The sequence below is a fragment of the Undibacterium sp. RuRC25W genome (assembly GCF_049339825.1).
GTDB lineage: Bacteria > Pseudomonadota > Gammaproteobacteria > Burkholderiales > Burkholderiaceae_D > Undibacterium.
Genome location: NZ_JBMPPD010000004.1, coordinates 1 through 57,671, shown reverse-complemented (window position 1 = coordinate 57,671; position 57,671 = coordinate 1). Strand labels below are relative to the sequence as shown.

The window sequence follows — 57,671 nt, the reverse complement described above, 5'->3', positions numbered from 1 at the left end:
GCTTTGATTCATGAAATTCTCCGATTTGAAAAATTCCATTTTGGGCGCGTTTTTTATTGGGCGATAGGTGGGGTGAATTTAGCGCTTACAGTGCTACGTCCGTTTCCGTGATACCAAGGAAGGCTTGGCGCAGCTCAATGTCGGAGTGATCTAACATTAGTTTTCGGGTAAATCCGTCAATTTCGCGATTCGTATTTCTCATGCAACTACATTCTCATGATTAAAGTAGATATGTGATTGAATACTGCACTTCCCTTGCGGAAAATGAGGTCGAAAATTCAGAATTAACTCAAGGTCAAAAAGGCATAGGCAGCAATCTTTTCTTTAAGAAAAAGATACGACAACATTGAACAAATTTATTACCTTGCACGCAAAGCACTCTTGCGAAGAAAGTATTGAACAACAAATAACGATAGGATTACTTTTTTGATTTAGATCAAAAATACAACGCTTCAACATTAAAAAACGATCAAAGCGTCATTTTGGTAAAAATCTTGTCCGTTAGGACTGTGACAAATCTGGTAAGCGTGTTTGCAGCCCCAACCAGATTTTATTGATGTAGTGAGCCTTTTAGGCAAACTAGCAGATTACTTCAGTGGATAATGCTACCCTGAAGCAATTAGTAAGGCTATAGGATACACCTTATTTTTCCGTAGGGAAATAGTGTCATCGCGTAGGGATTTCCCTACCCTCGATGTACTTGATGAAATAAACTGGATGCAAAACGTCAGACGTTGCTACTATTGTCCATCGTATAGCGCATTAATTCTGCCATATTGGATAGGTTCAATTTTTCCATGAGCCTAACCTTATGAGTGCTCACTGTTTTGTTGCTAATAGAAAGTTGCATAGCGATTTCATTTACGGACTTTCCATTCACCAGTAAAAACAACACTTCCGATTCACGATCGGAGAGCCTAGTATGCAAGGCACGCTGCGGAGACGACTTATCGAATACCAATTTTTCTGCTAATTCAGGAGTAATGTAGTTACCATTAGCGGCAACTTTGCGGATAGCGCCAATGAGAATTTCTGGATCACAGTCTTTAGTGATATAACCTGAAGCACCGGCCCTAAGTACGCGTGCGGCCAAATAAGGCTCGCTATGCATACTTACAACGAGAATTGGGATTTCTCGATTCGCCCTAACACGAGCGATTAAATCCGCTCCACTGATACCTGGCATACTTAAGTCCAACAGCAATACATCAAAAAACTTATCGCGTACACAGTCCAGCACTTCGCTCCCATTGGCAGCTTCGCCAACCACTTCAAAATCTGGCACCTGTGCAAGAATCCGCTTCAAGCCAGCCCGAACAAGAGCATGATCGTCAGCAATAATTATCCGAATCATGCGTTTTCCTTGCGAGCGTTAACGTCGACGAGAATAGATAGGTCAATCATCGGTTGTATGTCGCAATAAGGTCAAATAAGTGAACAATAGTGATGTCACATAAAATTAAAAAGCCAAGCCGTAAAACCGCCGATAGTGGCCTGTGCGCAATATGAGTGAACGACACACCCTGACCAGCAACGGCAATATCTTCAGAGTCCGCCGATGTACCGTCGCGCGATCAACAACAACGCCGCGCTCTCCCATTATCCCTTCGATGTGACGAAAATGTAGAGACTATTCTGCGTACCAGCGCGCACAAAACATCATGACCACCGGATACGAAAGCGTTTGCAATACGATGTCAGTCTCTCTGAATATCATGTTGATGCGTGAGCGATTTCTCGGTATTTTCAACGCTGTCTTTGGGTTAGGTAAATTTAATGCTTAACATTCTGGTTCTCGACAACAGAATCCAATTTAGTCTTACCTTACCTCAAACCCAATGAAAGCGTTTTGATTCCAAACAAACATTAACCAGCACCAACAAATCAGGTGTGGGAATCAAACAACACATCAAGAACCGCATGAATAAAGGATTTCGTTAACAAATTAATTTATCATGGGTGCATACATGGATGCAAAAATAATTGCTAACAGTTGGCAACCATAGGCAATACCCAGTTTTTGCAATTTACCTGTAATGCTGGTAGGAGGTTAATTATTAATACATGATGGAACTATTCCGGCATCATCATTAAAAGTAACCGTCCAAGGCCCCAACCTATGAACACCCCTTAATTTGATGCACTCTTCAAGCCTGATCACTTTGGAGAGTAAGCATGTCAAGAATTAATCCATCCTCAGCCGTACGCTATGGTTGCAGCATGTCACTGCCTTGCAAGGCTCAGGGCTATCGCAAGCGGCGTATTGTTGTGAGCATCAATTAAATCATTCCACATTTCATAGCTGGATTTCACGTGGTCAGGTACCTACTTCGGCGTCCACAACGCTGACGACTGTACCAGCTGTTATTCAAGCCAGCCTACCAACCGCTTTAAGTTTGTCGCCCATCGTGTTACGACATGAGTCTGGATAGCAGCTCTCGCTACCTGCTGATATGCAGACAACCTAGCTCAATCAATTAGTATGAAGGCATAACCTAGAACGTCACTCAGGTGCGAGAGCGCATCATACAACTCAGCATCACTATGTCCAAAGAGGATTTATTTTCAATATCCCCATTCTCTGGTAGAGTTTCATTTCTGCTTTGGCTCGATTCCATCGTGGCTATCGTTCCGGCATTTGTCGGTAGTACAGCAAACGGGTGAGCGCCGGACGCAACGGTGGGAACGGGAACCCCACCCCAGAGCAGCTTCCATTCTGATTTTATCTCCGCAGATTCTTTTCCTAATGGGAAAGCAGAATTCATAATAGTGTGAAAATCACCGCTATCGGAAGGCTTCAGCCGAATATAGCCTATCTTAATGAGTTGAATTATACTCACGTCACTCTGTGGAGTGATTGCCTTTAGTCGTTTCGGGCGTTAGCTGATCGGGCGAATTGTCGCACATTTCGGCATTATTGAGCGTCTTCCATAGAGTTTTTGAAACTGACTCCATCCGCTTTTGGCGACTTTCCTCTACATGCAATACGGTTTCATCAAATCGTTTCGTGTATCGAATTAATAAATTACCGTTTGCATCCCCACTAACCTGCTTGATACTGTCAAAGTTATTTGTTATCTCTGGCATTTTTTGGCAATATCTTGTCCTGTATTTACAATTTGACCACGATCACTTTCATACTTTTCAATTACGAGCTTATATGAAAGCGTGTACGCGAGGGTAACTGTTTAAAGAATGCCTGGGCAGAGTGTAAAACAGTCTTGATTATTATTTTCAATTGCCACGAAATTCCCCTATAAAAATGAAACACCCCCACGGGCGTGGGGAAGACCTAGTCGAGGGGTCAACGCAGTGTGGTGCGATGGAAACACCCCCACGGGCGTGGGGAAGACTTTTTCGCAGCCAACCATGTAGGCTTCATAATCGAAACACCCCCACGGGCGTGGGGAAGACTTGGCGTCATACAAGTCAGTTGCGATACAGTGAGAAACACCCCCACGGGCGTGGGGAAGACAGATCCAAGAGACGAAGGTTCGGCAAATAAATAGAAACACCCCCACGGGCGTGGGGAAGACTTCGCCTGACATTTTCATCACTACTTGTCTACAGAAACACCCCCACGGGCGTGGGGAAGACAGCAGCCTGACGGCACCGCACGGCGGTATGAAGGAAACACCCCCACGGGCGTGGGGAAGACGATGAATCAATTATCATCGGTAAGCGACTAGAAGAAACACCCCCACGGGCGTGGGGAAGACACCTATATTTTGTTAAAGAACGCACATAAAACACCGTATATAGTGTGTTCATGGTTTGACCAAATTAATTTTAAATCTAAATCTCTTCTATCTACTACGAATCGCAAAGTGAATTTTGTTTCTCTACTACCAATTGCAACCCCGATATTTCAGTTAAATTTCGCTTCGTGTCGCCAATCCCACTGATGTCATACCCAGGAGTTTCTGGTATTCGCCGAAATACCATTACTCCACTATCTGCCGGACAATGTTTATATAAGTAAGCCACCACTTTTCTTGCTACATTATCTTTTACGCCAGAAATAAACACGTTAGGTTTAGGCTCAATAAACCAGAGCTTCATACGACCACGGACTGCAGGTGGCAAATCATTGGCAATCACGACTAGCATTTTTTATCTCCAGAATGCTTTCAATATCTTGAGCGACTTTACCTAACAAATTGGCTGCGATTACACGCTGCCGGAAAGCAGCCGACACCATGTGTTTGTTATACTGACCGGCCATGCTTAGCGTTAGCGAAAAAGCCAAGTCGATGCAAAGATTTTCTTTATAAAGATCAGCCAAATCATATACAAAAGGTAGAGGACTCCCTGAATGTACAAATCCCATATGTGGCGAAAACCCCATGCTGTGTATTGCCGAACATAAAATACCGTACAGTGCCGCATTACAAGCAGTCAATACTTGATTAGTCATGTCACCCATTTCAAATTTTCCCGGAATGTAATTTCGCCCCTTCCAACCCACACCATATTCCAGCCCCTTCTGTTCGTACAAATTTCGGATACGATACCCCTCCATTCCCATCATTTCTTTGAGAGATTTTCCTTTCAAATCTGCACCGGGAAAACGCATTGAAAACATGCGTCTTGCGACTTCTAATGATTTTTTGGAGTCTGCGGATAATTTCATTTGCTCACGCAAATTACGCGTATCAGATGTTGGTGTTTGCCCATGGGCATAAAATAATAAACTATCCTCTCCTACCCAACAAACACTGCAATTTGCCGCAGCGATCACCTTAACAGCTTCATGAGTTACGCTAGTGCCTGGGCCAAGTAATAAGCAATTAAGCGTGGCAATAGGCAGGCGAATAACATTGGCATCGCTGTCTATCCATTTCACACTAGCATCATCAATTTCCAACCGCCCCCGCTCAAGATAAATAAAAGGATACTTATCTTTAACTAGAGGCAAAGTATCACGCGTCACTTTGATCAAAAGACGCTTTGACGGCGATTTTATTCCCGAAGTATCGTCAAGCATAAATCAGACTTACCTGTCGATCACGATAGCGCTTATCATCACCAAACTGCACAGGCACGTCATTAAGGGTAAAAATCTCATCCGCTTCGCTATCGCTAAGCGCGCCATGTAATACGCGAAAATCTTCGATTCGATTTTTTTCTCTTGCAATTACCTTAGCATGCTCTAGTGCTTGCGCTTGTTCGATAAAACAAGCTCGATAAATAAAATCGGTTGGCACACAATTTTTACGCCCTAAATAAACAGCCCATGTTGGCGATTGCAATCCTTGTATGATTTGTTCAGATCGTTCAAATGGTACTTCGATTACAACAGCAAATGCAGCATCTTGTAGATAATTACGATACGTCAATTTTGCGCCACCGCCAACAGCTGGCTTCCTTTCACTGGTTTTCGGAATGAGCATACTCGCCCAAGGATCTTGCTTGTCGTAACCATTACCCACCATATGAAAATCACGTAGGACTGGTTCGCGCGCTTGCTTAACGCGTTCACCGCGAATTTCTGTGGTGCGGACAAACGAAATGACCGTTTGATCTAGGTTAGAAAACTCTTCCAAAAGCGCACATTGCTCGCCACCAGCACCCAGCGCAGAACACAGCAAACCCAATATTCCTGATTTCGTTGGAAAAGATTGCGTCTCGCGTCGGCCAAATTTGGAGTCAGCCCCCCAAGCTTGCAGAGGGGCTTCCAACCAGAGTAAAAGAAAGGAATTATGCATGGATATTTTCTGCAACGTCCGCTGTTGAGTGCTGCTTTAATGCTGCAATGAGATCATCCACAGTTAAATCAGCGTCTTGTGAATAAGTGTACTCAGCTTGTTTACCAAATAGGCTACCGTGCAACTTTTCTTGTTTAGCCAAATAAGTGGACATGGCATCGATACTGTTTTTTATAAAACCACCGCCAGCTTCTGCTTTGACTGGAGTTTCAAATGGAACTTGTAAACCTTGACCTTTACGAACAAAGATCTTGGCAAACGCCCATGGAGATGCGCCAGATTGGGTCGATTGCCTTGCCGTTGGTACAGCAACAAATAGAGCTTTCGTAAATGCCTCGACCGCTTCTGGCAATGAATGCCCAGCTAATGTTTGATTCAGTTGTCCAAGGTCTAAACTGACATAGCGATAATAGGTGGCAGAATTAAACTCCAAGCTTCCCATATGCGCTGATCCAGGTGTCGGATCTACATCATCCATCGCAGTAAAAAACTCCACCTCATTGCTCACTTTATGTGTGGAAATGGCGTGTGAAAATGTGGTTGCACCATCGATATTTAAATCAGCCGCTTGGGCAACCATTCTACCAAACAAGGCAATATCTACCGCATCTATAGCTTCATTTACTTTGCCAATTAGATCTGCGAGTTCTTTTGCCTGCTTTTTCGCATCTTTCTGAGTAATCACTTTATCTGGATCAAATCCATTATCAGCGCAGGCTTGCGCAATAATTGCTACTTCATTTGGACTTAAAAAAAGTAAAGTATCTGTTTTATCAGCACTCGTTTCTAAGGAAGTATCGTCACCTTCTACATCAACTGCCGAGTCTTTGCCTTTTTTTGCTTTCTTTTCTTCTTTTTTCTTAATGAAAATACCTTCAATTTTATCGCCACAAGTGATTGCCTGTTCAAATGTCGCGCCTTTCTTCAGGCAAGCCTCAGTGACTAATTTACTGATTAATTTTGTTCTTGTTCCATGAGTGATGCCCAACTCTTGCATCGCCATCCGTATCGGGCGCTTCCATGCTTGAGAACTCACGCGTGCACGCTGCACACCGCCGACGATAGCAGTTTTCGGCGCACCAACGTCATCACGGTTAAGACAAGTTACTGGGAAAGATTGAAGAATGTGAAATTCGATACGGAGATTTGTAAATTGATTTTTCATTTGAAAATCCTGAAGGTCGATAAATTAAATAGCTGATAAAGGCACAATTTGTAATAACCCAAAACCAAATGCTCTGCCTCGACCAATACCTTTGCAAAAACTTTGCTTAAAACGTTCGTGATCAGTCACGGTGAGGCGTCCCTTAAGCGTCGCGCTGCCATGCGTCACGGTCTCTCCTGACTTTTCAACGCTTTGTATGTTACATTGCTCAACTTGCAAATCTTCAACCATCACACTAAAGCCCCAAGACGTAATGGCACGCTGTACGAACCAGGTTGTTATCGCTTCGCGCCCACGTACCGGTACGATTTTCCGACTAAGATTATTACGTTGAGTTGGATTCAAGGTAGTTTGAAAAGCGTAATCGGTATGCTGTAAAAAATTCGCATATACCGGCTTTGTTTCGACCTTACCAAACTGTGGTGTCTGATGCGGCTTGCGATTCGAGAGCAAGAGAATTTGCCGCGTATTGGAATCACCGCCTTTATCGACGTACAAGATGCCACTTGCAACGCTTTTGTTTTTTTCGGCCTCGGTACGAATATCTTCAAATAAACCGTAGACCACTTTATGTAAAGCGTATGCGTCTTTTACTTGTAAAATTTTAATGTCTTCACGGCTCAATTTTAGTACGCTTGCAAACGCAATAGGGTTTTCATGCATCTATTTTCTCCTCAATTTCTTTGCCGTAAAAACTCTGCGCCCACCGTGCTTTTATGCGAGTTTGTCGTTCCTCGTGGCCAAACCAAAGTAAGTCATCGAGCAATCGCACATAATCGAGGGAAACAAGCCCCTTCGCTTCAATCAAACTAAATAGGGGTCTTAAGATACGGCAAACTTCGGATACAGAGTTACATGCAAGCAAACGACGTAGCTTTGCTTTGGCCTGCTCACTATTATTACCATCCTCATAGCAGCAAGCTATCGCTTGTCCGATTTGTACAGCGCCATTTTTCTCAATTTTTACACGGGCTATAGTCGCAGCAATTGCTGCATATGGAATACGTTCATCTTCGTATTCCAAGTTAATTTTAAAACCCGCCAACACTTCCCAACTTTGATATTCAGTTGCTGGATTATCAGCTCGCTTGAGCGCTGCCCGTAGACCATTATCAGTCTGGCATCGACCAATAACATACTCAACAAAACTAGCAGCCCTATTGTTATAGGTATTAACTGGTGCTTGAGTTTGTTCGCTCATCATCGCTCCTGGTTGGTGTTTTTTAAATAAACGCCTAGATTTGGTCTATGCTTAGCCCATGCATCTAGTTGACGTGAAGTATCGCTAGAACAATGAGTGTCGTAAGCTTTATGCGCAAACTGCGCGAATAATGTTCGTATTTTCGTGCTATCAACATTTGTACACATATCGATAAGAGCTTGGAACTTGCGTTCGGATAGTTGCCAAAATAAGTTACTCGCCATTGAAGCTTGTCCTTTCGCTTCCATGTTCTGGCTTTTAAAATAGCTAAGGGTCGAACCGTAAATGATTTTTGAAAGTTTATCGAGTTCATTCATTTCCGTTTGAAAGTGACTAAACCACTTTTCCCCTAATGAATTGATAGGAAGTTGAATCGAAGACTCAACGAAATCATCAGAACCTGAAACAAATTACTCCCCAGCATTACTACTTACCCGCAATCCGCCAGACCAAATTCCGAGAGAACGTACTAAGGGAATTGCTCTGTTAGTAGTTAATCGTAGTTGAAAGCAATCCGCTCCTCGATTATCGCTTGACGACAAAAAACTTAACAGTGCAGTGAGTTGTCTCCATGGACGTTTTTCTGGATCAGTCCAGAGTGCTTTTGCTTCTTTCCCTGAACGGTCAACTGTAATACTAGGGTCTACGACGCCCTCTTTATAACCAAGATCTGAAATTCCTTCTGAATAATGTATGCCATGTTCGTTCAGTAAGCAAAATCTCGACAACGGTACTAAACGACCCATTAAACTCAATTTAAGCATTTCGGCATTTTCGCAACTCTCTCCCTCCGGCATTTGCTGCCAAGGTGCTATTCCTAGGCCTGCAGGATAAATACCGATATCGGCTATTTGTTGCTGTGTAAATAAATTAAGCCATAACGTTTCCTGCAATGAACTTCCTTGCAAAAAACTATGCAAAAAACCTAAAAAACCAATTGAAGGGCCTGGTTTTCCGGTGGAGGGTTTACCTTTCTCATTGCACTTACCCTGATACTCTTTAGTGAGCACTATGGAGTTGTCCGTTTTCTTTCCACCTAAACCAAAGCCCATCAATTGAACAATTAGTAATGCCCTATCTGCATCTGATAATGATTTTTCTACCTGCGACTGCGTGAGCACTGTCGTGTTTCCAGTTGAAATCTCGGTTAATACCGCGCCAAATTTTTGAACGAATGCAGGTTTAATGGCTGGCATCTGCAAAAATGGGGTGTCCCCATATAAATAGAATTGCGAATGCCATTGTTCCAAATAAAGTAAGCATTTTTTTGCCAACCCTTCAGGTCGCAAGTTTTGCCATGCTTCGTTAGTTTCTGGCGTAGCTGCCGCTTGAGCAATTGCCAGCAGTAATTTTGTCAGTGCAATTTTTTGAACCGGATTTCCGCCTATTGCGCGGTAACTTTCCTCAAGAAATATTTGTTTTAAACTGACTCTACCCACATCGACAATAGGTACCCATGGTTCATCTATCAAATTGAAGTATTTCTCAGTGTGCATATTTAGTTACCATTTTTATGGCCCAAGACGCGCCATATATGAATCAATTAATTTGCTAAAATATGCTCCAATTCTCATTGGATCATCTTAAAATTTGCGCTATAGATACTTTTTATGTCTGTTTGAAAATCATGCTTGATGCAACTTTATATAAGTTTAGCTACGTCTTTTTTGCTTGATAGCCGATACGTACATCATAAGTAAGTGCATATTTTTCATTCGCTAAGCCTGCCTGTAGCGAGCGTATAGCTCCGCTCTCATCCACTAAGGCAAAGCGTAATTGATTGCTTTCGTTGAATTCAGGCTTACCTAAGTAAAAATAGTCGCCTAGCCATAAAATGTGCTTTCTATCGATGGCGGTTGGGGCAAGGTATTCAGCGACTTTTAAGGTATTTTGCATTAATGTTATGGTCAATTCACGCCATTTTTTTCGTCCTAAAGATCGGCCATTTTGGGGAACTAGGATTTTTTCTCGATTCAGCAAAGTAACATAGACACCCTGCTGGGCAACTTGAATTGATCGAACCAAAAGCACCTCTGTTGTCTCAAGTTCGCTATGGCGGGTTTGTGCTGTTTCTTCTGCTTGTGTTGAACCCGCTTTGGATAGACCGACTAACGCCAGCCCTTCGAGCTTCATTCTAGTTAATTTTAGTTGTTGAAGATGTCTAGCCATATCATCACATTCAACTTGAGGAACATAAGTTGCCTCAATCAAATCCCGAATTTGTGAAGGTAAGCACACGTCGCCAATGTTTTTCCATACTGCTAAACTGCGACATAAAACGTATGGTGCATACACTTTAGCTGTTGATCCAAATGTCTGTTCGGGTGAAATGATTGCAGTAGCCAGATCTGGAGCCAATATCCAAGCCTCTCGTTTTGCCATTACAGGACGGACCGTCTCGGTGTGTCGCCATAATCTACCCAAGCGCTGCAACAACATATCTGTGGGTGCGATACGGCTGACCAAAAAATCAGCATCGATATCTAGGGATTGCTCTAGAACTTGTGTTCCGACTAATATTCGACCCTGTGCAGCGCGCTCTTTCGCACCATTTTTTCCAAAAATTCTTACCCAGATCTCTTCATTACATGCCCGATCTTTCTTGAGAAAGCGCGAATGCAATAAACCACATGCAATACCAAGTCCAATACTACGTGCCGCTAATAATTGGAATATAGCTTGCGCCTCGTTCACTGTATTTTCTACCCATAACACCTGCTGTCCTTGCTCAGCCCGCAATATTGCTTCTTCTATCGCAGCAATATCTGTCGCATGGCCAATATGAACCGTCACATCGGGTATTTTAGCCACCTCTATTTCAGCAAATAGGGCTTGATTCGGCTGCGCCGTAATGAGTGGATACGGTTTATATGTCGTATCACAGGACGCGCTCAAGCCTAATAATGATTTCCGCCGTTCTTGTGTCAGCGTAGCGCTCAAAATGATTACAGTACATTGCAAATGACGTAAGGCCGTTACCAATGCATCTAAAATCGTCCCAGTGAAACTGTCATAAGAATGTACCTCATCAAGTATGACAACTTTACCGGCTAGGCCAAAGGTTCGAACAAAACCATGTTTTACATTCATCACCGCCATCAAAGCCTGATCAACAGTACCTACTGCAAACGGCGCTAAAATTCCACGCTTTCCTTGTGCAAACCAGGCACCACCAGGATTTGCTTCCTCACCCATATTTAACCAAGCATTGCTATGTACCAATAGGGCTTGAGAATGAAGCGTTGTTTCATCTAATATCTTTTTTAAGAACAGATTCACACGCTCATGTATTTTCTCAGAGGTGAGCTGAGTTGGCAGTGCAAAATAAATACCCGTAGCAGAATTATTTTTTAGCAATTGATACGCTGCATAAAGGGCAGCTTCAGTTTTACCTAATCCCATTGGAGCTTCTAATACATATACGCCAGGCTGATTTACTGCTGCGATCAATTTGAGTTAGGTGTCTTTAGGCTCAAAACCGAATATATTGTGAAAACCTAGGTTAGGTCTAAATTTTGGGCATACAAATCCGGCTTCATCTAGTGCCACATCAATACAAGATTTCCAATCTCCTTCAGGATCTTCGAATAAGGCACCTGATCCTACCCAATCTGAAACAGTCGTCAGACCAGCTAACACTTTTGCCTGTAACGCATCTTTCACTATGGGAAAATCTGTGGCCAAGGCCGCCTTAAGTTGAGTTAATAATTCGACTCGCTGCGAATGCCAATTTGCACCGCCGAATACTTCACTTGTCGCCTGGTATATAGACAGGTTTGGTGAAAATCCATGATGTTGACCTAAAATTTCCGCAATGTATAAACTCGGGTTTTCAATTGCAACCGATGCTTGGCTTACCCCTGCATGACCACCCCACAGCTTTTCTTGAGTTGGATCTTCATTTTTCAAAAGAGCTAACACTGCGTCTTCTTTTTGCGAAAGTGCAGAATATATTTTCTTCTGAAAAGTTGGACTAACCTTTCCGATGTCATGGGCTGCAGCAATTAATTCCGATCCCTCGGGAAATAGAGTAGCCCTCAACCAAATTGGCATTCGAAGAATCATTGCTCTCGCAACTTCTCCAACAATTTGGCAATGGCTAAATACCAGTCGACCGGAAACAACATTGTCGTTATCCAATTTTCTTGATTTGGCTAGGCATTGATTAAGCGGGATTGTTTCAGTAACAGTGCTTACTTGTTTAGGTCTTGCACGCACTTAGATCCCCAAGTTAAGTTTTATAATAATTACATGCATATTGCTTAAAATGCATATTATTATGATAATTCAAAATTAATTAAATATCTATACTTGCTTAGAGTTTGATACCAAAAAATCTCTCGTATTTTCGACACTCGTGGCAATTCCTAGGTATAGCCCCAGCAAGTATCACGCCTCTTTAGTTTCATGAGCGTAATCATGGTGTGGATAGTGTCGATTCACCTTCTCGCTAAGCACAACGTGATTCTGAACACGGTTAATGCTTCATTTCACTGTTCACAAATGCAAGTAGACAAAAAAAATCATTCTAAATTTCCAAGGTGCGCAGAAGGTGCGCAAGCAAAAAGGCCTGCGCACCATCATAAAAAAATCTAAATATTTAGGTCGCAATACCTATAAAGTTCCATGTCGTGTCCCATATCTCAAAATCAATCGCTATAAAATTCTTAATGATTTCATTCATTGGCTTTTTCCATGGCATTTCTCATGATTTCAGCTGCCCTCTTCATCCTTAGCCTCAGCAATTCGGTCTCTGAAGGCGTCAAGCGAATTGATTTTTGAGATATACCGCGCCTCTGATTCTGTGAGTGAGTCAAATCCATATCCGGTTGCGGATATAAAATCTGACTCGAAGGTTCCGTATTTTTCACGTAAGACCTCTAACGTAAAATTGCTCAATGATAATTGTGCGCTGTACTGCTTGCCAGATAAGACGGCATATCCGATAACATTGGCTCCATGCGACTCAATGAAATTGATGAGCGAAAGAATAGTGCCACCCTGACTAAGCGTGTCATCGACAATAAAATAATTACGCCCTCCCTCAACTTGGCCGTCAAACCAAGGCCTCGTGAATAGTCGATCAAGCCCATTGGCAGACGATCTAAGGGAAACAGTTGATTGAACAATCTCTAATCCATGTCTAACATCCAGCAGACCAGATAATTTAGTGGACAGCGCCAGTGGAATTTTATTGTCACAACCTGCTTCCATACCTAGGACGGGTTGAAGTATGGCATTTGCGCCTGCTATGGCGCTGCAGATATCATCAATGAAAGGATGCTGTAGTACCTCATTTATGAGGCAAACCGCTGATCGATCATCGCCTGTTTTTGCTGCAGAAAAATGAGAATTACTTGCAAGTCTTCCTATCCGATTCGCTATCAGGACTAATGGCCTTACTTTTCGCTGGAAATAGGTATGGTTACTCACAAATTCAAAATCACATTAACAAATGCAATAAGTCACCTGACAAAACTGGTCAGGCTCAATATTTTCATTGTGCCACGTCCTCGGACACCTATTTGATATGGATAAACAGTAAAATTAATAATTAGTATATATTAAATACAAACAACACTATCAACAGAACTTAATGACCAAATTCGCACAACCAACAATTATTCTCTGCCCAACATGCAACTGGCATTTACTTCAAAGTCAACTCATGTCATTTAGCTTTCGTCAGAGTGACCACAACGGCTGGACTGACGGCGTTACAACTTCCGGCATTCCGATCATCACATCACCGTTGCTGCAATGCCCATTGTGCCACAATCCATTTTGGAAAAAGGACGCCAGAGTAATCGGTCAGCTGCAACCAGAAGAACCGCCTGCGGAAATCGGTTTTTTTGCGACTATTCTAGAGACGGTAACTGGGAAGAAGAAAAAGAAAGTTGATAGAGATCCACCAATTGGTTTCAATTGGCTTGGCGTTCCCAACAATGTACATAATGCGGTTCAGTCTACGTTACCAACCATTGGCGATTGGCTAACCATACTAAATGGATCAGTACCATTAACACCTGAACGCGAGTCAATTGTTAGGCGAAAAATTTGGCAGAAAGGGAACGATCACCAACGTATACGTTCTGATGGAACTCCTTGCCGTAAAACACCCTTATTTTCTGATGAGTTTTCGAGGCAGAACTTGCTGGCGCTGTTGGATCTACACGAACGCAACTTGGTCAACGAGAGCATCGAAAAAGCTGAGATTTTGCGACAACTCAGTCGATTTGATGAGGCATCGAAAATTTTAAAAATGATCCCGCACGAAGATCAGATATCTATAAGGTTCCAAATTCGTAAGTTTGCAGACAATCGCGACAGCACAGTACAACTACTCGAATAAAAAAATTTTTGAGGTTGAATTGCGACTTGTCTTGAAATCATTTTCCAGTTGACTTGAAAACACCCCACCAAGTCAACTGGATTTCAATAAAGGATCTAACTAGCGATATGAACTGAGAATATTTGCTTTATTTTTTCTCTTTTTAGAAGTTCCGAACCTCTAATTAAACCTATTTCTCAACGGGTAACATTTCAAGCATATGCCCCTGACTGGTAGATAACAGAAAATCATGAAATACCAAATGTAGTGCCCTGGACATGACTCCGGTATTAAATATTTTTCCACGACGCGCTGCTGAATTCTCCAACCCATATGCGAAAACAATATTGATCAACCCGTCAGATTCCGTTAACTCAGATCGATCAGCAACATCAACATTGAGAAGGTTACAGCGCTGATTTAACGTCGTATTTTTGTCAAACAATGGAGAAAAGTTAGCCATAAGTAATCCACATTGAAAAAGAGAATTCCTCACCTGATCTGCATGATGGCGTAACCTCCCGATGTTCCGCTCCAATTCTATGATCCGTGTCGTATAAAATGGGTTGCTACAACCTTTAAGGTTTTCAATGATCACGCGGTGGCTCTCGATCTCGCTATTGCAGACATCCAATAACTCACCAGCATTTTCTGCATTGCGACGCATCATATCTAAGGCTATAGATGCTTCAATATAACTCAGTCGTTCATTACGCTCATCAGCCATGACAGGATTCAAAATATATAGACTACCAGCGTCAGCAAATTTATTGTTTAATTCATTTTGCATTACTTACACTCCACAGATTTAATACATCGACATAGTTCAATTCGCATTCGGCCATTGGGCAATGAACGACGATCTCGGCGGCCAACGTCATTGCGTCATCAAACGGTAAGTGATCATCGCGAATAAATACAAAGGCCAGATTCAGTGTGCGGCTGACCTCTTCCAATGGGTATCCTTCAGCTATTTCTAAAATTGCCAAGTCAACACGGAACAGCGCCAGCAATTCCGAAATCGCTGGGATCTGTTGGCCTTCAATAAGTATTTTCTTGCTGGATGCATGATTTGCTACTGCTACGTCTGCTACTTTCGCTACAGGTTTTGATTCAAAGATTTTATATGTAGCAGGTGTAGCAACTGTAGCAGTAGCAGAGCTAAAAAATCCTTTTTTCATCAGATCTACTAGTGCCATGATCACGCCTCTAACAGATGTGGATTAACTTGAACCTCTTGTTTCTTCCCATGTTGAACTAAACTGATACGCCCATGATTAATGAGTTCCTTTATGGCGCTATCCCGCTTTATCTTGTTTCTTAATTTGTAAGGAGCAAATTGGGACATAGTGCGAGTTGGCACCTTATTGACGTTATTTTCCTTGCAGTATTTAAGCAACCAATCATCCAGCTTTGCCGCATCCGCTAACTCCTCGGGCAAAGCGAGCTCACCCAAAAATCTAAGCGCTTCATTTAAATGCCAGGCAGCGATTATGCTTGCCGATTCAAAATGGTTCATACATATGCCACCCAGGCCACCATCTACAATATGAAAGAGCGCAGCAATTCTTGCAGCGTTATCTGCTATTTTGCTCGCTACGTCTCGTATATCTTGAAGTTCCCCACCAGTCCCTAACGATGTTTCAATTTCGTCATGAAATTTAATCCAGGCAGCTTTTGCTTCCGGTGAAAGAGAAAGCATTACAGTATCTAACCCACCACTCTCATTGATAGGTACAGGTACTTGTAAGATACGATTAATGTCCTGATGAAATTTGCTCAATGCAGGCATATCTTTTGGCGGCTCACTAAACATTCGCGTACCTTGGGTTGATTCCGGATGCGCCATCAAAAACCGTGCTAAAAATCCCGTACCACGCGCAAGCGTTCCCGTCCGGCTAATGAAATCAAGTAATGCTGACTCTTGAACCTGCAGAGACATCGTTAAGCGCGCGCCATCGACGATATAGGACTCACCCCGACGATCGAATGTAAGTTTTGTTGCATCCCATAGCTGATTCAAGTTAGCAAGAGTGCGTAACTGAGAATCTTTTCCCATCCCATGACTGCCAAAAACTGCGCCTGCTTCAGACGAAATTACGCCGCCTGATGGCCACTTGGTACCTAAGGCATAGGTTAATGCTTCAGGAGTAAAGTCCGCGTAAATAAGACGAGGTACGCGCGGAATTTCAAGTTCAGTCAACTCATGTTTTACCAAATCATGCTCTAATTGCCTTAAGATAATCGCATCGGATTTTTTACTTTTAGCTTCGTGCTTAATGGCTTCGAGCAGGCCTGAGCGAGTAGCATCCCATATGGCTTTTTCCGCATTAAATTCACGTACTACTAGTTTTGCGTCCAGTTGTTGCTGATTTTCATATTCACGAATAGCCTTACTGAATATTCCATCGCAAGTAGATTTACGTTCACCACTTTCTGCAATAACTAAAAAATATAAGCTGATGGGGCCAGTTAATTTTTCAGCCCTTTGAACGTCATAATGCGCCTGTGCCGCAAGGCTAAGATTAGCCATTGCTGAACACGCAACCATAGCGATTGGTGCCTTCGTAAACCCCTGCACCTCCTTCACTGCGTTCATGACAACTTCAGGTAAAACGTCAACCGGATACGGTACCTCCGCAGCGCTCCGAATTAATTTTTCGGGTAGAGGCCAAACACAGTCATTATTGACGTTTTCGATTAAAGCCCTCACCGAATTCAGACCTTCTGAGATATGAAGATCATTAAAGTCCGTAAATTTATCACCCTCATTTTGAAACTTCGGAACTGCAATGTGCGCAGACGCTGAAAGAGCTGCTGCAGTGGCGGCAAGAATCCCAGTGTTTTTCCCGGTTTTCAATTCTGTAGCTTTGTCATTGTCAGCACAGATAATGATCGTAATTTCGGGACCAAGCTTTGCACGCAGGACCAAAGTTACTGCCTCCAAGTTTCCAGCATTGAACGCGACGGCAACGGGTAAACCCGTAGCCTCATGCAAGCTAGCGCCTGTAGCAAAGCCTTCACATATCAATATTTTAGAATTCGGTTTACCCCCAAAGCTGTGATAGCAGCCTTTAATTTTCCCATCAGTTTTAAAGCGTTTGATTCCGTCAGGGGTAATAAATTGCAAGCTAGTCAGGCTACCAAACTCATCGCGTATGGGTACTAATAAGGTCTTATCAGCGAGCTCCCGAGCACCAAACGGGTTGATCCCTTTACTCAAACAATATGGGTTCGATGCTGGCGCTGGTTTTGCCATCTCCCATATCTCTAAACTTGATTTTGCAGCCACATCTTGCGCTCGCATCCGTTCTGCATCTGCTTGCGCCTTAGCTTGCTGTACGAGTTCTGTATAACGCATCCATGTATCAGGGCTTACTTGATCTTTACTCCTACTACACCATTTTTCTGAAATTCCCGTACGCCAGTCGCCATAAGCGCCAGCAGCAATACACCCATCATCATATAAAACATACCACCCACTCTTTGAGGTGCCTTTATCTTCAGATGTAGAGAATCGGTGCAAGTTGCCATCGCAAATAATTTCTGATGGTTTAAGTTCTTGCGCAGCCATAGCATCCATAATGCCAAAAGCACATTCTGAAATTGCTAAACCCACATGCCACCCCGCAATGAAATGAAAACCGCTACGGAAGCAAAAAGCGTGAGATCTGGGTTAACCTCCAAAAAAAGCAAAAGCGATAAAAGACGCCCTTTCATTTGCTCACCTCCACTTTGTAATTTAAGGGGTCAGCAAAAAATTTGTGCAGTTCACGATTTGAGTATGCAGTGCAACGCTCGGAGAATTTGATTGGCTGAGGAGCACGACCAGCCTTCACAAGCTGACGGAACTTCTCCCTGCACATTGGCGCGAAAGGAGCAATTTGATTCCAACGGCTCATGCCATCGACTGGAAGAGTTTTATTGGGGACTAAGTTAAGTTGATTTTTCATCTTGCGTATCTTTGAACGTTACCGCCGAAGCATGGCGGGGTCTGACAAAGATAATTATCTGCAAGGATAAAAAATAGTTAGGTGAGTTAAGAAAACCCACCTGACTGATTAATTTAACAACTAGGACCGTTGTAGAATATGTATGTTCGGAAGTGCACCAAAATGTCTATTATTCAGATGAATTTGCCGGGAGATTTGAAATAATTGTAGGTGCTCCACCACCCTTATTCCAATTAGCAACAGTGCAAATTCTCTCTTTTGTTCCATTCTCGAAGTCTGCATACTCAGGGAAGGTATCTAAAATCGTCAGAAGGTTTTTCTTTACCGATTTCCCGTTATTGAAACGGCTAGGATCTTTACTTGCTTTCATCCAGAGCTTATTCGCTGCAATTAACTCTAGCGGCCTCATATGATGATCATCAGGTATAAGTGAAACAAGGCTAACATTTGCTAATAATTTTCTTTGCTCTTCAATTTTAATTTGAGCATCTTTTAGCAAACTCTCCGTTTGAAGCAGCCTTCCCCTAAGCTCGGTATCTGCTAGCTCACTAGAAATCCTTTGGTCGTAATTTGGATTACTTTTAGCTACAAATAAATGAGCATTTTCCTGCTCAAATCTTTCAACTTCCTCGTTAAGAAATACAACATAACTAAATTCGCCGATATCATCATCTCCACAATTGAAATGGACGTATTCGTCCAATCGCCACATTCTGCCACCCCACTTAGTCGATGGGTGCTTCTCTCTAACGTAGTACGCCTCAAGTTCAAACGGGACCTGTCGCTGAAAACGCAAGTAGTAATATCCATTTACTTCTGTAGCCAGAAAATTCTCGTCGAATTCACTTTGTATTTGGTGACGGGTCCATTCCAAATAATCACGTTCCTTAGCGACTAATGACCAGCGAGGTTTCTGATCACTTGATTCAAAGACGTCATACATTCCGAATAAAAATATCGAAGGAAATAACCTATTATCAGCTACAAGATGAAATAAATCAGTTTTACCAATTTGCCAGTGAACCAACAATTCGCTAAAAGTTAAATGCCCCTTAATGGTTGATGTCATTCATTCCTCTACACCCTTTTATGTGAGAATCATGTCAGAAGCAGAAAAGGCTACTGCTTTTTTCCAAGAATCTAGTAGACATGATTAATTTGAGCAAACTAAAAGTAAAGCAATGTTTTGATGCGATTCGTTTAAGCAGCGTTTTTTTCAAATGAAGCAATAATCACATTACCACGCTCAATTTGCTCCAAATAATCAGCGTAATGCTGCATCATTTCTTTCCTTTCTTCCAAGAACTCTTCACGATCGTATGCGCCACCATAAGCTTCTCCCGACGCATGTGATAGTTGCCGCTCTATTCGGTCAATTGGATATTTCAGCGTTTTCAAAATTCCTTTAGCGAGAGACCTGAAACCGTGTCCCGTCATCTGGCCTCCATACCCCATTCGCTTCAAAGCTTGCAAGATCATGCCGTTGCTCAACGGCTTTTCATGGTCTCGACGATTCGGAAACAAATACCTACTTCCGCCGGTATATTCGTGCAGCTCCCTCAGCAGTTCCCATCCTTGACGAGGCAAAAATGGATTGTGATCGACCATGCGAGGATTAATTCGCTTTGCTCCCATCTTCATTCTTTGCCATGGGATTACCCATTGTTCATTCTCGAGATCAATTTCGCTCCAAGGTGTTTCTATCAACTCACTTGTTCGAACGAAGGTAAGTAGCATTAGGCGCAAAACAATACGATTTGGCGGATACATACGTCCCTCATTTTTACCGATAACCTTTAATAACATCGGCAGCTCAGCTACTGTAATAGAAGCATGATGTCCTTTTGTTCTTGGCTTTAAATGATCTTTTAAGGCTGGTATCGGGTCGTATTTCCTAAACCCTTTGACAATCGCATATCGGAATACCCCACTGGCAAGAGCAGCGATGCGCTTTGTTACCTCTAACGCACCACGTTTCTCCACTTGTTGCAATACTTCGAGCATCAGTGGCGTCTCTATTTCTGAAATTGGTAGCTTGCCAATCTGAGGAAATAAGTCCCTCTCCATTGCCTTTATGTTCTGTTCAGAGGTCTGCGGTTGCCAGGCACTTTCCGCCTTTTTCTTATGCCACTCCCTTGCGATCACTTCAAACGTATTGGCTGCAACTATATTAGCCGTGCGCTTTTTGTCGTCTCGATCTTTGGCTGGATCGGTGCCTTCGCTAAGCAATTTTCGCGCGGCGAGACATTTTTCCCTTGCTTCGGCTAACGAAACAATTGGGTATTCACCAAATGTTAAGCGATTATTTTTCCCGTTAGCTTGCCGATAAGCCATACGCCAGCGTTTCTTACCGTTCGGCATTATTTCGAGGGACAGGTTGTTTCCATCAGCTAAGGAATAAGATTTATCCTTTGGCTTTGCATTTCGAACTTGAATGTCCGTAAGTGGCGTAGCTAGTTTTGGCATTTTGCATCCATGGTTTTGTATCACTATGTATATGGATGCAAGGATGGGTGCAAAAAGTGTGGTTGTCAATGGGCAAACTTAGGCACTACTGACGTAAAAAAAACCCCTAAGTGTTTGATTTCTTAGGGGTTTCTTGCCAAACTTTGTTAAAGTTTGCCGTATTCTTGGCGGAAGGTGTGAGATTCGAACTCACGAAGGCTATAACACCTCGCCAGTTTTCAAGACTGGTGCATTCAACCGCTCTGCCAACCTTCCAAGCCCTCTATTATAGCTGGGCTTGAAGCTGTGGACAAGTACTCGAAAGACTTTTACTATAAAAATGGTGTATTTAGCAGTGCGGGTATAGCGTCTGCCCGAACTGGGCGTGAAAATAAGTAGCCTTGGATCTCGTCACAACCAGCATTTTTTAAATAATCGAGTTGCGACTGCGTTTCAACGCCCTCTGCGACTACGTTGAGATTTAACTGCCGTGCCATCATGATGATGGCACTCGCAATGGCGCAGTCATTGGCGTCATTGGGGATGCCTTGAACAAACGAGCGGTCGATTTTGAGGGATGCAATTGGAAATCGCTTGAGATACGATAAGCTGGAATAACCCGTACCAAAATCATCTAGAGCCAAACTAACGCCAAGCGCAACGATTTTTTTCATAATAGAAATCACGCCCTCAACATTTTGCATCAGCATGCTTTCCGTAATTTCCAATTCTAGCCATTGCGGAGATATCTGGTACTTAATTAAGACCGCCTCAATTTGGTGAGGCAATGCTTCGGTAAAATCGCGAGCCGACAAATTGACTGCAACTTTAAAAATTGGCAATCCTTGCTCTTGCCATTGCTTCGCCTGGCAGCAAGCGGCATCCAATACCCATGCATCAATTTCCTGAATCAATCCGGATTCTTCAGCGACGCCAATGAATTCTGCTGGAGAAATCAATCCGCGCTCCGGGTGATTCCATCGAAGTAACGCCTCAACACTGATTAAGCGATTCGAATTAACATCAATTTTAGGTTGATACTCCAGAAAAAATTCTTGGTCTTGCAAAGCTTTGCGAATAGCTGATTCAAAGAATAGCTTTTCTGCGATGTGAATATTAATTGCCTGATCATAAAATGCATAGTTTCCGGCAAGTGAGTTTCCGGTCTTCTTTGCCTGGAACATGGCGATATCGGCGGATTGCAATAGTGAATCTGCATCCATCCCATCATTAGGGAAAACACTAATGCCGATACTGGCTGACACTCTGAGATCGTGACCTTCTACAGAAAACACATTTTCAAGGCAATCAAGAATTTTTTGTGCAACCAGACTCGCATCCGAGTGCATGGCGATTTCTGGCAAAGTGACTGAGAACTCATCACTCCCAAGTCGTGCAACGATGTCTTGATCACGTAGGACACCTGCAAATCGCTGACCGACTTCCAGCAGTATGGCATCACCGACGCGATGGCCCAACATGTCATTAATGGGCTTAAAACGATTAAGGTCAATAAACAAGAGCGCTGAACTGACCTGTTTACGTTGTGCTATTTGTAGTGACTTATCAACCAATTGGATATACAAGCTGCGATTCGGCAAACCGGTCAGCGTGTCGAAATATGCAAGCTGATTAATCTTTTTTTCTGCATCTTTTCGATGAGTAATATCACTGAGGTAGCCAACGATACCAACTGGTTCGGCGCCTAATCCAGAAATCACAGAAAGCGTGAGACTTGCCCAAAAAATATCACCGTTTTTTCGTCGACGACGAACCTCCATTTCGTTGGCGCCATTCGTGAGAAAATCATCGAGAATATCTCTCTCATGACTCGCTGTGGCGCCCTCGTCTTCGTATAAAAACAAAATATTCTTACCAAGGACTTCATGGGATGAATAACCAAACATTTTTTCAGCGCCGCGGTTCCAGCTGAGGATAAACCCAGCAAGATCCATAATAATCACGGATTCGTGGATCTGATCCAATATTTGCGTTTGCAACATATGCTCGCGCAAATTTAATGCGTGCTTTTGGATGACATCTTCACGCAGCTTAAAAAGCCGCGCTGTCATTCCGGCTATGATATTTAGTTGCTGTAGGTCGGACTCAGAATACCTTCCGTTTCTACCTGATAGCAGATAATAAGTATCTGCTGAAATCGGACAGGCAATATCATCGTCACTCAATGTTTGCGCATCAATACGTCGCTGAAAACTGAGATCATCGTGATTAAAGAAGCTTCTGATTAAACGATTAATTTCGATATCAAGTGTTTCACCGTCAAAGCGTAATATCGCTTCGCTTAAAGAAACACCGAAATGAAGATCGTTCAATGCAAAAACCATTTGTGTCATTAAGCTTCTCGGCAAACTTGATTGACCCAGGCGTAGGCTTGCACCAAGGATTCTTCAAAAACATTTATCGACACTTCGGCGCGCCTTATAGCAGTCTCGATTTCTACTGTGTGCGGGCGATCCGCAAGCTCAACTAGGCGCAAGTGACTGCCTAGGATACCGGTTCTATGGAGCAAAGCAGCGAGTACTTCATCCTTTAAACTGAGTGGATGTAGTACTTCGCCTAAATCACTGCCAAACAATTTATCAAGTAAAGAGAATATCCCGACCATAAACGCAGCATCTTGTTCATCTTTACTCCCGCCATTTTTTTGGCATAAAGCTTCCATCATACTGGCGCGAAAAGCCGCACGCGTCATCAGCGGATTGAGCGCACCGGCGGCATCTTGCGACCGCGCATAAAGCAAGAGTTGCAACCAGCGCTGTAACTGCCGACGACCTAATAAATTGATAGCCTGACCAAAACTCGATACACGGACTGTTTGCGCAAACGCTGCAGAGCTCACCAATTTAAACAGCATAAATGACAAACTTGGATCTTGTTTAAATAACTCTTCTAATTCGTGAGAATCCGCATCACGAGAAACCAACCCAAGCAGTTTTAAAAGACGAGTACGTGCCGTACCGTCAGCGGATTTGTTTGTTGCAGGTGGGTTAAACGGATATTCACCTGATAGCATTTTAAAACCAGCCTGCACCGCCTGATCGAGCGACGCATGGGTAGAAATATTTTTTGCCCAATGCTGCCCGCTAGCCAATCGTGTAGTCCACGATTTGGCAAAAAACGGCAGCGTGTTGCTTGCATCCATTGCGAAATACTTGGTTTCGCTCCACGCCAACTCTAAAGAAGACGCGAATTGGTCTGTGAGAATTTTGAAACCGTTAGTCGTGAAATGCTTCAGTAGCGTCTGATTTTCTTTAGTCGCACAAACAGATTCTGGAATGCACAGAAAAATCTTGCTCGCGGGTAGACGCGTGTGCAAGTCTGTTGGCACTTCATGAATGTCCTTCACAGCCAGCATCCACACAATAGAACCTAACGTATCGAAAAACTCTTTCTCTTTCCAAGATTGCAATACCGCAATCCACTCACTAGTTTGCATTGCACCAAAGTCTGGTTGTATTGCCATAAGCTTCTGGCATACGTTCATTACGGGTAAAAAAGTAGGTACCCCAAAATCTTTATTCATCATTTTTTTATTTTAAAAAATTCTATTGACGGCATAAACACGTTCTTTTTTTTCTATTGTAACGCATTGTATATTCGAGTGCGGAAACATTCTGACCGCACTGTTAACCTCGAATCCTTAAGGTAACTACTTTACACTTGATATATCGTCAATGTAACTAGTTTAAAAATTATTTCTCGTCTGATTCACGTAAAAAAATCTGTTGCAAATCGTTCAAAAACAACTTACCCATGCTTGTTGGTTTAATAGTCTGGTGATCACGAATTAATAAGCCCTTGCGTTCGGCTTCTAACAATTCTTTTTCGATTGAGTTAATCAACAAACCCGTGCGTTCCTGAAATAAATTAACAGGGAAGCCGTGGTTGAGTCTTAATGCGTTCAACATAAACTCAAATGGGAAATCATTCACTGCAATTTCTGTCGACTCTTGTACGGCGTTACCAGACATTGCTGCATCCATGAATGCTTTAGGTTGTTTATAGCGCGCTTGCCGCACAATCCGATGATGAAATGAAAGCTTGGAATGTGCTCCTGCGCCGATACCGAGGTAATCGCCAAAATTCCAGTAATTCTGATTGTGCTTCGATTCACACCCACGACTTGCGTAAGCCGATACCTCGTAGTGACGATAACCAGAGGCCTCCATTTTTCCATGGATCACATCCTGCATCTCTGCGCTTAGATCATCATCAGGAATAACAGGTGGAAATTTCGCAAAATACGTATTCGGTTCAAGTGTTAAGTGGTACAAGGATAAATGCGGGGGTGCAAAAGCCAACGCAGTCTCAACGTCAGTTTTAACTTCCTCAAGCGTCTGTCCGGGCAATGCGAACATTAAATCGAGATTGAAATTATCAAAATGGGTGCGCGCTATTTCTATCGCGCGCTTTGCTTCATCCCCATTGTGAATCCGGCCAAGTTTTGCCAAGTGCTGAGAATTAAAACTTTGGATACCAATCGATAATCGGTTAATCCCGCTCTCTTTGTAAGAGCGGAATTTTTCCATTTCAAAGGTACCAGGATTTGCCTCCATGGTGATCTCAGCAGCACCGTCAATCGGCAGTAGGGTACGGATATCCGACATTAACCGATCCAATCCAGTTGCAGACATAAGACTTGGTGTGCCACCACCGATAAACACTGAATAAATTTTTCTACCCCAGATCAACGGCAATGATGATTCCAGATCCGCACGCAAAGCGCGTAGATAACCATCTTCATCAAAAGTTCCTTTGACTTCATGCGAATTGAAATCGCAATAGGGGCACTTTTTTACACACCAAGGGAAGTGAATATAAAGAGCAAGTGGTGGCAAAACGGTTAAATTAAGTTTGCCGGGCGCAAGAAATTTACCAGCAACATCTAATGGAATATGTGACAAATCGGGCGCAGATTTGGTATTGGGCACCGCGCTCGAATGCATTGATACAGGCTTAATCGGAATCATCGCAACTTCTCAAACAACACACGCAACGCCTGCCCGCGGTGTGATAACTGATTTTTTTCTTTAGCGTCCAACTCGGCGACTGTCTTTTGCAGCGCTGGAATCAAGAAGTAAGGATCATACCCAAAGCCATTGGTTCCACGCGGCTGATCAACAATTTCGCCTTCCCACACACCATCTGCAATCACAGGCTGTGGGTCGTCAGCAGATCGCACTAATACCAGTACGCAATAATAATATGCAGACTTATCGCTCTTATCGGCTAAGGCCTGAACTAATCTCTGATTATTACGCTGATCAGATTTTGGTTCCCCTGCATAGCGAGCTGAAAAAACTCCTGGCGCACCACCCAAGGCATTAACACAAATCCCTGAGTCATCTGCTAATGCAGGCAACCCTGTCAGACGTGATGCGTGTCTCGCTTTGGTTAGTGCGTTTTCTACGAACGTGTGGAAAGGCTCTTCTGCCTCAGGGACATCAAATTCTGCCTGTGCATGCAAACTAATATCCAACGGCGCCAGAATCTGACGAAACTCATTGAGTTTGCCTTGGTTATTGGATGCAAGAACGATTTTTTTTGTCATAGGTTTCCTAATCAAGCTTCCAACAAACGTAACACTTGTTTTTGCAAAACGATCAAATCACTGATCCCCTGCTGTGCCAAATCAAGCAGTTGATTCATTGTTGCGCGATCAAACGCTACTCCTTCTGCCGTTCCCTGCACTTCAACAAAGTGGCCATCTTCGGTCATGACGACATTCATATCGGTATCGCAAGCAGAATCTTCTGGGTAATCAAGATCCAATACCGGCAAACCCTGATAAACACCAACAGAAATGGCTGCTACAAAATGTTTGACTGGAACCCGGCTAATTGCACCATTGCTGACTAGTTGAGTAAAAGCATCGTATGCGGCAACCATGGCACCAGAAATAGCGGCAGTACGTGTACCACCATCAGCTTGGATGACATCACAATCAAGATGCAGCGTACGTTCACCAAACGCTTCCAAGTCAAACGCAGCACGTAAGGAGCGTCCAATCAAACGTTGAATCTCTTGTGTGCGGCCAGACTGCTTTCCTTTCGCGGCCTCTCGATCCATGCGCGTATGCGTTGAGCGTGGCAACATGCCGTATTCAGCCGTGAGCCAACCCTGCCCTTTTCCTTTTAAAAATCCAGGTACTTTATCTTCAATACTGGCTGTACAGATAACGCGTGTATCGCCAAACTCAATCAGCACAGAACCCTCGGCGTGTTTCGTAAAATGGCGACTGATAATGACAGGACGAAGTGCATCAGCGGTGCGACCGCTAGGACGTAAAATATTTGACATAAATTTAATTTTTGGAGGTGATGCGTGAAGACTTGTGAATCGCATTACGAATTTCCGCAATTGCTTTTTCTATCTCTGCATCGTTAAAAATATCTTGCTCACCACTCTCTGCAGCGGCATCACCGTCTAGAGGAGCTTGAATTGTCGTCGTAATAGAACCAACTGGCAACGTATTAGTGGTAATAATCGAACCATCTTCAAGACGGTCATCCCCTTCCCACATCATGGCCAAAGCGGTTGTATTGTCACTGGTCTTACCTGCGATACTGACTGCTGAACGTATCAATTCAGGAATCGCCCTCACAATCGTATGTTCATGCAATCGCTGAGCAAGCATGTGGTCTGGAAGCATCGACCAAAAACCATCAGAGCACAACAAAATAATATCGCCGGGCTGCAAAGCAGCACGACGCGACAATTCTACAATCGGAGAATTTGGCGCCCCCAGACAATTGAATAATTTATTTCTGTCAGGATGGGTATGCCTTTCAGAAGGATCAACTTTACCCTGCGCAATCAATGTTTCGAGTCGAGAGTGATCTTTTGTGCGTAACAGTATTTGCCCTTGACGCATCCAGTAGAGGCGCGAATCGCCACAATGGGCCCAATACGCGTATCCGTTTTGAATCAGGCAAGCAACAATAGTAGTTCTTGGTGTTTCGGGCAAATGATTGATCGTACGATACCGATGAATTTCTTGGTGTGCAGCTAAAAAACTATCTTCAAGAAAACGCTCAGGACGACCGACCGTAGGATGGGCCTGCTGTTGAAACAGAGAACCGATCGTTTGCATAGCAATCGCAGCAGCCATCTCGCCCATGATATGCCCGCCCATTCCATCAGCCAACAATAGCAAAATCGCATCACGGGTAAAGCTGTAACCCATGCGATCCTGATTGATCTTGCGACCACCAATATGACTCTCTTGATAAACGGAAAAACGCATGAACTATGTGACTTCGTTGACTTAATCAATTAGCGATGAAATAACGTTGAGGTATTTCTATACCCAACAAATTTCATCACTACCCTCTCTGTTTAAGGCCGTATATCTAGCCCTCAGTATTTTCTTGTATTGTTGTATTTTCACTATTAGAACTCTTGCTTTTCTTATTGAGGAGACTTGATATTTTTACTTTCACTTTTTCAAGCATACTCAATTCAGGTTGCGGCTGTGCCTTGGTCGCTAACGCCTTTTGAAGGGCGAACACGCTCTGCGGCCGCTCAAGCGGATCTAATTTCAAACACCACCGCACAACCTCAATCAACTCGGCAGAATACACGCCTTCTAGTTTTCGGTAATGAGACTCCATTTTATCGTTGACTTTACGCTGATCTGATGGCTGAGGTGGAGCGCCAATCATACACGCAAAAATAGAAGCGCCAATGCTGTAAATATCAGTCCACGGACCTAAATTTCCGTTCTTTTGGTACAACTCCGGTGCGGCAAAGCCCGGCGTGTACATTGGGTATAATTTAGGTATATCCGTCTTTAGCGTCTGCCGGGCAGCACCAAAATCAAGCAGGATTGGCGTGCCATCCAGTCGTAAATAAATGTTGGCAGGCTTTAAATCGAGGTGAAGGAGCTTATTGGTATGCACCTCGCGTAGACCATTCATCACCTGATTGAACATGCGACGAATAAAACGCTCTGACACCAACGGCTTTTCACCTTTATCGCGCCGACGTAAGATATGTTCTTGTAGCGAGCGGCCAGATTCATAGGCCATCACCATGTACACAGTCTCATTCGCACGAAAGAAATTGACGACGCTCACCACATTTGGATGAGAAATGCGCGCCAAAGCACGCCCTTCTTCAAAAAAGCACTTCAGCCCGATGCGATAAATGGGTAAATTTTCACTTGAGATCGCTGGAACTAACTCTCCCTGTTGGCGCAAAGCCAAGGAACTAGGCAAATATTCTTTTATTGCAACTGCATTTCCATCTTCGTCAGATGCCAGATATACGATACTGAAGCCACCGGACGCAATTTTCTTTACAATGCGGTATCCAGCAATCTCCAACCCGTCAGGCAAAGGAGCATTATTTTGTGCGGCCATTGATCTTCCAATCCTTTATACAGAAGTGATTGTGTTGATAATTGCGGTATTTGTAAAGAATATCCTGCTCTAGGCCAACTTTTTAACTTCTTTTGCATCCAAGACAACACGGAGCTCTACAATTAAAGGACTTACTTTGAGCATCTACAGCATGACTGGTTATGCGACCAGCACCCTTGAAACAGAATCAGGAACAGTAACGATCGAGATAAAAAGCGTTAACTCCAGATTTTTGGATCTGCAATTCCGTATCAATGATGATTTCCGTTCTGTTGAGTCCTTGTTCCGTGACGCAATTGCACGACGCATCGTCCGTGGAAAGGTGGAGTGTCGCTTTAGCTTTGGCAAAAAAACAAGTGAGGCAAATAGCAAGGCGCTCAATGACAAATTGCTAATCCAGCTCGCGTCATTCCAGACACAAGTGCTAGAAAAATTTCCAACAGCAAGCCCGCTCAGCACTAGTGACTTACTGCGTTGGCCTGGCGTTATCGAAGAAGCAGAGATCAATGCCGAAAGCTTACAAACTAGCATCACAAGTACAATCAACAGTACGTTGGATGCCTTCATCGTCAGTCGCGAACGCGAAGGTGCCGCGTTAGCTCAGGTGCTGCTCAACTGCGTTGGCGCGATGGAAGGCATTGTTGAAAAAATCAGGCCACTGTTGCCCCAAGTTCTGCAGCAGTTCCAGCAAAAGGCAATTTCACGCCTTGAAGAAGCACTGGGACTTACTACCGCAACTTCGGGCAATAATCCAACTCAAACGGTCACCCGTGAAGAAGCCCTCGACAGAATACGCCAGGAAGTCACTGTGTATGGCATTCGCATCGACGTTGCCGAAGAGCTAGCACGCCTTTCTGCACACTTGGGCGAAACTCGTCATATCATACAAAAGGGAGGACAAGTCGGCAAACGCCTCGACTTTATGATGCAAGAATTAAATCGCGAAGCTAACACTTTAGGATCCAAAGCAGCACTCAAGGAATTAGCCGATGCCTCAATGGAATTGAAATTATTGATCGAACAGATGCGAGAACAGGTCCAAAACCTTGAATAAGATGTGACATTTGCTTATACTCGCGCGTTCTTTTTCTGATGGCAAATTGACGCAAATGATTTCTATCAATTTGCCACCTCACAAATCGACAAAATTCATCGACATCCACGATTAATCAACTAAACAAAGGCCAGATAATGAACCCAATTACTTCCACGGCAGGTAGTCTTTTCATTGTCGCTGCGCCATCTGGGGCCGGCAAGTCCACTCTGGTGAATGCCTTATTGGCGCAAGAGCCACAAATCAAGCTCTCGATTTCATTCACTACCCGCGCGCCGCGTCCGGGCGAAGAAAACGGCCGCGAATACCACTTTACAACACCTGAAGATTTCTTGGAGCGTAAAGCACAAGGTGAATTTCTGGAATCTGCGGAGGTCCATGGAAATTACTACGGCACTTCACGTATCCTGATCGAGCAACAAATGCTTGCCGGCACTGATGTTTTACTAGAAATTGACTGGCAAGGCGCTCAACAGGTTCGCAAACAATTTCCTGGTGCTGTCGGTATTTTTATTCTGCCACCATCAATTCCGGCACTAGAAGAACGCCTAAAAAAACGTGGCCAGGATGAGCCGCACATCATTACACGTCGAATTTTGGCCGCGGGCGGCGAAATGGCCCACTCTCCCGAGTTCGAGTATGTTATCATTAACCAAGACTTTGCAATCGCACTAGCAGAACTCAACGCTATCGTCAAAGCAACACGCTGCAGATTCACGCAGCAGGCAACACGCAACAGCGATTTGTTTGCCCAACTAGGCATTCATGCCAACCCAAATTAATTCAACGCATTACCGTATTTAGGAAAAAAATCATGGCACGTATTACCATTGAAGATGCATTAAAGCAGATCCCTAACCGTTTTCAATTAACGTTGTGCGCAACTTATCGTGCACGCCAATTATTGCAAGGTCACACGCCAAAAGTTGAATCAAAAGACAAACCAACGGTAACAGCGTTGCGCGAAATCGCCCAAGGTAAAATCGGTATTGAAATGTTGAAAAAAGTTCCAGTGTAATTGCATTGCGACCGAAGTATCACTTTAATCGGCCGGGAGTAACAGAATGAGCGTTACAGAAACTATTTCAACTCTGAAAAGTAACCCGGCTGAATTGACGACTAGCCCGACAGTTGGCGCGCCAGACAAACTGAGTGCAGACCATCAAAAAGCAGCGCCTAAAAAACACCCGATCATTACAGGTGAAACCCCGACTGCCCGCAGCAAACAACCCAATATTAGTGTTGCATCAACCACCGGACTTAGTGAGCGACTAGCTCAATACATGTCCGCGAGTGATCTCAAGCTAGTCAAGGAAGCGTACCGTTTCTCGGATGAAATGCACCTAGGTCAGGTGCGAAAATCAGGCGAGCCCTACATCTCACACCCTATCGCAGTCGCAGAAATTTGCGCAGACTGGAAATTGGATGTACAGGCTATCATGGCGGCACTGCTGCATGATGTCATGGAAGATCAGGACGTCAAAAAAGAAGAACTGATCGAACGCTTTGGTGCGCCGGTGGCAACTTTGGTTGATGGCTTGTCTAAGCTAGAAAAAATCGAATTCCAAAGCCAGATCGAAGCACAAGCAGAAAACTTCCGTAAGATGTTGCTAGCAATGGCACGCGACGTTCGAGTTATTCTGGTAAAACTCGCTGATCGACTGCATAACATGCGCACCCTCGGTGTCATGTCATCAGAAAAGAAACGCCGAATTTCCCGTGAGACGATGGATGTATATGTGCCCATCGCCCACAGGCTGGGTCTAAACAACATTTACCGCGAGTTACAAGATCTCGCCTTCTCGCATTTGTATCCAATGCGTTACCGTACTTTATCAAAAGCGGTAAAAGCAGCACGCGGCAACCGACGCGAAGTGGTTAACAAAATACTTGAGGCAGTAAAAGACACACTCAAACAAGCTGGGCTCGAAGCCGAGGTCTATGGGCGCGAAAAGACTCTGTACGGAATTTATCGCAAAATGCATGATAAGCACCTCAGCTTTTCTCAGGTATTGGATGTCTATGGATTCCGGGTGGTTGTCGATAACTTCCGTGAGAGCTACTACGCGCTTGGTTCACTGCATGCATTATTCAAGCCAATGCCAGGCAAGTTTAAAGATTACATCGCCATTCCTAAAACGAATGGCTATCAGTCTTTACACACCACCTTAATTGGTCCGTATGGGACGCCCGTCGAATTTCAGATTCGCACCCAGGAAATGCACCGCGTTGCAGAATCTGGTGTTGCTGCACACTGGCTCTACAAAAATGAAGAAGGCAGCCTCACTGACTTGCAGCAACGCACGCATGCATGGTTGCAATCCTTGCTCGATATTCAGAAACAAACCGGCGACTCCGCCGAGTTTTTGGAGCATGTAAAGGTCGATTTATTCCCGGATTCTGTCTATGTATTCACGCCCAAGTCAAAAATTATTGCCTTGCCGCGTGGTGCGACTGCACTTGATTTTGCGTATAGCATCCATACCGACATCGGTGATCAGGCCATTGCGACACGAATTAATCACGAGCCAGTACCATTACGCTCTGAATTGAAAAATGGCGACATCGTCGAGATTGTCACATCGCCGAATTCGCGCCCAACACCTAACTGGCTGACTTACGTGCGCACTGGCAAAGCTCGTTCTGCGATCCGACACTATCTGCGAACGATCAATCTCAACGAGTCAACTGAGTTAGGCAAACAATTATTGGCACAGGCGCTTGTGGCAGTTAACCTCAATCCTGAACTCCCATTATCCCTAGTCGATAAGCTACTGAATGAATCCACGGCAAAAACCATGGATGAAATTTATACGGATATCGGCATTGGCAAGAGAATGGCACCGTTGGTCGCAAGACATATCCTGGATCTGGTCGAAGACGACTCATCGTCAATTCCATTCCAGCAGTTTGGCGACAAGCATCAGTACAAACCAGACCCAGTCATTATTTATGGCAGCGAGGGATTATCCGTACAACTGGCGCCATGCTGCCTACCTATCCCTGGTGACGGCATCGTCGGTCAATTAAAACGTGATCAGGGCTTAGTTGTCCATACCGACGATTGCGAGCACGCTAAGCGACTCCATATCAAAGAGCCAGATCGCTGGATTGATGTAATGTGGGGTGATGAAGTCAATCGCAATTTCGATACCCGCATCGAAGTCACTGTGACTAACGAACGCGGAGCACTTGCACGTATAGCAGCAGAAATTGGTGAATCTGAAGCCAACATCTCTCACGTCAATATGGAAGATGGCGATGCCAATGACATGACGCATATTCACTTCACCATTCAGGTCGAAGATCGTGCTCATCTAGCTAGAATCATGCGAAACATAAAACATCTCAATGGTGTTACCCGGATCTCACGCGAAAGAGGCTAATTTTTCTTCGCCTGCACATAAAAAAAGGAGAGTCTGAAACTCTCCTTTTTTACATCCTGTATTTATCGAAACGCAATTAAACTGCCTCGCCCCACAAATCATGTGCGTCGGCGGCAGTAATGCAAACATCGACAAATTCACCAACTTTTAATTTGCGATGCGGCTCAAATGGTGGTTTCACATACACCACACCATCAATTTCTGGTGCATCTGCTGAACTACGTCCGACACCACCACTGCGATCAAGACTATCAATCAAGACGCGCACGGTTTTGCCGATTTTGGCTTGCAGACGTTGTTTCGAGATACCTTCTTGCAATTCCATCACACGGCGACGGCGATCTTCTCTGACTTCATCAGGCAATTGGCCTTCGATCTCATTGGCTGTTGCGCCTTCGACTGGCGAATAAGCAAAACATCCTAAACGGTCAATTTGCGCTTCTTTCAAGAAGTCGAGCATGTACTCGAACTCCTCTTCCGTCTCGCCTGGGAAGCCAGCAATAAATGTCGAACGGATCGTGATGTCTGGGCACATTTCACGCCATGCCTTGATACGTTCAATATTTTTTTCACCGCTCGCCGGGCGCTTCATGCGCTTGAGCACATCTGGGTGCGCATGCTGCAATGGAACGTCGAGGTAAGGCAATACATGTCCATTGTTCATGAACGGGATAATTTGATCTACGTGCGGATAAGGATAGACATAGTGCAATCGCACCCATGAGTCGTACTGTTTTGCCAATTCACCCAGTGCCTCAACCAACTGCGTCATGTGCGTTTTGACCGGCTTACCATTCCAGAAGCCTGTACGGAACTTAACATCAACGCCGTACGCGCTCGTATCCTGAGAAATGACCAGCAATTCTTTCACGCCGGCTTTAAACAGATTTTCGGCTTCCAGCATCACGTCAGCGATCGGACGTGATACAAGGTCGCCGCGCATGGATGGGATAATGCAAAAACTACAACGATGGTTACAGCCTTCAGAGATTTTTAAGTACGCATAATGCTTAGGTGTCAATTTAACGCCTTGAGCTGGGACCAGATCAATAAACGGCTCATGCGGCTTTGGCAGGTGTTTATGTACGGCAGCCATCACCTCGCCCACTGCGTGCGGCCCTGTCACTTCCAGCACCTTGGGATGAATCGACTGAATCATGTCCTTGCCATTAGCATCTTTTTTAGCACCGAGACACCCAGTCACGATAACGCGCCCATTTTCTGCAAGTGCTTCGCCAATGGCGTCCAATGACTCCTGAACAGCAGCGTCAATGAAACCGCATGTATTTACAATCACCAGATCTGCACCATCATAAGACTTCGCAGTGTCATAGCCTTCAGCCCGCAACTGCGTCAAAATTTGTTCAGAATCAACTAAGGCCTTCGGGCAACCGAGGGAGACAAACCCCACTTTAGGTGAAGTGGGAGTTTCTTGGCGGCGTATTTCAGTAATAGACATAGAGGGTGCGTAAAAACAAAAAGGTACAAAAGCGAATCCGCTATTGTACCCTTTGACAAGCCTACTTGCTTTAGCTTCAGTGAAATTTCCTGAAAAATCAGCAGCTTAACTAAAATAATTATAAATTTTTGATTATTTCTTATTTACATCTTCAGGATTAAATGGGAATACGTTGAAAATATTTTTTGCCTGACTTTGCATTTGCTCTTGCATCTGCACAAATAAATTCTTACTTTGCTCGATATAATTTCCCATCATACCCTGCATCATTGGCCCCTGAACATTCATGAACTGAGTCCACATTTCAGGACTAAATGGCTTACCTTCGTAGATGCCTTTTGAATTTTCTGCCAGTTTATTCTGAATATCGATGAACGCCTGAACGTTTTTTTCGAGGTAATTACCCATCATGCCCTGCATTGCATGACCGTAATAGCGAATGATCTGCGACAGAACAACACTGGAAAACATGGGCGTACCGCCCGCTTCTTCTTCCAAAATAATCTGCAACAAAATGCTGCGCGTTAAATCCTCACCTGATTTCGCATCAATGACTGCAAAGTCGTCATTATCGAGCACGAACTGTTTCACATCGACCAAAGTGATATAGCTACTGGTCTGCGTGTCATATAAACGACGATTAGGATATTTTTTGATCAAATGCTGCGTGGTTTTTTTTGCGCTATTCATTGAAATCTCAATTGATAACTTCTACATCTTGCTCTGCCATGATACGCACAATGGACAAAACACAGACTCACTCAAGCAAAGATGGCGTTTCAAATTTCTTTAAAACAACCAAATTTGTTTGTCCCCTTTTTTGCATTGCGTTGCAATTCTTGCCGCAATTTTTTATAGTTCACCGAAATGATATTCATCTCGGCGAACCCATTTTACTGCATTGCAGAAAAAAATCACCAAACATTCTGCTTAAGCTTACCAGTGGCTACACAAGCTTGCCTAATTGCAATACTATGCCGCAAATGTGGACGACGACAAAACAGTAAATGAAGCCAAATCTGACCTCGATTACCTTAACCCATATGCAGACCGCCGTTAATGGAGAAATCGGAACCAGTTGCGTATCCACCTTCATCCGAGGCGATCCAGGCAACGATAGAAGCGATTTCTTCTGGCTCTGCAAGGCGCTTAACTGGAATGCCACTCACAATTTTCTCCAAGACATCAGGACGAATTGCTTTAACCATGTCTGTACCAACGTAGCCAGGGGATACTGTATTAACTGTCACACCCTTCGTCGCGACCTCTTGGGCAAGCGCCATTGAGAAACCATGAATACCGGCTTTTGCTGTCGAGTAATTTGTCTGACCAAACTGGCCTTTTTGGCCGTTCACAGATGAAATATTAATAATGCGACCCCAACCGCGATCAACCATACCTTCGATGACCTGTTTGGTGACGTTAAACAAGGAGTTGAGGTTGGTATCCATCACCGCATCCCAATCCGCCTTACTCATCTTACGGAACTGACCATCGCGCGTAATACCTGCATTATTAACTAACACATCGACTTCACCGATTTCTGCTCTGACTTTATCAAAAGCAGCTTTGGTTGATTCCCAGTCAGACACGTTACCTTCGGAAGCATGAATATCCAGACCTTCCGCACGCATGTCAGCCAGCCATTTATCTTTACGAGTAGAATTTGGGCCACAGCCAGCAACCACTATGTAGCCTTCCTTGCACAAACGTCTGCAAATTGGAGTCCCGATTCCACCCATACCGCCAGTTACATACGCAATACGCTTTGCCATACTGTTTCTCCTGTTTTAAATATAAAACCCAACACAACAACGTTTAATCTGCTCTCACTTTGACGTAACTACCTGGTGCTGCCTCAAACGGTGCAAAATCTTTATTTCCTGCCACCGATGGTGCTTTTACCATGCGTCCGCCGTGCTCGGCCAAAAATTCAGCCCACACTGGCCACCAGCTTCCGGCATGCTCAGTGGCACCCGCCAGCCAAGCATTCGTATCCGTTCCGACTGCACTCGGGTTAATCCAATAACTTCTTTTCTTCTTCGCTGGCGGGTTGACAACACCCGCAATATGCCCAGATGCCCCAAGGACAAAACTATTTTTATCCTTATTCGTTGGATTGAGTAACTGCGTGGAGGCAAATGCAGCTTGCCACGGAACGATATGGTCTTCGCGCGACCCATAAACAAACAACGGCGCATCAATTTTTCCGAGGTCCACTTTATTGCCAGCGACAGTCAGTGCGCCCGGATTTTTGAGTTTGTTTTCAAGGTAGGTATTTCGCAGGTACCAGCAAAACATCGGACCTGGGAGATTGGTACTATCTGCATTCCAGTACAAGAGATCAAACGGCGGTGGAGCCTCACCCTTGAGGTAATTAGACTGCACATAGTTCCAGACCAGATCGTTTGCACGCAAACTCGAGAATGTGCTGGCGAGATCACGACCTGGCAGCAACCCTCCGCCACCGATTGTTTGTTCGCGCATCGCCACTTGCATCTCATCGACGAATACATCAAGCACACCGGTATTTGAGAAATCAAGTAAGGCAGTCAGCAACGTCAGGCTACTGACAGGATGAACTCCCCGATCGGCTAATACGGCGAGCGCAGTTGAGATAATAGTGCCGCCGACACAGAAACCGAATGCATTAACTTTATCTTGCTTACTGATCGCACAAGCAACCTCGAGGGCTTTAATCGCACCCTGTTCAACGTAATCATCCCAGGTTACATCGGACATGCTTGCATCTGGATTCGCCCAAGAGACCAAGAATACCGTATGCCCTTGTTCAACGGCATAACGTACTAGTGAGTTCTCTGGTTGCAAGTCAAGAATATAAAATTTATTAATGCATGGTGGCACCATCAGCAGTGGCCGCTGATGGACAGTCTTTGTGAGGGGCGTGTACTGAATCAACTGGAATAAGCGATTCTCAAACACCACAACACCTTCAGTTGTTGCGACGTTTTTACCCACTTCAAACGCAGATTCGTCAGTTTGACTGATACGCCCTTTTTGCATATCAGCGAGCATCTGGGTAATACCCTTAGCTAGGCTTTCGCCTTTTGTTTCAATAAGTTTTGATTGTGCCTCGGGATTCGTCACCAAAAAGTTAGCTGGCGATAACGCATCAATCATTTGCTGCACTGCAAAACCAATCTTTTGCTTTATCTTCGCAGGCGCCTCAACAGACTCAGCCAAGGACATTAAAAAACGAGCATTAAGAAGATAACTTGCCGCGCTATAGGAGTGCATTGCGTGATTATGCCAATCCTTGGCAGAAAACCGCTTGTCGTTGAGCTCTGGTAACTTTGAGACTGTGAAGCTTTGCCATAGCTGACCAAATTCCCGCATATAGTCAGCCTGCAATTGTGCAAGAGCAGTCGGGTTAATTGTTGCCCCAGCCTCTTTCAAGACATCCAAGATCGGTAAATGTGCTACGGAAGTAGCAGGCTTCATCCATTCCTGCCAGGGGTTGTGATTCACTAGCTGTGACATCCATTCGGAGTACATAGCTTGAGGATCAAAAGTCTTCATGCGTGCCTCCTGATTTTCGCGTATCGTTGTGGATTAATTTTTAGCTTTCATGCTTTAAAATTATTAAAACTTCGATTACTTCCAACTAATTTCTATGTACATTATTGCTATTGCCTGGGTCTATGTTGTTTTACTGATGGCAATCACAGAAACCTCAATCATCGCAGGAGCGATGACTTTTGCCTTCTACTGCGTTTTGCCGCTCACGGTACTTTTATACCTGATGGGCGCCCCTCTGCGCAAGCGGCAGCACACCGAAAAATTAGCTGCACTGCAACAAAAACAACTGGATAGCGATTCTGCGACGCAAGAAACAGAAGGTCATTAACTTATTCCGTCGGATCGATCCAAATCAAACTTACCATCCTTCCGGTAACACGATCTCTTCGATACGAATAAAATTGCTGCGCATCATTGACGGTACAACAGTATCCGCCAGTCACCTGCATCACACCAACGTTGCTTAATACGTGACGCGCCAACTGGTAGATATCGGCCAGATATTTCTGTTGCAAACCGCTACCACCCTCTGATGCAATTTTAACAAAGAAACGTCTAACTTCCTTATCTTGCGTAGCAAAAATATCATAAACATCTTGACCCACCTCAAACTTCAGCGGGCCAATTGCGGGCCCCATCCATGCAGAGATTTTTCCTGCTCCGCATGACCGCATCTCTCTGACCGTATTCTCAAGAATGCCGGCAGACAAACCACGCCAGCCAGCGTGGGCTGCGGCCACAACGCCACCATCTTCATCGCTGAACAAGACAGGCAAACAATCGGCGGTCAGTACTGCACAAACCACCCCCGGCGTCGATGCCACTACAGCATCAGCATTCAATCCAGCAGGCATCCCCTCGGCCCGAGCAACAATATTGCCATGAACTTGTGATAAGAATATGACATCAGACGGCAAACATGCGTTCAAACGCTGCCGATTACTGGCAACGGCCAGCGGATCGTCTGCAACGTGGTCACCGAGATTGAAACCATTGACGCCATCAATTCCACCAAAGGGGCCAACACTAACGCCACCTGCACGCAAGGTTGCAAACGCTTTGACACGCGACGGCATCCCCAGCCAATCTGGTTGCAATACGTCAAACGGCAATCCAGAACTGGTGTCGATCATGGAAGCGATATTCCGGAAGTTGAGATGAGCTCCTGAAAATCTGCGGCAACAGGAATTTCCCATTCAATATGCTCACCCGTTTCAGGGTGAATCAAGCCCAACTTACGTGCCTGTAGCGCTTGACGCGGGAAAAAACGCGCCAGATGCTGCTTCCCGTACAAGGGGTCACCGACCAAAGGAAAGCCAAGGGATAACATATGTACCCGGATCTGATGCGTGCGACCAGTCTCCAACTGGCAGGCAACGAGGCTATTTGGAAATTTCTCTAACATACCAGTCGCAATGCGCTGGAAATGCGTAACAGCTGGCTTTGCTAATATGCTGCGTGATACCGCCATCTTGATCCGATCGCGAGGATGCCGCGCCATTGGCGCATCGATTGTTCCTGAGACGTTTGGCGTACCCCATACCAATGCATAGTATTCACGCTTTACGCTACGATCTTGCAATTGACGAACCAAGTCAGTATGCGCTACGAGAGTTTTAGCAACGACCATCAGACCCGATGTATCTTTATCAAGACGATGAACAATACCAGCACGTGGCACACCCACCAAGTGCGGCCACCGGAATAGCAAGGCATTGAGTAAGGTCCCAGTCCAGTTCCCAGCCGCCGGATGAACGACCATCCCAGCAGGCTTATTAATTACAACCAGTGCATCATCTTCATATACAACATCCAAAGGAATATCTTCAGGCTCATAGGCGCCCTCATCTGGTGCTGCCTGGGGAATAATGATAATTTTTTCATCACCAAGCATGGTCATTTTCCCACGCCCTGGCTTACCATCTACAGTGACAAATCCATTTTCGATCCATTGCTGGATTCGACTTCTCGAATATTGGGGAACCAGTTTAGAGATAGTCTTGTCCAATCGTTCGCCACAGGCAGCAGAAGTCAATTTTAGTTCGATGTTTTCGACCTCAGAAACGTATTCCTCATCGATATCACCATCCTCATTCACTACTTCTGCTTCCGTGTCAAGGTCAGAATCTGACAAAATCACTGTTGTAGTTGGTTTCACATTTTTTGTCATCGGCTATAATCCGTAAATTGTTTTCATGCTTACGCACACATTTATGCACATTAAATCTTTGAAATTGCTGGTCCTGGCTCTGGCCGCGTCGCTTACTTTAGGCGGCTGCGGTGTTTTTGGTGACAAAGCTGATGAGACCAAAACATGGTCAGCATCAAAATTATACGCTGAAGCAAAAGACGAACTCTCTAACGGCGGCTACGAAAAAGCGGTCCAGTATTATGAAAAACTGGAATCACGCTTTCCATTTGGCACCTACGCACAGCAAGCACAGATGGACACTGCCTATGCTTATTACAAGCAAGGTGACCAAGCCCAAGCACTTGCCGCAGTTGAACGGTTTATTAAGCTACACCCAAATCATCCAAACGTTGATTACATGTACTACCTGCGCGGACTAATTAATTTCAACGATCAGTTAAGCATACTGAATTTTATCGCGCGCCAAGATATTACAGAACGCGACCCAAAGGCATCACGCGATTCTTTTGACGCCTTCAAACAACTGGTCACCCAATTCCCAGATAGTAAGTATACGCCCGATGCGCTGGCGCGTATGAAATACCTCGTCAATGCCCTTGCTAAGTACGATGTTCACGTCGCCCGCTATTATATGCGCCGTGGCGCTTATCTGGCAGCAGCAAATCGCGCCCAGTCATCAATTAAGGAATATCCTGATGCACCGGCAAACGAGGAAGCATTATTTATCTTGGTAAAAGCCTATAACGCGATGGGCATGAACGACCTAAGAGACGATGCGAACCGAGTATTAGTGAAGAATTTCCCTGATAGCAGTTTTGTTACTGGTATCGACAAGAACAAGAAGGACTGGTGGAAATTCTGGTAATCCGTCTCTTTTGATGTTAAACACATAAAAACCGATCATGAGATCGGTTTTTTTTCTAGACACAAAAATAAACATTACTATTCAATGCGCCGACGAAAAACCCATTTTTTATCAGTAGATTCTTCTTCGCAATAAGCGTACTGCTCCACATTAAACTCTTTGATGTCTTCGACATCAACAATGACCCGCTCAGCACAAAAACGAGCCATAAGCCCTCGAGCCCTTTTTGCGTAAAAAGAGATAATTTTATATTTACCATTTTTCCAATCCTGAAAAATCGGCGTAATAATTGTGCCATTTAACAACACTGGCTTCACAACCTTAAAATACTCTTCTGAAGCTAAATTCAACAATGTTAATGAAGCATTGATCTTCAATTGCTCATTGAGAGCCTCGGTCACCTTAGCACCCCAAAATGCGTATAAATTTTTCCCGCGCGGGTTTGCTAATGCCACGCCCATTTCAAGTCGATAGGGCTGCAAAATATCAAGCGGCCTTAAGACCCCATACAAGCCAGACAATATTCTTAAATTCCTCTGCAAATACTCGATTTGTTCGGAATTAAGACTCGTTATCTGAAGCCCTTCATAAACATCGCCATTGAACGCAAAAATGGCTTGTCTATTTGATTTGCCTTTTGGCTTTTTTTCCCATGCTTTAAACCTGTCAACGTTAAGTTGCGCCAGGTCTGCCGAGATATCCATCAGTGCACTCAAATCAGGCGCTGAAAGCTGCTTCGCAATCCCAACGAGCTGTTGGGCTTCCTCTAAAAATTCAGGCTGTGTAAAAATACTTGTGTTAACGGGTGTTTCGTAATCGAGACTTTTAGCGGGAGATAATACAATGAGCATAGTTATTGACTTCTTCAAACATAATGAACTCCATCATACCCAAGCGCATCATCATTGACACGAATGTTTGTCTCGATTTATTTGTTTTTCACGACAAACGCTGGAATAAGCTCCTAGCAGGATTGCAAAATGGCGAATTAAAAGCCTATACCCGACCCGAATGCAGAGATGAATGGCTCGCGGTTCTTAAGTATCCACACCTTCCTGTCACACCTGAAAACGTCAACGACATCAAAATACAATTTGATGAACTCATCGAATGCATATCTCCTGAAGACAAAAGCCATATCAAGCTTCCTGTTTGCAGTGATAAAGATGATCAGAAATTCCTTGAAATTGCCCGCGATATTGAGGCACATTTTTTAATTACAAAAGACAAAGCCCTGCTTAAGCTGGCTAAACGTATCCGTAAGTTAGGATTATTTTCCACCCTCACGCCAGAGGTATTTTTAGCAGCTGAAAATGAAATTTGACTGGGATCTGTATTTAATCAAGCAAAACAATGACAAATTTCAACAGCATAGGTTACTCTTTTCAAAAGTCCTGATAGTATAGAGCGAGACGAAGTTTGTGCATTCCTTGAAAAAGAACGCCTCAAGTTGATGAAAATAAAATTTCAAAATTCCCGTTACTTTTAAATTTGCACGTGAGAGAATCTTTTCTCGTTTTTTTTGCTTAAAAGTAACGACAGACCATGATATTTGTGGAAAAATTGCACAAAAGTCACAGCGATTATGGAGAATGAAGAACTATGACCGATTCAGCAGATGATCTGGATGCTTTGTTTGAAGAAATGGCAAGTCAGCGCCAGGAAACAACTGCCCCCCCTGCCTCAATTATCCAATCTGCGCCAGAAGCAGGCGCCACTACTTCCAAACCAGTTGGCGAGCCAATTGCGAAGTTAAATCCCCACAATACGGACGAAGATGCGACTAAACCGATGTTTGACCGACTCGGCAATGTTGTTCGAATGTTGCATGATTCAATGCGTCAGTTGGGCTATGATCGTTCGTTATCAGATGTCGCCATTCAGGTAGCAGACGCTAAAGATCGCCTTGAGTATGTTGCTACACTCACTGAACAGGCTGCGAACAAGGTATTAAATGCGACTGATCTTGGTATGCCAGAGCAAGATGAATTGGCAAAAAAAGCCAAAACCATGGATGCGCGCTGGAACGATCTGTTTGCAGGAAAACTCAGCATCGAGGAATTTAAATCCCTTGCTAACGACTCCAAAACATTTGCCAATATCGTTTTGACTGCAACTGATGCCGAAAAAGCGCGCCTACTCGACATCATGATGGCCCAGGACTTCCAGGATTTAACTGGTCAGTTAATTAAAAAAGTAGTTGCCATCAACAAAGCCGTTGAGCGTGAACTCGCACAAATTCTGCTCGACAATGCGCCGACAGAGTTAAAAGAAAAAGCAGTAGAATTGATGGAGGGCCCATCCGTTCCTAATGCCGCACTGGAGCAGGATGACGTCGATAATCTTCTTGATAGCTTAGGTTTCTAATGGATGACATGCTCAAAGAATTTGTCGTCGAAGCGCTCGATCTGGCGACAAATGTAGAAGAACATCTGCTTTCACTTGAGCGCAACCCTGGTGACATGAACACGCTCAATGCGGTGTTCAGGTCGTTTCATACGATTAAGGGTGGTGCAGGTTTTATGAACCTGACAGCCATGGTCTCCGCTTGTCACCTGACGGAAAATTTATTTGATGCACTAAGAACTGGGCAGGTTGCCGTCACACCTGAGGCAATTGAAGCAGCATTAGAAGCAAGTGGATTCGTAGCAGATCAATTGACAGCGCTCAACAACGGCGTTGCACCCGATCAGCTCTCAACGATGCCAAAATCGCTGGAAACAATGCTCACGGATGCGATCGAAAGCAAAGGCGTCAGCAAAAAAGCCGCTAGCGCTGCCGCCCCTGCTGTAAAAAGCCCTACAGCACCAGTCGAGGTCGCATCTGCGCCTGCACAAAACCAAGATGGAAATATTGATTGGGCCGCCTACTACAAAGCAGTGACACCAGCGGGTTCATTGCCCGAGGTGGCAGAGCCAGCGCATGAGACACCGCAACCAGCAAGCGTGCGCGAGGAAACAGAAGCGATCAAAACTTCTCTATCCAACGCTGACGTTAAACAAAATGCACCAGCAAAAGAAGAAAGCATTCGAATCGATGCTGTGAAACTCAATGTCTTGCTTGAGGTCGCCGGTGAATCTGTACAAGCAGCCAATCAGGCGGCTGTACTGTTAGAAAAACTGGGGCAGTTCAAGTTTGATGGCCAAGCCGCACCATTAATGGCAGCGCTGACGGAGACATTAACGCGCGCATCACGCTACTCAACAGAGTTACAACGTGCAACGTTGGCGACGCGGATGCAACCGGTGGGAAGACTGTTTCAGAAATTTCCACGATTAGTCAGAGAGTTGGCACGCGATTTAGGCAAAGAAGTCGATTTAAATATCACCGGAGCAGAAACTGAGGTAGACCGTGTCGTTGTCGATAGCCTCTATGACCCACTTGTTCATATGCTCCGCAATGCGCTAGACCATGGCATTGAAACATCCGAGGAGCGTTTGGTCGCGAACAAGTCGCCGCGTGCCACCATTTCACTCAAGGCCTGGCAAGAAGCAAGCAGCGTCATGATCGAAGTGTCCGATGACGGCAAAGGGATGGACGCACAGCGACTCAGGGATAAAGCAATATCAAAAGGCCTGATCAATTCTCACGATGCGCGCACTGATGATGAGGCATTCCAGCTCGTCTTCTTACCGGGATTCTCGACAAAAGATGTCGCGTCAAGTGTGTCGGGTCGTGGCGTGGGGATGGACGTGGTGAAAACAGCGGTTGAGCGCCATCGGGGTGCCATTCGTATTGCTTCTGAGCTTGGCAAAGGGACCACCTTTCTGATTCGCCTGCCAATCGAATTATCTATCGTACCAACTATGGTGGTTCGCACCGACGGTGCATCACTAGCGTTACCAATGGCAACGGTACAACGTGTCGTTGAATTACCAGAAACGTTTGAAAGTGTTGGTGGCCAGCCTGTTTTACGCGATTTAGGCCGACCATTGCCAGTCAAATCACTCGGTAAAACGCTGGGATATTCACCATCGTCTGAGCGCGTTGGTATCGTTATCGCAGCACCCAACCCTTACATCCTATCGGTTGACTCGGTTGATGGCACCGCTGACCTTGTTATCAAACCACTGACTTGCATCAGCACGCCGGGGATAACAGGCACTGCCCGCTCCGCTGAGGGTGAGTTAGTTCTCGTCATTAGTCTGTCTTTCCTGATTGACGGCTGTAAAGTCCGCGAACTAATGACAAACTAAATAAGAACCAACGCTAAGTCGCACAGATAAGGGTTTATTTCTTAGGAGATAAACCCTTATTTTTTTACAATAACTTGTTGCACTCCTCTTTTTCGCCTCAATCAGCACCACAGAGCAACGCTTTGCCATCAATGCGATCTTCGCAACAAAATACAAAATAAACATAAAGACGCATACTCTGGCAGAATGAAGCCCATTATTACTCAGCGTATTCTTTCATGTCAGTTTCAAATGATTTCATCCCAGATGGGATATCAAGCATTGAGCATTTTTTGCAAATAAGTCAATTTGCAAATCTTCCACCCAGTTTCTTTACACATTTACGCCCTACGCCGCTACCAGAGCCTTATCTCGTATCTGTGAGCCCTTCACAAGCAGAAGCGTTAAATATCAAGGTGGAACAATTTAATCAGCGCGAAGTCGTCGCATTTTTTACCGGCAACCAATTACCCGCTAATGCCACACCACTTGCCACCGTCTATTCCGGACATCAATTTGGTGTCTGGGCTGGTCAGTTGGGTGATGGTCGCGCTATTTTATTAGGCGATACGGTCAGCAAGGATCTACAGCGTCTGGAAGTACAATTGAAAGGTGCTGGTCCAACACCCTATTCAAGGTCAGGCGATGGGCGTGCTGTACTCAGATCATCCATCCGTGAATTTTTATGCTCAGAAGCGATGCATGCGCTTGGAATACCTACATCGAGAGCACTTTGCATTACTGGGTCAGATCACTACGTTTTCCGTGAAGCCCCCGAAACAACGGCGGTAGTTACCCGCTTGGCACCGAGTTTTATTCGTTTTGGGTCGTTTGAACATTGGTATTACCACCGACGCCACGATGAATTAAAAGTATTAGCCGATTTTGTGATTGATGGTTATTACCCGGAATGCAAAGAGGACAAAAACCCCTACCAGAGCCTGCTTACGATTGTGACACGCAAAACAGCCGAATTAATGGCGCTATGGCAATCTGTGGGGTTCATGCATGGCGTCATGAACACCGATAACATGTCAATACTGGGGCTGACGCTGGACTATGGACCATTTGGTTTTATGGAAGCGTTTGACGAAGCACATATTTGCAACCACACCGACCAGCAAGGACGCTACTCCTACAAGATGCAGCCAAGCGTAGGCAACTGGAATATGCACGCACTAGGACAGGCAATGCTTCCCCTTATCGGAACAGTAGAGGACACACAGGCGGCGCTATCCGTCTACGCTAGTAGCTTTACGGACAAATGGGCGTCTTTGATGCGTGCCAAACTCGGATTCACCACCAGCCATGAAACAGATAAGCAGCTCGCTGATGATTTTTTTGCTTTATTACAAGCCAACCATGCAGACTTCACGCTCAGTTTCCGGAATTTGAGTCATTTGGAAAACGACATTAGCACTAAAGACATCGCCCTCCTTGATCTCTTCATTGACCGAGAGGCATTGAAAGCTTGGCTCGAACGTTACAGAGCACGCCTAAAACTGGAATCAAGCAATGCAGCCATTCGCCAGACGGCAATGCTAGCCACAAACCCGAAATATATTTTGCGGAACTATTTAGCCCAAAATGCAATCGAAAAGGCACAAAATAAGGATTTTTCTGAAATAACTACATTACTATCTGTATTGAAGAATCCCTTCGATGAGCAACCAGATAACGAGGCGTACTCTATACTTCCTCCGGATTGGGCGAAAACCTTGGAAGTCAGCTGTTCGTCGTAAGCACCTGCCAACGTGCGTCGAAAACAGGTTCTGATGCATGACTAGCACAAAAATATTGTGTACCATCTGCGACGATTTTCCATGTAGCATCAGCGTTGTCGGTGCCACTACAATGAGAGAGTCAGGCTAGTGCGTCACTATGCCTGCCTTATATTTAACTTATCGATTACGTCTGTTTTTAATGAAATTTCTTTTTGATTTATTCCCCGTTATTCTGTTTTTTGTCACGTTTAAATGGGGTGAAGGGCATATACCCGCCGCCCAGTCTTTGGTTGAAAAGTATCTATCAACCTTCGTTTCTGGTGGTATGAGTGAGACGGAACTTGCGCCCATTCTGCTCGCGACTGCCGTCACTCTGGTTGCCTCTATCGTTCAAATCACATCACTTCTCGTGAGAAGAAAAACCGTCGATGCGATGCTGTGGATTTCCTTCATTATCATTATGGTATTTGGCGGCGCCACGATTTACTTTCATAGCGACACATTTATCAAATGGAAACCCACCGTTTTATATTGGTGCTATTGCGGTGCATTTTTACTGGCGCAATTTATTTTCAGAAAAAATCTTATCCGTACTGTTATGGAGGCGCAGGTCAAATTACCAGAGCAAGTGTGGTCGTATTTAAGCCTCGCTTGGGCGACTTATTTCTTTGTAATGGGCGCTCTTAATATTTGGGTTGCATTTCATTTTTCGACAGACACGTGGGCGAACTTTAAGCTTATTTCTATGGTGGGAATTACGCCTGCGTTCATTGTTGTGCAAAGTTTATTTTTATCAAAGTACATGGAGGAAGCGGAATAATGACACGCTTAGATCAACTGCAATCTCGCCTTACAGCAACTCTCAGCCCAGTCGTCTGCGAGCTCCACGACGACTCTGCCGCACATGCCGGTCACGCTGGCGCAGCATCGGGAGGTGGTCATTACAATTTGAAAATAATTTCTCACCAATTTGAAGGCCTAAATCGCATTTCTCGCCATCGTCTGGTGTATGATGCCATTGGCGATATGATGCACACGGAAGTTCACGCGCTAGCGATTGTCGCGTTGGCACCGTCAGAGATACCGACCTAAGCAGTTTATTTATAATCCGTTTTTTTTATTTTGTTATTTAGGAACAGACAATGACTTTTAAACCTGCTCTTTTGCTGGTAGCACTTCTTGCAACTGCTTTGCCAGCAATGGCCCAAAATCTCGCAGTAGTGAATGGTAAAGCGATTCCGTCCTCACGCGTTGATGCGCTGGTAAAACAATTGACATCCCAAGGACAACAAGACACACCTGATCTGCGCGCAAAAGTAAAACAAGAACTCGTCAATCGCGAAGTATTGATGCAAGAAGCCGAAAAATCAGGTCTGGCATCCAATCCTGAAGTTAAAAACCAATTAGAAATTGCACGTCAATCTTTGTTAATTCGTGCCTTAATGGTTGAACATATCAAGAAAAACCCTATCACTGATGCTGAAATCCAGGCTGAATACGATAAAGCAAAAGCACAGGCTGGCGATAAGGAATACCACGCTTTCCATATTCTGGTTGATAAAGAAGATGATGCAAAAGCAATCATCTCTAAATTGAAAGCTGGCGCTAAATTTGAAGAACTGGCCAAGCAATCCAAGGATACAGGCTCTGCGGCCAAGGGCGGCGATCTTGACTGGGCAACACCAGCAACTTTTGTCCCTGCATTCTCCGAGGCAATGGTTGCACTGCAAAAAGGTCAATTTACCGAGACACCGGTGAAGACACAGTTTGGCTTCCATATCATCAAATTGGAAGATGCTCGTCCGTTGAAGTTCCCTTCCCTCGAAGAAGTGAAACCACAAATCATCGATGGCTTGCAACAACAGAAGGTTCAGAATTACCAACAGGCATTGTTGAAAAAAGCAACAATCAAGTAATTTGACCGCACAAAAAAAGGGTGTACGTTTCGAACGTACACCCTTTTTTTATTATCACCACGCCAATTCAACGTTAAGCGGGTTCACTACCCCCGCCTATCTCTGTTTAGCGATAGCTATATCTGAATTACAAGCCTAAATCAGACCAGAGTTTATCTACACGCCCTTTGACCTCCTGACTCATCACGATTGTCGTGCCCCACTCCCTGTCAGTCTCTCCTGGCCATTTATTGGTCGCATCAATACCCATTTTGCTACCCAAACCGCTCACTGGCGAGGCAAAGTCCAGATAGTCGATCGGCGTATTATCAACCAGCGTTGTATCACGGCTAGGGTCAACTCTTGTCGTGATAGCCCAAATCACTTCTTTCCAATCACGGATATTCACATCCTCGTCGACAACCACGATAAATTTGGTGTACATAAACTGCCGCAAGAAGCTCCAGACGCCAAACATGACTCGTTTGGCATGACCAGCATACGACTTCTTCATCTGTACGACAGCCATCCGATAACTACACCCCTCCGGAGGCAGATAAAAATCAGTAATTTCACTAAATTGTTTTTGCAACAAAGGAATAAAGACCTCGTTTAAAGCAACGCCCAGCACTGCGGGCTCATCGGGTGGTTTGCCGGTATAAGTTGAATGGTAAATAGGGTCACGACGCATGGTAATGCGGTCAATCGTGAAGACCGGAAACCAATCCTGTTCATTGTAATACCCAGTGTGATCACCATAAGGTCCTTCCAGCGCATGTTCGTAGCCAGTTGCATGCGATTCATCTGGGTAAATATGACCTTCGAGGACGATCTCGGCGGATGCTGGCACGCGCAACTCACTACCTATGGCTTTAACCAATTCGGTTCGGCTACCTCTCAACAAACCCGCAAACTGATATTCAGACAAGCTGTCAGGTACTGGCGTCACTGCGCCTAAAATAGTGGCAGGATCAGCCCCTAATGCAACCGCAATCGGATACGGCTTTCCTTTATTGACGATACAGTGCTCACGAAAATCCAATGCGCCGCCTCGATGTGCCAGCCAACGCATAATAACTTTATTGCGACCTAACACTTGTTGACGATAGATCCCTAAGTTCTGCCGCTTCTTATTGGGCCCTTTGGTAATTACGAGGCCCCATGTGATTAACGGCGCAATATCTCCTGGCCAACAATGCTGAATAGGTAATCGCGATAGATCAACATCGTTTCCTTCCCAGACAATCTCCTGACATTTCGCCCCACGCAGTTCTTTGGGAGCCATATCCCATACTGCTTTTACCAAGCTCCCCATTCCCAAAAGATCCTTGAATCCTTTCGGTGGCTCAGGCTCTTTGAGCGCCGACAAGAGATGTCCGATTTGACGTAACTCGGTCACATTATCCGCCCCCATTCCCAACGCAACACGACGCGGCGTACCAAATAAGTTTGCCAATACAGGAATGGTATGCCCTGTCGGTTTATTGAATAGCAGCGCAGGTCCTTCAGCACGTAAAGTACGGTCGCAGATCTCGGTCATCTCTAGATTCGGCGATATCTGAATATCAACCTGTTTTAACTCATTTATTTCTTGCAATTGAGAAATAAAATCTCTCAAATCGGAATATTTAATCATTTTTAGCTTTTTTGTCTGTCTGAACTAGTTAGTGGAGCTTATTTACCTAAGTGTTTGATTTCATTGATTTTGATGTACTCCAACACAATTCTTTAGATTCATTAGTTATAGCAATTCGTTTTGATAGTATTGACGTGATATAAAACCCCCCCTACAATTCGCCCAACTTGATGAAGAGACGAACGGTTCAATCGCTATAGATGCGAAGAAGGTCTCACCAATAACGGTAACATCATTCACGGGGATCGGGCCCCACATGACATTGTAAGGATTGTTTTCAAAAGGCGTCTGCCTTAACCCGAAAAAAAGTTATTTATCGCTGGAGACTCCAGTACCAAGTGTGACGAACTTAAACAGATAAATAGCTCCGGCGTCCTTTGATCGCGCCATGCGACGAGGGCGATGTTTCTGATTCGTGAAGTAGTTTTTGTATCGCGCTTGAAATTGAGCAGATACATCGCGATGATTCAGGAGGTTACATGATTCAACGTTTTATTTTAGCTGTACAACAAAGCGGATTATCCGCTGAACAAAAACGCGCCGCACTCAACACAGTAGCGCGCGATACAACGAGTGGTTTCATTACCATCGTACGCCACCTAGTGATGGTTACAGGTATTACCGCCATCTTTTTACTAGCACTAATGTTTATCAAACCTGCGCTAGCTGATAAGTTTAAAAATTTATCGCCCTTCGCGGAACAACAACTGGTAGCGCCAGAAGTACCACCACCAAGCTTGGCAATGCTGATGCAGGCACCAAACCAAGGCAATCAATCTGCAACTGGCCACAATGTGAGCACGAGCGAAGAGGATCTCAAATTAGTCGGCAATCAGCGCCAACAGCAATGGGTAACAAATTGGCTCTCCAAACGCTATCGTGTAGCAACTGACGCGACGAACATGCTAGTTTCTGCGGCATACCTTACCGCTAAAGATATTAAACTTGATCCTTTGCTGATTTTGTCGGTGATGGCTATTGAGTCAGGCTTAAATCCATTCGCTGAGAGCCCTGTTGGCGCCCAAGGTTTGATGCAAGTCATGTCTAAGGTACATCAGGAAAAATTCGAGGACATGGGCGGCGTCAAAGCAGCATTAAATCCAGTTGCCAATATCAAAGTTGGCGCGTTGATTCTGAAAGATTACGTATCGCGTGCTGGCTCAGTCGAAGCTGGCTTAAAGCTGTACGTTGGTGCCGGTGCATTTGACAATGATGCTGGATACGGTGCACGAGTAATGACTGAGTACAAACGATTAAAGGATGTATCGGCTGGGAAAAACGTTCCGACTGTTTTTGCAAACCCAGTGGTATCAGCTCCTGTCGCACGTCAAAATACGCCTGTACCAGAAATTAAAACTGATACTAACGAAGCAAAACTCAAGACCGAAGTAAAAGACCAGGTCGCTGCACTCTGATTAACGTTTGAACCGTTCGAACCGCTCCATCAGTAAGGATTAACAAAAAGCTGCCATTACGTGAAGTAGTGGCAGCTTTTTTCTTTATTGTCGACTTAAAAAACTAAAAGCCCATCAACAGTAAACCTTGAATTTGATTTAGGCACGCAACTGCAAAAAGTTTTTTAAGCGAATAACCGCTTCCTGAAGATTCTCAAACGAGTTAGCATAAGATAAACGCACATAAGAAGTGGCGGTTGCCGGACCGAAATCCAAGCCAGGAACAATCACAACCCCTGCTTCTGTCAACACTTGCCGCGCAAAGGCATCGGCATCATCAGTGAATCGCGAACAATCTGCATAAACGTAAAAAGCGCCATCGGGCATGACTGGGATACCAAACCCTAACTCCCTGAGCGCGGGAACAATGAAATCACGACGGCGTTTGAACTCCACTTTTCTTTGCTCGTAGATTGCCAACACCTCGGGAGAAAAGCAGGCTAGCGCCGCATATTGCGCAACGGAAGAAGGACAGATAAATAAATTCTGCGCTAGTTTCTCTAAGGCAGGAACGATCCGCTCCGGAACCACCAGCCAGCCAAGTCGCCAGCCTGTCATATTAAAATATTTACTAAAACTGTTGATCACGACGACATCGTCATCCAACGACAACGCTGAAAATGGTGGTGCGTCATAAGATAGTCCTTGATAAATCTCATCAACGATTGTAAAGCCGCCACGCTCTTTAACACTGGCAATGATTTTTACCAATTCATCCGAATCGATCGAGGTACCAGTTGGATTCGACGGAGAAGCGAGCAATACCCCAGCCGTCTTTTCAGTCCAATTTTCACGCACCATTTGATCTGACAATTGAAAGCGATGCTCGGGGCCGCTCGCTACAAGCGTCGCCTTTCCTTCAAAAGCAGCAACAAAATGACGATTACATGGATAGCATGGATCAGGCATTAACACTTCGCTCCCAGCCTCAACCAACGTAGCACATGCCAATAGCAGTGCAGCGGAGGCACCTGCGGTTACTACGATGCGTGAAGCAGGTACATCCAACCCAAACTTATCACGGTAATGCCCAGAAATTGCCTCACGCAAGGCTGGTACGCCTAAGGCTGAAGTATATTGCAGACGACCGTCCGACATCGCTCTGGCTGCAGCATCAATGACGGGTTGGGGTGCCGTAAAGTCTGGCTCCCCTATTCCCATATGAATCAGATGGCACCCCTGAGACTCAAGGTTAGCAGCCATTTTCATCAATTCCATCACGTGGAAAGGGGCAATATGGTCCAAACGGGACGCGAGTTTATTTTCCATAAGATTTTTTCAATATCAGAACAAGAAAGGACTCAAAAATTTTGTCATAAAAAAAACCGCCAGATTTCTGTCAAAGAAAAAAGGCGGCATGACTTGATGCTGAGAGCGCAATTATTTTGCGGCGACCTCATTGGGACGCAATTTGACTGCCAACTTATCCAACACACCATTCACATATTTGTGGCCGTCAATTCCACCAAATGATTTGGTTAATTCAACGGCTTCATTGATCACTACGCGGTACGGGATCTCAATATGATTTTTGAGTTCATAGGTACCGATCAGAAGTGCTGCGTGCTCAATGGGAGACAATTCCTTGATGCCACGGTCAATTAAAGAGACGAATTCTTCTCGCAACGCGATAGAGTGATTGATCGCACCATGCAACAGCGCGTCAAAATGTTCACGATCAGCCTTGTCAAATCCGTGAGCTTGACGGATATGGGCGTCGATCACGCCAGAATCTTCGTTATTGAGCAGCCATTGATATAAGCCTTGCAACGCAAATTCACGAGCGCGGTGGCGCGGTGAACGGCTTTTACTTGGGTTGGCGTGTTGCGTTTTATTATTCATTATTTTCTCTTACTTAATTTTACCTGGTAAGCATACTTTCTTTACTGAGCACCATTGGTTGGCAATGGTAAGCATGCCTACGTTCTATCATTACAATCCTCTCAGGCGACCGGATGAGTGCCTGCAGAGCTGACGACTAAGCTTACGCGTCGTAATCCACATCCTCTGTCGCTTCAGCCAACTCTTCTAAGGCCAGCGTCAGATTCGCCATTTCAACCGCAACACGCGCAGCATCAGCACCTTTTTCTTGCATACGTACTTCGGCTTGTTCATCGTTCTCGGTTGTCAGAATTGCATTGGCAATAGGAATGCCAGCATCCAGACCAACGCGCGTAATTCCCGCACCGGACTCATTAGAGACTAATTCAAAATGATAAGTCTCGCCACGGATCACAGCACCCAAAGCGATTAAAGCATCAAACTGATTTGTCTCTGCCATTTTTTGCAATGCCAATGGCACTTCTAACGCGCCAGGAACGGTAACGTGCAAAATATCTTCATTCATTACACCAAGACGAGTGAGCTCTGCCAGACAAGCAGACAATAAACCATTGCCCACTGTGTCGTTAAAGCGAGCCTGTACGATACCGATACGTACGCCTGCTCCATCCAGATTTGATTCGTAGTGTCCAACTGTCATCATGTTCTCTCTTGCGCCTGTGCGCCTGATCATATTCAAAAATACTTTTGTTCTTTATTGATAACTACGAAAACACGAGAAGGCAAAAACTCCTTTACCTTTTGATCCTCATGCTTCATTCGCAAGCAATCTTTTATTGATTGCAGGGCTTATCAAGATAGCCCACGACTTCCAGATTAAATCCAGCCATCGACGGCATTTTGCGCGGATTCGCCAATAACTTCATTTTACCAACGCCGACATCTTTTAAGATCTGCGCACCAATACCGTAGTTACGTAAATCCATGCTGGCTGCGCGACCAACAGGTTTTGTTTCTGGTGCATTAAGTGCTTTAAACTGATCAAACATCTGCTCAGCAGTCTCTTCGCAGTTCAACAAGACAATCACTCCAGAATCCGCTGCCTGCACCGCCTTCATCGCGGCAGCAATATTCCATGAATGTGTTGTAGCCTTGCTTTCCAGCAAATCTAAAATGGATACAGGCTGATGGACACGTACTAATGCCTCTTTTTCAGGCGTAATATTTCCGTGAATCAATGCCAGATGGGCAGAGCCACTAGGTTTATCACGATACACAACCGCTTTAAAGCTGCCATGCACTGTCTGCATATCGCGTTCAGCAACACGATCCACAATACTCTCAGTTTGGCTGCGATAGTGAATTAAATCTGCAATCGTGCCAATTTTCAACTGATGTTCTTTGGCAAATTCGATCAAATCAGGCAGACGTGCCATCGTGCCGTCATCCTTCATGATTTCACAAATCACGGACGCTGGTGTCAGACCCGCGAGCTCGGCCAGATCACAACCGGCTTCGGTATGGCCAGCACGCATCAGTACACCGCCTTTTTGTGCCTTGAGCGGGAAGACATGACCAGGTTGCACAATATCATTTGCCGTTGATTTTTTATCTACGGCAACTTGCACTGTACGCGCACGGTCGGCGGCAGAAATACCTGTCGTCACGCCTTCTGCAGCTTCAATAGAGACCGTAAAGTTCGTACCAAATGACGTACCGTTACGAGTGGTCATCATAGCAAGATTTAATTCATCGCAACGCTCTTCGGTCAGCGTCAGGCATATCAGACCACGACCAAACTTAGCCATGAAGTTAATTGCTTCCGGAGTCACGAACTCGGCGGCCATAATCAAGTCGCCTTCGTTCTCACGATCTTCTTCGTCAACCAGAATGACCATGCGGCCAGCCCGCAATTCTGCGACGATTTCTAGGGTATTAGACATGCTCATAGGGGATATCCTGAAGGGCTGGCTCTGGTGCGTTGCACGAGCACTGCCAATTGCATTTGAATGAATCCGCTATTTTAATGGATTTCGCCCTAGACTTCCCATGCTTTCTGCGCTTTTAAAGCGTTTTTCCTAGATTTGGATCACACCACGCCCTATTTCGACGACTTTACCACCGACTTGTATGGTTTTGTTACCCAGCAACGCAAGGTATAACTGACTTGGCCGATTAATTTGCGCCCCCTGCGCCACCTCGATGCGGGCTGGCACAGGACGCTTGCTTTCCAACCACCAACCACCCAGATTGGCGCAAGCCGAGCCAGTCGCGGGATCTTCCCCGATACCGCCTCCCGCCCGAACAAAAAAATAGCGCGCAGTGACGTGAACCGTTGCGGGTTCCTCAGCGTTGCTTTCTTCAAAGGCAAACACATACCCAGTCTGCCGCCCAAGACTGCTCTTTGGCCATTTATCCAACAAAGCACCATTTAACTTTGCGCGCCTTACTGCCTCGACACTCTTGAGAGGGATAAGCAACTGATCAGAGCCCGTGTTCATCCATTGGGGTTCCGCCAGCAGATCGCTACATTCAAGGCTCAACATCCTTGAAATTTCGTCTGCATTTAACTGGCACGGTGCGGCTTTCGGTGCCTGTGGCGCAGCAAACGTCCAGACCTCATCCTCGAGGTGCAAGGGAACAATCCCAGCCTTACATTCCAGCGTGAGCCGCTCGCCAGTTCGATGTACATCTTGCACGACAGAAGCAGTACCTATACTCGGGTGACCAGCAAAGGCCATCTCTGTATCAGGTGTAAATATACGCATTCTTGCGCTCGCTTTATCCGATGGCAGGATGAAGCATGTTTCAGATAAATTAAACTGCAAAGCAAGTGCCTGCATTTCAGCATCAGAAAGACCTTCCGCATGCTCAAAAACGCATAAAGGGTTACCGCCAAACACCGACTCGGCAAAAACGTTAAGCAAGCGATAGGGATAGGTTCTTTTTAGTTGCATGTGACGGGTGATAGTGGGTGCATCGAGACCAAAAAATGCCAAGCGGGTCATGCGACTTATCGGCAAACCTACATAAAGCGATTCTTCACTAAACACCTATTTTAATTGAAGAATGGAAGTGAGCAGGACTAACCATCCCCCAAAAACGCACTACGGCATTCCGTTTGACTCAACAAAATACAATTTGCATTGCGTCAAGTGGGTTAGCTAAGCTGCAAGTTTCGCGTAATCATTCGGCTGCATAATGGTGCAAATTGAGATAAAAAATACAAACTCTTCTAGGGCGTGTTGACATTTATTTTAACCAAAGCATCGAAGCTGCAATTGCCACAAATGAAGCAAATCGTTCAGCGAGTTTGTCGTATCGCGTTGCAACCCGCCTAAATTGTTTGATGTGAGCAAAGA

Annotated in this window: 55 protein-coding genes, 1 tRNA gene, 1 pseudogene and 1 CRISPR repeat array (1 of these 58 running past the window's edge); of the genes and pseudogenes, 16 read left to right on the top strand and 41 right to left on the bottom strand. The window is 44.8% G+C overall.

Annotation, left to right across the window (positions count from 1 at the left end):
- Positions 1-12, bottom strand: partial view of an IS66 family insertion sequence element accessory protein TnpA gene (tnpA, locus tag ACO0KV_RS03540; RefSeq protein ID WP_423039942.1) — the 5' end (the start) only. The gene continues 300 nt to the left of window position 1, outside the view; 12 of the gene's 312 nt are visible here — the first part of the coding sequence; the start codon lies at positions 10-12; its stop codon lies beyond the left edge, outside the window.
- A 715-nt stretch (positions 13-727) separates the two neighbouring features.
- On the bottom strand, positions 728-1,354 hold the full coding sequence (locus ACO0KV_RS03535) for a response regulator (protein WP_423039940.1): 627 nt from the start codon (positions 1,352-1,354) through the stop codon (positions 728-730).
- Between the two features lie 859 nt (positions 1,355-2,213).
- On the opposite strand from ACO0KV_RS03535, the gene tnpA (ACO0KV_RS03530) reads away from it, so the two are divergent.
- A complete protein-coding gene (tnpA, locus tag ACO0KV_RS03530; protein WP_423039938.1) occupies positions 2,214-2,432 on the top strand; it encodes an IS66 family insertion sequence element accessory protein TnpA in 219 nt (72 codons plus the stop codon).
- An 832-nt stretch (positions 2,433-3,264) separates the two neighbouring features.
- Positions 3,265-3,719: direct repeats of the CRISPR family, unit length 28 nt; unit sequence GAAACACCCCCACGGGCGTGGGGAAGAC.
- Positions 3,720-3,813: 94 nt separating this feature from the next.
- Here the strand turns inward: tnpA (ACO0KV_RS03530) and cas2e are convergent.
- The 11 genes from cas2e to ACO0KV_RS03475 all read right to left on the bottom strand — a co-directional run bounded on the left by cas2e (position 3,814) and on the right by ACO0KV_RS03475 (position 13,507).
- Positions 3,814-4,110: a type I-E CRISPR-associated endoribonuclease Cas2e gene (gene cas2e / locus ACO0KV_RS03525; protein ID WP_423039936.1), complete on the bottom strand. Its 297-nt coding sequence runs from the start codon at positions 4,108-4,110 to the stop codon at positions 3,814-3,816.
- Complete coding sequence (cas1e, locus tag ACO0KV_RS03520; RefSeq protein ID WP_423039934.1) at positions 4,088-4,987, bottom strand: type I-E CRISPR-associated endonuclease Cas1e; 900 nt, start codon at positions 4,985-4,987, stop codon at positions 4,088-4,090. The genes cas2e and cas1e overlap by 23 nt, the downstream gene beginning before the upstream one ends.
- Positions 4,980-5,708 (bottom strand): type I-E CRISPR-associated protein Cas5/CasD, encoded by a 729-nt coding sequence (gene cas5e / locus ACO0KV_RS03515; protein ID WP_423039932.1) that lies wholly within the window; start codon positions 5,706-5,708, stop codon positions 4,980-4,982. The genes cas1e and cas5e overlap by 8 nt, the downstream gene beginning before the upstream one ends.
- Positions 5,701-6,873, bottom strand: coding sequence for a type I-E CRISPR-associated protein Cas7/Cse4/CasC (gene cas7e / locus ACO0KV_RS03510; protein WP_423039930.1), 1,173 nt, complete (start codon positions 6,871-6,873; stop codon positions 5,701-5,703). Before cas7e ends, cas5e begins: the two co-directional genes overlap by 8 nt.
- A 24-nt stretch (positions 6,874-6,897) precedes the next feature.
- Positions 6,898-7,536 carry a type I-E CRISPR-associated protein Cas6/Cse3/CasE gene (gene cas6e, locus ACO0KV_RS03505; RefSeq protein WP_423039928.1) on the bottom strand — a complete coding sequence of 213 codons (639 nt, stop codon included), beginning with the start codon at positions 7,534-7,536 and terminating at the stop codon, positions 6,898-6,900.
- Entirely contained in the window at positions 7,529-8,074 is a 546-nt protein-coding gene (gene casB / locus ACO0KV_RS03500; protein WP_423039926.1) for a type I-E CRISPR-associated protein Cse2/CasB, read from the bottom strand. Before casB ends, cas6e begins: the two co-directional genes overlap by 8 nt.
- Entirely contained in the window at positions 8,074-8,391 is a 318-nt protein-coding gene (locus ACO0KV_RS03495) for a hypothetical protein (RefSeq protein WP_423039924.1), read from the bottom strand. The genes casB and ACO0KV_RS03495 overlap by 1 nt, the downstream gene beginning before the upstream one ends.
- A gap of 93 nt (positions 8,392-8,484) precedes the next feature.
- Positions 8,485-9,570, bottom strand: coding sequence for a type I-E CRISPR-associated protein Cse1/CasA (gene casA, locus ACO0KV_RS03490; RefSeq protein WP_423039922.1), 1,086 nt, complete (start codon positions 9,568-9,570; stop codon positions 8,485-8,487).
- 160 nt (positions 9,571-9,730) lie between these two features.
- Positions 9,731-11,524, bottom strand: coding sequence for a CRISPR-associated helicase Cas3' (gene cas3 / locus ACO0KV_RS03485; RefSeq protein WP_423039920.1), 1,794 nt, complete (start codon positions 11,522-11,524; stop codon positions 9,731-9,733).
- A 6-nt stretch (positions 11,525-11,530) separates the two neighbouring features.
- Positions 11,531-12,292: a CRISPR-associated endonuclease Cas3'' gene (locus ACO0KV_RS03480; RefSeq protein WP_423039918.1), complete on the bottom strand. Its 762-nt coding sequence runs from the start codon at positions 12,290-12,292 to the stop codon at positions 11,531-11,533.
- A 495-nt stretch (positions 12,293-12,787) separates the two neighbouring features.
- Entirely contained in the window at positions 12,788-13,507 is a 720-nt protein-coding gene (locus tag ACO0KV_RS03475) for a hypothetical protein (protein ID WP_423039916.1), read from the bottom strand.
- A gap of 163 nt (positions 13,508-13,670) precedes the next feature.
- Between ACO0KV_RS03475 and ACO0KV_RS03470 the strand changes: the two genes are divergently transcribed.
- Positions 13,671-14,426, top strand: a complete 756-nt coding sequence (locus tag ACO0KV_RS03470) for a hypothetical protein (RefSeq protein WP_423039914.1) — start codon at positions 13,671-13,673, stop codon at positions 14,424-14,426.
- 169 nt (positions 14,427-14,595) lie between these two features.
- Here the strand turns inward: ACO0KV_RS03470 and ACO0KV_RS03465 are convergent, their stop codons facing one another.
- The 14 genes from ACO0KV_RS03465 to ACO0KV_RS03400 all read right to left on the bottom strand — a co-directional run bounded on the left by ACO0KV_RS03465 (position 14,596) and on the right by ACO0KV_RS03400 (position 29,187).
- Positions 14,596-15,195 carry a hypothetical protein gene (locus ACO0KV_RS03465; protein ID WP_423039912.1) on the bottom strand — a complete coding sequence of 200 codons (600 nt, stop codon included), beginning with the start codon at positions 15,193-15,195 and terminating at the stop codon, positions 14,596-14,598.
- On the bottom strand, positions 15,185-15,586 hold the full coding sequence (locus ACO0KV_RS03460) for a hypothetical protein (protein WP_423039910.1): 402 nt from the start codon (positions 15,584-15,586) through the stop codon (positions 15,185-15,187). The genes ACO0KV_RS03465 and ACO0KV_RS03460 overlap by 11 nt, the downstream gene beginning before the upstream one ends.
- A 20-nt stretch (positions 15,587-15,606) precedes the next feature.
- Positions 15,607-18,024 (bottom strand): DUF3987 domain-containing protein, encoded by a 2,418-nt coding sequence (locus ACO0KV_RS03455; RefSeq protein ID WP_423039908.1) that lies wholly within the window; start codon positions 18,022-18,024, stop codon positions 15,607-15,609.
- A gap of 97 nt (positions 18,025-18,121) precedes the next feature.
- Entirely contained in the window at positions 18,122-18,358 is a 237-nt protein-coding gene (locus tag ACO0KV_RS03450; protein ID WP_423039906.1) for a helix-turn-helix transcriptional regulator, read from the bottom strand.
- Positions 18,359-18,527: 169 nt separating this feature from the next.
- Positions 18,528-19,427, bottom strand: coding sequence for a hypothetical protein (locus ACO0KV_RS03445; protein ID WP_423039904.1), 900 nt, complete (start codon positions 19,425-19,427; stop codon positions 18,528-18,530).
- Positions 19,428-19,558: 131 nt separating this feature from the next.
- Positions 19,559-20,824 (bottom strand): tyrosine-type recombinase/integrase, encoded by a 1,266-nt coding sequence (locus ACO0KV_RS03440; protein ID WP_423039902.1) that lies wholly within the window; start codon positions 20,822-20,824, stop codon positions 19,559-19,561.
- Positions 20,825-20,989: 165 nt separating this feature from the next.
- Positions 20,990-21,079, bottom strand: a tRNA-Ser gene (locus tag ACO0KV_RS03435).
- A gap of 56 nt (positions 21,080-21,135) precedes the next feature.
- Positions 21,136-23,157: a putative bifunctional diguanylate cyclase/phosphodiesterase gene (locus ACO0KV_RS03430; RefSeq protein ID WP_423039900.1), complete on the bottom strand. Its 2,022-nt coding sequence runs from the start codon at positions 23,155-23,157 to the stop codon at positions 21,136-21,138.
- Positions 23,157-24,287: an EAL and HDOD domain-containing protein gene (locus tag ACO0KV_RS03425; protein WP_423039898.1), complete on the bottom strand. Its 1,131-nt coding sequence runs from the start codon at positions 24,285-24,287 to the stop codon at positions 23,157-23,159. Before ACO0KV_RS03425 ends, ACO0KV_RS03430 begins: the two co-directional genes overlap by 1 nt.
- 229 nt (positions 24,288-24,516) lie before the next feature.
- Positions 24,517-25,794 (bottom strand): radical SAM family heme chaperone HemW, encoded by a 1,278-nt coding sequence (gene hemW, locus ACO0KV_RS03420; RefSeq protein WP_423039896.1) that lies wholly within the window; start codon positions 25,792-25,794, stop codon positions 24,517-24,519.
- A complete protein-coding gene (gene rdgB / locus ACO0KV_RS03415) occupies positions 25,791-26,375 on the bottom strand; it encodes an RdgB/HAM1 family non-canonical purine NTP pyrophosphatase (RefSeq protein ID WP_423039894.1) in 585 nt (194 codons plus the stop codon). Before rdgB ends, hemW begins: the two co-directional genes overlap by 4 nt.
- A gap of 11 nt (positions 26,376-26,386) precedes the next feature.
- On the bottom strand, positions 26,387-27,124 hold the full coding sequence (gene rph / locus ACO0KV_RS03410) for a ribonuclease PH (RefSeq protein WP_423039892.1): 738 nt from the start codon (positions 27,122-27,124) through the stop codon (positions 26,387-26,389).
- A 4-nt stretch (positions 27,125-27,128) separates the two neighbouring features.
- A complete protein-coding gene (locus ACO0KV_RS03405; protein WP_423039890.1) occupies positions 27,129-28,070 on the bottom strand; it encodes a PP2C family protein-serine/threonine phosphatase in 942 nt (313 codons plus the stop codon).
- Between the two features lie 106 nt (positions 28,071-28,176).
- Positions 28,177-29,187: a serine/threonine protein kinase gene (locus ACO0KV_RS03400; RefSeq protein ID WP_423039888.1), complete on the bottom strand. Its 1,011-nt coding sequence runs from the start codon at positions 29,185-29,187 to the stop codon at positions 28,177-28,179.
- A gap of 151 nt (positions 29,188-29,338) precedes the next feature.
- Here ACO0KV_RS03400 and ACO0KV_RS03395 point away from each other — a divergent pair, with 151 nt between their 5' ends.
- From ACO0KV_RS03395 to ACO0KV_RS03380, 4 genes are all read left to right on the top strand, one after another.
- Complete coding sequence (locus ACO0KV_RS03395) at positions 29,339-30,241, top strand: YicC/YloC family endoribonuclease (RefSeq protein ID WP_423040094.1); 903 nt, start codon at positions 29,339-29,341, stop codon at positions 30,239-30,241.
- 137 nt (positions 30,242-30,378) lie between these two features.
- Entirely contained in the window at positions 30,379-31,023 is a 645-nt protein-coding gene (gene gmk, locus ACO0KV_RS03390; protein ID WP_423039886.1) for a guanylate kinase, read from the top strand.
- Between the two features lie 32 nt (positions 31,024-31,055).
- Positions 31,056-31,259: a DNA-directed RNA polymerase subunit omega gene (gene rpoZ, locus ACO0KV_RS03385; protein ID WP_186910781.1), complete on the top strand. Its 204-nt coding sequence runs from the start codon at positions 31,056-31,058 to the stop codon at positions 31,257-31,259.
- A gap of 46 nt (positions 31,260-31,305) precedes the next feature.
- Positions 31,306-33,627, top strand: coding sequence for a RelA/SpoT family protein (locus tag ACO0KV_RS03380; protein WP_423039884.1), 2,322 nt, complete (start codon positions 31,306-31,308; stop codon positions 33,625-33,627).
- A gap of 76 nt (positions 33,628-33,703) precedes the next feature.
- Here the strand turns inward: ACO0KV_RS03380 and rimO are convergent, their stop codons facing one another.
- The 4 genes from rimO to phaC form a co-directional block, all read right to left on the bottom strand.
- A complete protein-coding gene (rimO, locus tag ACO0KV_RS03375) occupies positions 33,704-35,086 on the bottom strand; it encodes a 30S ribosomal protein S12 methylthiotransferase RimO (RefSeq protein ID WP_423039882.1) in 1,383 nt (460 codons plus the stop codon).
- Between the two features lie 132 nt (positions 35,087-35,218).
- Positions 35,219-35,776, bottom strand: a complete 558-nt coding sequence (gene phaR / locus ACO0KV_RS03370; RefSeq protein WP_423039880.1) for a polyhydroxyalkanoate synthesis repressor PhaR — start codon at positions 35,774-35,776, stop codon at positions 35,219-35,221.
- A 344-nt stretch (positions 35,777-36,120) separates the two neighbouring features.
- Positions 36,121-36,861, bottom strand: coding sequence for a 3-ketoacyl-ACP reductase (locus ACO0KV_RS03365; protein ID WP_423039878.1), 741 nt, complete (start codon positions 36,859-36,861; stop codon positions 36,121-36,123).
- A 43-nt stretch (positions 36,862-36,904) separates the two neighbouring features.
- The gene (gene phaC, locus ACO0KV_RS03360) at positions 36,905-38,626 is read right to left on the bottom strand and encodes a class I poly(R)-hydroxyalkanoic acid synthase (protein WP_423039876.1); all 1,722 of its coding nucleotides are present in this window, start codon (positions 38,624-38,626) and stop codon (positions 36,905-36,907) included.
- Between the two features lie 94 nt (positions 38,627-38,720).
- Here phaC and ACO0KV_RS03355 point away from each other — a divergent pair, with 94 nt between their 5' ends.
- Complete coding sequence (locus ACO0KV_RS03355) at positions 38,721-38,954, top strand: hypothetical protein (RefSeq protein ID WP_423039874.1); 234 nt, start codon at positions 38,721-38,723, stop codon at positions 38,952-38,954.
- Position 38,955: 1 nt separating this feature from the next.
- On the opposite strand, the gene pgeF is transcribed toward ACO0KV_RS03355, so the two are convergent.
- Entirely contained in the window at positions 38,956-39,759 is an 804-nt protein-coding gene (pgeF, locus tag ACO0KV_RS03350) for a peptidoglycan editing factor PgeF (protein ID WP_423039872.1), read from the bottom strand.
- Positions 39,756-40,796 carry an RluA family pseudouridine synthase gene (locus ACO0KV_RS03345; RefSeq protein ID WP_423039870.1) on the bottom strand — a complete coding sequence of 347 codons (1,041 nt, stop codon included), beginning with the start codon at positions 40,794-40,796 and terminating at the stop codon, positions 39,756-39,758. Before ACO0KV_RS03345 ends, pgeF begins: the two co-directional genes overlap by 4 nt.
- 43 nt (positions 40,797-40,839) lie before the next feature.
- On the opposite strand from ACO0KV_RS03345, the gene ACO0KV_RS03340 reads away from it, so the two are divergent.
- Positions 40,840-41,643 (top strand): outer membrane protein assembly factor BamD, encoded by an 804-nt coding sequence (locus ACO0KV_RS03340; protein WP_423039868.1) that lies wholly within the window; start codon positions 40,840-40,842, stop codon positions 41,641-41,643.
- Positions 41,644-41,720: 77 nt separating this feature from the next.
- On the opposite strand, the gene yaaA is transcribed toward ACO0KV_RS03340, so the two are convergent.
- Positions 41,721-42,494: a peroxide stress protein YaaA gene (yaaA, locus tag ACO0KV_RS03335; RefSeq protein WP_423039866.1), complete on the bottom strand. Its 774-nt coding sequence runs from the start codon at positions 42,492-42,494 to the stop codon at positions 41,721-41,723.
- Positions 42,495-42,517: 23 nt separating this feature from the next.
- On the opposite strand from yaaA, the gene ACO0KV_RS03330 reads away from it, so the two are divergent.
- The 7 genes from ACO0KV_RS03330 to ACO0KV_RS03300 all read left to right on the top strand — a co-directional run bounded on the left by ACO0KV_RS03330 (position 42,518) and on the right by ACO0KV_RS03300 (position 49,458).
- A complete protein-coding gene (locus tag ACO0KV_RS03330) occupies positions 42,518-42,967 on the top strand; it encodes a putative toxin-antitoxin system toxin component, PIN family (RefSeq protein ID WP_423039864.1) in 450 nt (149 codons plus the stop codon).
- 278 nt (positions 42,968-43,245) lie between these two features.
- The gene (locus tag ACO0KV_RS03325; protein ID WP_423039862.1) at positions 43,246-44,010 is read left to right on the top strand and encodes a protein phosphatase CheZ; all 765 of its coding nucleotides are present in this window, start codon (positions 43,246-43,248) and stop codon (positions 44,008-44,010) included.
- Positions 44,010-45,839 (top strand): chemotaxis protein CheA, encoded by a 1,830-nt coding sequence (locus ACO0KV_RS03320; protein WP_423039860.1) that lies wholly within the window; start codon positions 44,010-44,012, stop codon positions 45,837-45,839. The genes ACO0KV_RS03325 and ACO0KV_RS03320 overlap by 1 nt, the downstream gene beginning before the upstream one ends.
- Positions 45,840-46,057: 218 nt before the next feature.
- The gene (locus tag ACO0KV_RS03315) at positions 46,058-47,560 is read left to right on the top strand and encodes a protein adenylyltransferase SelO (protein ID WP_423039858.1); all 1,503 of its coding nucleotides are present in this window, start codon (positions 46,058-46,060) and stop codon (positions 47,558-47,560) included.
- A 181-nt stretch (positions 47,561-47,741) separates the two neighbouring features.
- Positions 47,742-48,362 (top strand): septation protein A, encoded by a 621-nt coding sequence (locus ACO0KV_RS03310; protein WP_423039856.1) that lies wholly within the window; start codon positions 47,742-47,744, stop codon positions 48,360-48,362.
- Positions 48,362-48,634: a BolA family protein gene (locus tag ACO0KV_RS03305; RefSeq protein ID WP_423039854.1), complete on the top strand. Its 273-nt coding sequence runs from the start codon at positions 48,362-48,364 to the stop codon at positions 48,632-48,634. The genes ACO0KV_RS03310 and ACO0KV_RS03305 overlap by 1 nt, the downstream gene beginning before the upstream one ends.
- A 50-nt stretch (positions 48,635-48,684) precedes the next feature.
- Positions 48,685-49,458 carry a peptidylprolyl isomerase gene (locus ACO0KV_RS03300; RefSeq protein WP_423039852.1) on the top strand — a complete coding sequence of 258 codons (774 nt, stop codon included), beginning with the start codon at positions 48,685-48,687 and terminating at the stop codon, positions 49,456-49,458.
- A gap of 127 nt (positions 49,459-49,585) precedes the next feature.
- Here ACO0KV_RS03300 and ubiD read toward each other — a convergent pair whose 3' ends face one another.
- Positions 49,586-51,070 (bottom strand): 4-hydroxy-3-polyprenylbenzoate decarboxylase, encoded by a 1,485-nt coding sequence (gene ubiD / locus ACO0KV_RS03295; protein WP_423040092.1) that lies wholly within the window; start codon positions 51,068-51,070, stop codon positions 49,586-49,588.
- A 482-nt stretch (positions 51,071-51,552) separates the two neighbouring features.
- Here ubiD and ACO0KV_RS03290 point away from each other — a divergent pair, with 482 nt between their 5' ends.
- Complete coding sequence (locus tag ACO0KV_RS03290) at positions 51,553-52,488, top strand: transglycosylase SLT domain-containing protein (protein WP_423039850.1); 936 nt, start codon at positions 51,553-51,555, stop codon at positions 52,486-52,488.
- Positions 52,489-52,626: 138 nt separating this feature from the next.
- Here ACO0KV_RS03290 and ACO0KV_RS03285 read toward each other — a convergent pair whose 3' ends face one another.
- The 6 genes and pseudogenes from ACO0KV_RS03285 to ACO0KV_RS03260 all read right to left on the bottom strand — a co-directional run.
- Complete coding sequence (locus tag ACO0KV_RS03285) at positions 52,627-53,796, bottom strand: pyridoxal phosphate-dependent aminotransferase (RefSeq protein WP_423039848.1); 1,170 nt, start codon at positions 53,794-53,796, stop codon at positions 52,627-52,629.
- 111 nt (positions 53,797-53,907) lie between these two features.
- Positions 53,908-54,369, bottom strand: a complete 462-nt coding sequence (gene nusB / locus ACO0KV_RS03280; protein ID WP_423039846.1) for a transcription antitermination factor NusB — start codon at positions 54,367-54,369, stop codon at positions 53,908-53,910.
- A 142-nt stretch (positions 54,370-54,511) separates the two neighbouring features.
- Positions 54,512-55,009 (bottom strand): 6,7-dimethyl-8-ribityllumazine synthase, encoded by a 498-nt coding sequence (gene ribH, locus ACO0KV_RS03275; RefSeq protein WP_423040090.1) that lies wholly within the window; start codon positions 55,007-55,009, stop codon positions 54,512-54,514.
- Positions 55,010-55,142: 133 nt separating this feature from the next.
- Entirely contained in the window at positions 55,143-56,258 is a 1,116-nt protein-coding gene (gene ribBA / locus ACO0KV_RS03270; protein WP_423039844.1) for a bifunctional 3,4-dihydroxy-2-butanone-4-phosphate synthase/GTP cyclohydrolase II, read from the bottom strand.
- Positions 56,259-56,387: 129 nt separating this feature from the next.
- The gene (locus ACO0KV_RS03265; RefSeq protein ID WP_423040088.1) at positions 56,388-57,266 is read right to left on the bottom strand and encodes a PhzF family phenazine biosynthesis protein; all 879 of its coding nucleotides are present in this window, start codon (positions 57,264-57,266) and stop codon (positions 56,388-56,390) included.
- Between the two features lie 295 nt (positions 57,267-57,561).
- Positions 57,562-57,671 (bottom strand): annotated as a pseudogene (locus tag ACO0KV_RS03260) (IS5/IS1182 family transposase); the annotation flags it as partial.

Excerpts from the sequence above, each read along its gene's own strand:
- ACO0KV_RS03310 (WP_423039856.1), top strand. The coding sequence starts at position 47,742 with ATGAAATTTCTTTTTGATTTATTCCCCGTTATTCTGTTTTTTGTCACG.
- phaC (WP_423039876.1), bottom strand. The coding sequence starts at position 38,626 with ATGAAGACTTTTGATCCTCAAGCTATGTACTCCGAATGGATGTCACAG.
- ACO0KV_RS03495 (WP_423039924.1), bottom strand. The coding sequence starts at position 8,391 with ATGAATGAACTCGATAAACTTTCAAAAATCATTTACGGTTCGACCCTT.
- ACO0KV_RS03380 (WP_423039884.1), top strand. The coding sequence starts at position 31,306 with ATGAGCGTTACAGAAACTATTTCAACTCTGAAAAGTAACCCGGCTGAA.
- cas7e (WP_423039930.1), bottom strand. The coding sequence starts at position 6,873 with ATGAAAAATCAATTTACAAATCTCCGTATCGAATTTCACATTCTTCAA.
- casB (WP_423039926.1), bottom strand. The coding sequence starts at position 8,074 with ATGAGCGAACAAACTCAAGCACCAGTTAATACCTATAACAATAGGGCT.
- nusB (WP_423039846.1), bottom strand. The coding sequence starts at position 54,369 with ATGAATAATAAAACGCAACACGCCAACCCAAGTAAAAGCCGTTCACCG.
- ACO0KV_RS03470 (WP_423039914.1), top strand. The coding sequence starts at position 13,671 with ATGACCAAATTCGCACAACCAACAATTATTCTCTGCCCAACATGCAAC.
- ACO0KV_RS03395 (WP_423040094.1), top strand. The coding sequence starts at position 29,339 with ATGACTGGTTATGCGACCAGCACCCTTGAAACAGAATCAGGAACAGTA.
- ACO0KV_RS03445 (WP_423039904.1), bottom strand. The coding sequence starts at position 19,427 with ATGACATCAACCATTAAGGGGCATTTAACTTTTAGCGAATTGTTGGTT.
- ACO0KV_RS03405 (WP_423039890.1), bottom strand. The coding sequence starts at position 28,070 with ATGCGTTTTTCCGTTTATCAAGAGAGTCATATTGGTGGTCGCAAGATC.
- ACO0KV_RS03305 (WP_423039854.1), top strand. The coding sequence starts at position 48,362 with ATGACACGCTTAGATCAACTGCAATCTCGCCTTACAGCAACTCTCAGC.
- ACO0KV_RS03315 (WP_423039858.1), top strand. The coding sequence starts at position 46,058 with ATGTCAGTTTCAAATGATTTCATCCCAGATGGGATATCAAGCATTGAG.
- ACO0KV_RS03300 (WP_423039852.1), top strand. The coding sequence starts at position 48,685 with ATGACTTTTAAACCTGCTCTTTTGCTGGTAGCACTTCTTGCAACTGCT.
- ACO0KV_RS03265 (WP_423040088.1), bottom strand. The coding sequence starts at position 57,266 with ATGCAACTAAAAAGAACCTATCCCTATCGCTTGCTTAACGTTTTTGCC.
- yaaA (WP_423039866.1), bottom strand. The coding sequence starts at position 42,494 with ATGCTCATTGTATTATCTCCCGCTAAAAGTCTCGATTACGAAACACCC.
- pgeF (WP_423039872.1), bottom strand. The coding sequence starts at position 39,759 with ATGATCGACACCAGTTCTGGATTGCCGTTTGACGTATTGCAACCAGAT.
- ACO0KV_RS03320 (WP_423039860.1), top strand. The coding sequence starts at position 44,010 with ATGGATGACATGCTCAAAGAATTTGTCGTCGAAGCGCTCGATCTGGCG.
- ACO0KV_RS03285 (WP_423039848.1), bottom strand. The coding sequence starts at position 53,796 with ATGGAAAATAAACTCGCGTCCCGTTTGGACCATATTGCCCCTTTCCAC.
- ACO0KV_RS03365 (WP_423039878.1), bottom strand. The coding sequence starts at position 36,861 with ATGGCAAAGCGTATTGCGTATGTAACTGGCGGTATGGGTGGAATCGGG.
- ACO0KV_RS03330 (WP_423039864.1), top strand. The coding sequence starts at position 42,518 with ATGAACTCCATCATACCCAAGCGCATCATCATTGACACGAATGTTTGT.
- ACO0KV_RS03535 (WP_423039940.1), bottom strand. The coding sequence starts at position 1,354 with ATGATTCGGATAATTATTGCTGACGATCATGCTCTTGTTCGGGCTGGC.
- ACO0KV_RS03355 (WP_423039874.1), top strand. The coding sequence starts at position 38,721 with ATGTACATTATTGCTATTGCCTGGGTCTATGTTGTTTTACTGATGGCA.
- hemW (WP_423039896.1), bottom strand. The coding sequence starts at position 25,794 with ATGATTCCGATTAAGCCTGTATCAATGCATTCGAGCGCGGTGCCCAAT.
- cas5e (WP_423039932.1), bottom strand. The coding sequence starts at position 5,708 with ATGCATAATTCCTTTCTTTTACTCTGGTTGGAAGCCCCTCTGCAAGCT.
- ACO0KV_RS03460 (WP_423039910.1), bottom strand. The coding sequence starts at position 15,586 with ATGAAAAAAGGATTTTTTAGCTCTGCTACTGCTACAGTTGCTACACCT.
- ACO0KV_RS03325 (WP_423039862.1), top strand. The coding sequence starts at position 43,246 with ATGACCGATTCAGCAGATGATCTGGATGCTTTGTTTGAAGAAATGGCA.
- ACO0KV_RS03425 (WP_423039898.1), bottom strand. The coding sequence starts at position 24,287 with ATGGCAATACAACCAGACTTTGGTGCAATGCAAACTAGTGAGTGGATT.
- phaR (WP_423039880.1), bottom strand. The coding sequence starts at position 35,776 with ATGAATAGCGCAAAAAAAACCACGCAGCATTTGATCAAAAAATATCCT.
- ACO0KV_RS03340 (WP_423039868.1), top strand. The coding sequence starts at position 40,840 with ATGCACATTAAATCTTTGAAATTGCTGGTCCTGGCTCTGGCCGCGTCG.
- ribH (WP_423040090.1), bottom strand. The coding sequence starts at position 55,009 with ATGACAGTTGGACACTACGAATCAAATCTGGATGGAGCAGGCGTACGT.
- rph (WP_423039892.1), bottom strand. The coding sequence starts at position 27,124 with ATGTCAAATATTTTACGTCCTAGCGGTCGCACCGCTGATGCACTTCGT.
- rimO (WP_423039882.1), bottom strand. The coding sequence starts at position 35,086 with ATGTCTATTACTGAAATACGCCGCCAAGAAACTCCCACTTCACCTAAA.
- ACO0KV_RS03290 (WP_423039850.1), top strand. The coding sequence starts at position 51,553 with ATGATTCAACGTTTTATTTTAGCTGTACAACAAAGCGGATTATCCGCT.
- ACO0KV_RS03400 (WP_423039888.1), bottom strand. The coding sequence starts at position 29,187 with ATGGCCGCACAAAATAATGCTCCTTTGCCTGACGGGTTGGAGATTGCT.
- rdgB (WP_423039894.1), bottom strand. The coding sequence starts at position 26,375 with ATGACAAAAAAAATCGTTCTTGCATCCAATAACCAAGGCAAACTCAAT.
- cas1e (WP_423039934.1), bottom strand. The coding sequence starts at position 4,987 with ATGCTTGACGATACTTCGGGAATAAAATCGCCGTCAAAGCGTCTTTTG.
- cas2e (WP_423039936.1), bottom strand. The coding sequence starts at position 4,110 with ATGCTAGTCGTGATTGCCAATGATTTGCCACCTGCAGTCCGTGGTCGT.
- rpoZ (WP_186910781.1), top strand. The coding sequence starts at position 31,056 with ATGGCACGTATTACCATTGAAGATGCATTAAAGCAGATCCCTAACCGT.
- casA (WP_423039922.1), bottom strand. The coding sequence starts at position 9,570 with ATGCACACTGAGAAATACTTCAATTTGATAGATGAACCATGGGTACCT.
- gmk (WP_423039886.1), top strand. The coding sequence starts at position 30,379 with ATGAACCCAATTACTTCCACGGCAGGTAGTCTTTTCATTGTCGCTGCG.
- ACO0KV_RS03450 (WP_423039906.1), bottom strand. The coding sequence starts at position 18,358 with ATGAAAAATCAACTTAACTTAGTCCCCAATAAAACTCTTCCAGTCGAT.
- ACO0KV_RS03440 (WP_423039902.1), bottom strand. The coding sequence starts at position 20,824 with ATGCCAAAACTAGCTACGCCACTTACGGACATTCAAGTTCGAAATGCA.
- ribBA (WP_423039844.1), bottom strand. The coding sequence starts at position 56,258 with ATGAGCATGTCTAATACCCTAGAAATCGTCGCAGAATTGCGGGCTGGC.
- cas6e (WP_423039928.1), bottom strand. The coding sequence starts at position 7,536 with ATGCATGAAAACCCTATTGCGTTTGCAAGCGTACTAAAATTGAGCCGT.
- ACO0KV_RS03345 (WP_423039870.1), bottom strand. The coding sequence starts at position 40,796 with ATGACAAAAAATGTGAAACCAACTACAACAGTGATTTTGTCAGATTCT.
- ACO0KV_RS03430 (WP_423039900.1), bottom strand. The coding sequence starts at position 23,157 with ATGACACAAATGGTTTTTGCATTGAACGATCTTCATTTCGGTGTTTCT.
- ACO0KV_RS03465 (WP_423039912.1), bottom strand. The coding sequence starts at position 15,195 with ATGCAAAATGAATTAAACAATAAATTTGCTGACGCTGGTAGTCTATAT.